At 42.9% G+C, this 41,596-nt stretch carries 35 protein-coding genes; 23 read left to right on the top strand and 12 right to left on the bottom strand.

Annotated elements, in window-relative coordinates:
* Window positions 1-1,010: 1,010 nt before the first annotated feature.
* The 7 genes from ACWJAO_RS08600 to ACWJAO_RS08570 are packed head-to-tail and all read left to right on the top strand — an operon-like array spanning window position 1,011 to window position 6,978.
* Window positions 1,011-1,568 (top strand): hypothetical protein, encoded by a 558-nt coding sequence (locus ACWJAO_RS08600; protein WP_449139960.1) that lies wholly within the window; start codon window positions 1,011-1,013, stop codon window positions 1,566-1,568.
* Window positions 1,565-2,749: a caspase family protein gene (locus ACWJAO_RS08595; protein WP_449139959.1), complete on the top strand. Its 1,185-nt coding sequence runs from the start codon at window positions 1,565-1,567 to the stop codon at window positions 2,747-2,749. The genes ACWJAO_RS08600 and ACWJAO_RS08595 overlap by 4 nt, the downstream gene beginning before the upstream one ends.
* A gap of 2 nt (window positions 2,750-2,751) precedes the next feature.
* Window positions 2,752-3,363 carry a hypothetical protein gene (locus ACWJAO_RS08590; protein WP_287852998.1) on the top strand — a complete coding sequence of 204 codons (612 nt, stop codon included), beginning with the start codon at window positions 2,752-2,754 and terminating at the stop codon, window positions 3,361-3,363.
* Between the two features lie 48 nt (window positions 3,364-3,411).
* Window positions 3,412-4,017 carry a hypothetical protein gene (locus tag ACWJAO_RS08585; protein WP_449139958.1) on the top strand — a complete coding sequence of 202 codons (606 nt, stop codon included), beginning with the start codon at window positions 3,412-3,414 and terminating at the stop codon, window positions 4,015-4,017.
* A 21-nt stretch (window positions 4,018-4,038) separates the two neighbouring features.
* On the top strand, window positions 4,039-4,857 hold the full coding sequence (locus ACWJAO_RS08580; protein ID WP_449139957.1) for a hypothetical protein: 819 nt from the start codon (window positions 4,039-4,041) through the stop codon (window positions 4,855-4,857).
* Window position 4,858: 1 nt separating this feature from the next.
* Window positions 4,859-5,905 (top strand): hypothetical protein, encoded by a 1,047-nt coding sequence (locus tag ACWJAO_RS08575; protein ID WP_449139956.1) that lies wholly within the window; start codon window positions 4,859-4,861, stop codon window positions 5,903-5,905.
* Window positions 5,906-5,937: 32 nt separating this feature from the next.
* Window positions 5,938-6,978 (top strand): hypothetical protein, encoded by a 1,041-nt coding sequence (locus ACWJAO_RS08570; RefSeq protein WP_449139955.1) that lies wholly within the window; start codon window positions 5,938-5,940, stop codon window positions 6,976-6,978.
* Between the two features lie 298 nt (window positions 6,979-7,276).
* Here the strand turns inward: ACWJAO_RS08570 and ACWJAO_RS08565 are convergent, their stop codons facing one another.
* From ACWJAO_RS08565 to ACWJAO_RS08530, 8 genes are all read right to left on the bottom strand, one after another.
* Window positions 7,277-9,025, bottom strand: a complete 1,749-nt coding sequence (locus ACWJAO_RS08565; protein WP_449139954.1) for an ATP-binding protein — start codon at window positions 9,023-9,025, stop codon at window positions 7,277-7,279.
* Between the two features lie 30 nt (window positions 9,026-9,055).
* Window positions 9,056-10,339: an L-cysteine desulfidase family protein gene (locus ACWJAO_RS08560; protein WP_449139953.1), complete on the bottom strand. Its 1,284-nt coding sequence runs from the start codon at window positions 10,337-10,339 to the stop codon at window positions 9,056-9,058.
* A gap of 153 nt (window positions 10,340-10,492) precedes the next feature.
* The gene (locus tag ACWJAO_RS08555) at window positions 10,493-11,677 is read right to left on the bottom strand and encodes a redoxin family protein (protein ID WP_449139952.1); all 1,185 of its coding nucleotides are present in this window, start codon (window positions 11,675-11,677) and stop codon (window positions 10,493-10,495) included.
* 40 nt (window positions 11,678-11,717) lie between these two features.
* Window positions 11,718-13,139, bottom strand: coding sequence for a RagB/SusD family nutrient uptake outer membrane protein (locus ACWJAO_RS08550; RefSeq protein ID WP_449139951.1), 1,422 nt, complete (start codon window positions 13,137-13,139; stop codon window positions 11,718-11,720).
* 3 nt (window positions 13,140-13,142) lie between these two features.
* A complete protein-coding gene (locus ACWJAO_RS08545) occupies window positions 13,143-16,670 on the bottom strand; it encodes a SusC/RagA family TonB-linked outer membrane protein (RefSeq protein WP_449139950.1) in 3,528 nt (1,175 codons plus the stop codon).
* A gap of 222 nt (window positions 16,671-16,892) precedes the next feature.
* Entirely contained in the window at window positions 16,893-17,861 is a 969-nt protein-coding gene (locus ACWJAO_RS08540) for a FecR family protein (RefSeq protein ID WP_449139949.1), read from the bottom strand.
* Between the two features lie 80 nt (window positions 17,862-17,941).
* Entirely contained in the window at window positions 17,942-18,436 is a 495-nt protein-coding gene (locus tag ACWJAO_RS08535; RefSeq protein WP_449139948.1) for an RNA polymerase sigma-70 factor, read from the bottom strand.
* Between the two features lie 89 nt (window positions 18,437-18,525).
* Complete coding sequence (locus ACWJAO_RS08530) at window positions 18,526-19,932, bottom strand: aminopeptidase C (RefSeq protein ID WP_449139947.1); 1,407 nt, start codon at window positions 19,930-19,932, stop codon at window positions 18,526-18,528.
* Window positions 19,933-20,110: 178 nt separating this feature from the next.
* Between ACWJAO_RS08530 and dxs the strand changes: the two genes are divergently transcribed.
* The 11 genes from dxs to ACWJAO_RS08475 all read left to right on the top strand — a co-directional run bounded on the left by dxs (window position 20,111) and on the right by ACWJAO_RS08475 (window position 33,305).
* Complete coding sequence (gene dxs / locus ACWJAO_RS08525) at window positions 20,111-22,003, top strand: 1-deoxy-D-xylulose-5-phosphate synthase (protein ID WP_449139946.1); 1,893 nt, start codon at window positions 20,111-20,113, stop codon at window positions 22,001-22,003.
* A complete protein-coding gene (gene trkA / locus ACWJAO_RS08520) occupies window positions 22,000-23,343 on the top strand; it encodes a Trk system potassium transporter TrkA (RefSeq protein WP_449139945.1) in 1,344 nt (447 codons plus the stop codon). The genes dxs and trkA overlap by 4 nt, the downstream gene beginning before the upstream one ends.
* Before the next feature lie 30 nt (window positions 23,344-23,373).
* Window positions 23,374-24,831 (top strand): TrkH family potassium uptake protein, encoded by a 1,458-nt coding sequence (locus tag ACWJAO_RS08515; protein WP_449139944.1) that lies wholly within the window; start codon window positions 23,374-23,376, stop codon window positions 24,829-24,831.
* Between the two features lie 187 nt (window positions 24,832-25,018).
* Window positions 25,019-25,981 (top strand): type I phosphomannose isomerase catalytic subunit, encoded by a 963-nt coding sequence (locus ACWJAO_RS08510; RefSeq protein WP_449139943.1) that lies wholly within the window; start codon window positions 25,019-25,021, stop codon window positions 25,979-25,981.
* 228 nt (window positions 25,982-26,209) lie between these two features.
* Window positions 26,210-26,752: an RNA polymerase sigma-70 factor gene (locus tag ACWJAO_RS08505; RefSeq protein ID WP_449139942.1), complete on the top strand. Its 543-nt coding sequence runs from the start codon at window positions 26,210-26,212 to the stop codon at window positions 26,750-26,752.
* 60 nt (window positions 26,753-26,812) lie between these two features.
* Complete coding sequence (locus tag ACWJAO_RS08500) at window positions 26,813-27,640, top strand: FecR family protein (protein WP_449139941.1); 828 nt, start codon at window positions 26,813-26,815, stop codon at window positions 27,638-27,640.
* Window positions 27,641-27,665: 25 nt separating this feature from the next.
* Window positions 27,666-30,239: a TonB-dependent receptor gene (locus tag ACWJAO_RS08495; RefSeq protein WP_287802126.1), complete on the top strand. Its 2,574-nt coding sequence runs from the start codon at window positions 27,666-27,668 to the stop codon at window positions 30,237-30,239.
* 20 nt (window positions 30,240-30,259) lie between these two features.
* The gene (locus tag ACWJAO_RS08490) at window positions 30,260-31,156 is read left to right on the top strand and encodes a DUF4249 domain-containing protein (RefSeq protein WP_449139940.1); all 897 of its coding nucleotides are present in this window, start codon (window positions 30,260-30,262) and stop codon (window positions 31,154-31,156) included.
* An 88-nt stretch (window positions 31,157-31,244) separates the two neighbouring features.
* Window positions 31,245-31,748 carry a hypothetical protein gene (locus tag ACWJAO_RS08485; RefSeq protein WP_449139939.1) on the top strand — a complete coding sequence of 168 codons (504 nt, stop codon included), beginning with the start codon at window positions 31,245-31,247 and terminating at the stop codon, window positions 31,746-31,748.
* A gap of 211 nt (window positions 31,749-31,959) precedes the next feature.
* A complete protein-coding gene (locus ACWJAO_RS08480; protein WP_449139938.1) occupies window positions 31,960-32,307 on the top strand; it encodes a toxin in 348 nt (115 codons plus the stop codon).
* Window positions 32,308-32,315: 8 nt separating this feature from the next.
* On the top strand, window positions 32,316-33,305 hold the full coding sequence (locus ACWJAO_RS08475; RefSeq protein WP_449139937.1) for a type II toxin-antitoxin system antitoxin SocA domain-containing protein: 990 nt from the start codon (window positions 32,316-32,318) through the stop codon (window positions 33,303-33,305).
* 115 nt (window positions 33,306-33,420) lie between these two features.
* Here the strand turns inward: ACWJAO_RS08475 and ACWJAO_RS08470 are convergent, their stop codons facing one another.
* Both ACWJAO_RS08470 and ACWJAO_RS08465 read right to left on the bottom strand, forming a co-directional pair.
* Window positions 33,421-34,419 carry a DUF4435 domain-containing protein gene (locus ACWJAO_RS08470; protein WP_449139936.1) on the bottom strand — a complete coding sequence of 333 codons (999 nt, stop codon included), beginning with the start codon at window positions 34,417-34,419 and terminating at the stop codon, window positions 33,421-33,423.
* 39 nt (window positions 34,420-34,458) lie between these two features.
* Window positions 34,459-35,277, bottom strand: a complete 819-nt coding sequence (locus ACWJAO_RS08465; RefSeq protein ID WP_449139935.1) for an AAA family ATPase — start codon at window positions 35,275-35,277, stop codon at window positions 34,459-34,461.
* A 184-nt stretch (window positions 35,278-35,461) separates the two neighbouring features.
* Here ACWJAO_RS08465 and ACWJAO_RS08460 point away from each other — a divergent pair, with 184 nt between their 5' ends.
* Window positions 35,462-36,406 carry a DMT family transporter gene (locus ACWJAO_RS08460; RefSeq protein ID WP_449139934.1) on the top strand — a complete coding sequence of 315 codons (945 nt, stop codon included), beginning with the start codon at window positions 35,462-35,464 and terminating at the stop codon, window positions 36,404-36,406.
* An 85-nt stretch (window positions 36,407-36,491) separates the two neighbouring features.
* On the opposite strand, the gene ACWJAO_RS08455 is transcribed toward ACWJAO_RS08460, so the two are convergent.
* Window positions 36,492-38,072 (bottom strand): L-lactate permease, encoded by a 1,581-nt coding sequence (locus ACWJAO_RS08455; protein ID WP_449139933.1) that lies wholly within the window; start codon window positions 38,070-38,072, stop codon window positions 36,492-36,494.
* A gap of 156 nt (window positions 38,073-38,228) precedes the next feature.
* Between ACWJAO_RS08455 and ACWJAO_RS08450 the strand changes: the two genes are divergently transcribed.
* From ACWJAO_RS08450 to ACWJAO_RS08435, 4 genes are all read left to right on the top strand, one after another.
* Window positions 38,229-38,744, top strand: coding sequence for an RNA polymerase sigma factor (locus ACWJAO_RS08450; protein ID WP_449139932.1), 516 nt, complete (start codon window positions 38,229-38,231; stop codon window positions 38,742-38,744).
* A complete protein-coding gene (locus tag ACWJAO_RS08445; protein WP_449139931.1) occupies window positions 38,741-39,244 on the top strand; it encodes a hypothetical protein in 504 nt (167 codons plus the stop codon). Before ACWJAO_RS08450 ends, ACWJAO_RS08445 begins: the two co-directional genes overlap by 4 nt.
* Before the next feature lie 64 nt (window positions 39,245-39,308).
* Window positions 39,309-39,755: a DUF6108 family protein gene (locus tag ACWJAO_RS08440; protein WP_449139930.1), complete on the top strand. Its 447-nt coding sequence runs from the start codon at window positions 39,309-39,311 to the stop codon at window positions 39,753-39,755.
* Between the two features lie 63 nt (window positions 39,756-39,818).
* Window positions 39,819-40,712, top strand: a complete 894-nt coding sequence (locus tag ACWJAO_RS08435) for a hypothetical protein (protein WP_287863258.1) — start codon at window positions 39,819-39,821, stop codon at window positions 40,710-40,712.
* A gap of 359 nt (window positions 40,713-41,071) precedes the next feature.
* On the opposite strand, the gene ACWJAO_RS08430 is transcribed toward ACWJAO_RS08435, so the two are convergent.
* Window positions 41,072-41,596, bottom strand: a 525-nt coding sequence (locus ACWJAO_RS08430) for a hypothetical protein (RefSeq protein WP_449139929.1), incomplete at its 5' end; no start/stop codon positions are given.

Raw genomic sequence — 41,596 nt, 5'->3', positions numbered from 1 at the left:
ATACCCCATTGGAAAAATATAGAGACTTACTTCCAGACCGATGGAAAAAGCAGTAACAGCACTTATTTAATCAGCTGTTACTGCTTTTTTTGAATTATGCAAGGTATAAACGCGGAGCCGCTTACAGGGATAAAGCCAAAAATCGTGAGGGATAAAGCCAAATCGTGAGGGATTCGTGATGGATAAATTCCCTTTTCGACGTATCCATCACGCATAATACTCATCTATCTATCAACGACTTACACAATCTATTACTAAAAATCGTGAGGGATGATAGATGATTTGCAAAAAAATATACGTGATATATAACCATGAATCTGGGGCTCACTCCCTATATAGTCTACGAAAAACAGAAACGTAGCAGACATAAAATACCCTGACCCCACAAAACAGCTTGAGGTAAAGCACTCAAAAAATCAAAAAAGGAAAAAAGACATAGAGTAGTTACCATACATATCGCACAAAGTAAAAGTAAGTTAAATTATAGATTTTTTCATCGAAAAATGACAAAATTCAGAAAAATATCATTAAATTTGCAACGGTTCTTTACCAAAACTCTCTATTGGACTAGCTTCAGTATGAGAAAGAAGGATTATATATGAATAATGTATAAGTGAGCCACTATACATAAAAACAGCGTTTACAAGACGCTTCATCTTTTTACTCTTCAAACTTCGAACACTTGAGGACTAACGTAGAAAGTGAGGCAACGAGTAGATGCTCTCGGGATGTGTTTATAATGCATCCCTTAAAGCGTTATATCTGTATGCGCCCTCTCTTGGGTATAATACAGAAATTTCGTTTAAGGGATTGCTATATCCATATCGGCGTGGGCTTCGAAGTTGCTTATCTTTACGTTAGTAGGCAAGTTCGAAGGCCTGAAGAGTGGGATAAGCTACAGTACGGATCTCACGCTTTTTTTATTTATAGTAGGATAACTTTTCTCTGAATTTCTTGTAGGAGATCACAAGAGTAACTGAGGTGTCTACCTCGCAATGTTTGTGATAGATATGAAGAAAAGAAAATGGTACTTGAATTTAGGACTAAGTATTGTATTCTTAGCAATTTCGTTTGTTGCAGCAACAGCCAGTTGTTCTGCCAAGACTTCCAAAGTACAAAAGGCGAAAAAAATGCCCAAAATGATGTATGCAAATACTGATTTTGAGAAATCAATTGGTGATAGCATCCAAACTATAATGATGTCAGGCAAAGCAACTGTTATGCTAATGACGACAGATAGTCTGAAAAATCAACCTTTGCAAGTGGTTTTATCCCGTGATGATATGCAAGTTCTGCGCTTTTTGGTATCTGACCCCAAAATGTTCATGGAGGATATTCCAAATTATGGAGTCATAATGCCTCAGGTGAAAATACTATTCGAGAAATCAAAATCTGAAAAGGTAGAAATGGCATTGGATTTCGGATTGCGCAAATGGGTACTAATAGATGGAACAGGAAAAGAACTTAAGCGATATGCTTTGACCAAATATGAACTGTTACGTTTTGCTCACTGCATTTTTCCTAATGATGAAATGATCACTAATCTTTATAACGCTTCTACAAAATGAAAAAGTTATTGTTATTGTTTATGTTATGCTTGTCTTTTTGCACAGGCATGTATGCCAAAACTATCCATTGGCTGACATTTATTGATACTACAGATAGAAATGTAGGTGAAATCGACAAAAGTTCTCGACAACTATTATACTCACGTTGGATAGACTTAGTAAATACAACACTTAAAGATAATGGCTATTCGGTAAACATCGTAGATATTTATGATAGCAATACTTCACCTGAGAATTGCAAAAAAATTGTGAATAGTTTTAACTGTGGCTCCGAAGATATCATAGTGTTCTATTATATTGGACATGGTACAGAAAACACAGGCGCAAGTAAGTATCCTTTGATGTTGATGGGACAACTTGATGCAAATAAGTTTATCCCATTGTCTTGGGTGCATGATACACTAAAGAATAAAGGTGCACGATTGACAGTAACCATTGGTATGTGTTGTAATGCCAGACAAGGAGTTGCCGGAAGAATAACACCTACATTTGGAGCAAACTATGGCAATACTTACGTAAGTGAGGAACTATCCAATTGCATCAAAAAGATGTTTTTGAATTACCGTGGTAATGTATTAATAACATCAGCTTCACCAAATGAAAGTTCTTGGGCATGCGATACCACAATAGGTCCAACAGATTATTTTACTTTTAGTTTACTCGACCAGTTTAATAACGAACTGCCAGAAACAAGCAATCCGACATGGGATTCCATGATGGAATCTATCAAAGAAGATGTTTATAATAATGTTCGAAATAATGTATATATACAGAACAAATTTCCTGGTTCAACGCAGACTCCAATTTGGGAAACCCATTTGACCTCTGCAAGTACACCTACTCCTACTCCACCAGATAAGCCAAACACTGAAGATGTCTCAGATAAGTCGGATATGCTGAACACCTTATCAAATGCATTGGCTTACATATCTTCAACAAAGGTATCGGCAAAGGAGCGTATTGTCATGGCTGAAAAACTAGAAAAAGCGTTTGATAATAATGCCATCGTAAGGATTGTGTCACAAGATGGTAATCTGGTTCTTCATAAAGAAAACATATCTATATACTTGGGACGAATAGCAACAAGTCGTTTGTTGGAGAATGTAACGGTTGTGGATGCAACTGGAACAACAAACAAAATTAGCTCTATACGAGTTCGCGAAATATATAAAAAGAGATAAATATGAAAAGAAGTATATTAAAAAGAATTTTTCTTTTGCAAATTTCATTATTGTTCTTCTTGCCTATCATGGGACAGGATGCCGTGGAAGAACAAATAAAGCAGACTGCTGCTCAGCGTGTAGCACAGATGAATGACTACATTTCCTTTATGGCAGACAAAACAAACGATTTGGAAACTCGCCAATATTACAAAAAGCAGGCTTTGAATCTATTTGCAGGACGTGGTTATGAGTATGAAGAGAATGGTATTCGTAAAGAAGGTGTAAGAATGGAAATCACTTCTGTGAGCAATACCCGTCCTCGCTCAAAATTGATGAGGGTTTATTTTAATGGACTGATAAATCTCTCTTATCAGAAAGTGTCAATACAATCTACAGAACTTGCAAAAATTAAGGTGAGTAACTTGCAAAGAATTGACAATAACATGTATGTTTGTACTTGCTATTTCGACCAGGTATTCATAGGTTATAGAGATGGTATCCCTATATATAAAGATATTACCCGTAAAAAAGTAAAATGTTATGTTGAGGTACAAGATGTAGAAGGAGGTCCTCAAGAGTATGTCGTTTTACTGGGGGATGTTCATGCCTTAGATACGAAACGTATAAAATAAACAACAAGGTTCAGTCATTTAAGGCTGAACCTTACAAAATTATTACGTATGAAACGATTTCTATTATGCTTAGCAACAGTTTACGTCTGTCTATTCGCAAACGCACAAGATTCGCTATCCGATTATATAATAGCAAGAATTAACGAACGTTTCGCCATGCTTAATGACTATATATCATTAATGGCAGACAAGACATCTGATTGGGATACACGCCAGTATTACAAAAAACAAGCATTGAGTTTATTTGCAGGACGCGGTTACGAGTATCAAAAGGATGACATCCATAAAGAAGGTGCTCTAATAACAATCTATTCAGCAAACAAGACTCGTCCCCGCAGAATGCTAATTAGGTCATATTTCAATGGATTAATTAACAGTGTGCAACACAAAGTCAGTTTAGGGACGCCACATATTCAAGTAAACAACTTGATAAAAGAAGATACCAGTCAATATGTTTACACTTGCTATATCGACCAGATCTTCATAGGCTACAGAGATGGTATTCCTATATATAAAGATATTAATCGTGAAAAAACAAAAATCTACATTGAAGTCGAAAAAACGGAAGATGGAGATGAATATTCCATATTATTAGGAGATATTTATGCAATAGACGATAAATGTCCAAAACAAGAACGTCTCATCAAAAAGTAGAACACTAAAACTCATAAGTTTATGAAACGATATTTATTATGCTTAGCATTTGCTTCAATTTGTCTTGTAACAAATGCCCAAAAAGTAATAGTCAATCAATTGAACAAAGGACTATATGATTCTAGAATTAAGTTAGTGGATGAGTTCTTTGACAGATTTAATGGAAAGGAAGGGCATCCAGGCATTGCCAAGAACGACAAAAGCTACCGGAAAAAGAACTTAACATTAGTTTTTAATGGCAAAATGTTTAAATCTAAAGATGACGCAAAGTTCAAGGAAGCACAAAATCTTGTAGATACAGTTCTTGCAAAGAATATCCATATCAACTATTCTGATACAACGTGGTTCGCAAAAGCTATCTGTCATGGGAAATTTAGAGGAAAAGAAATAGACTTTACTCTTTATCTCAATGTTGAACATCGAAAAGAGGATATGTACAAATGGGTAATTGCAAAAGCTGAAGGTGAGATCTTTAAATTGAAACCTTCTTTGAATTCGGATAAAATTATGCTGATGCCAGATGACCATGAAACAAATTTCATGTCATTGCATCGTGTGACGACAGAAAAAGACGATTTGATAACTCGCTATATGCAAAAAAGTTATCCATTAGACGAGACTTCTGTATTTCTCTCTGATGTTTATAATGGATTGTTAGACATCGAATACGTAAAAGACCTACAGTTCATTTTTTATCAGGTTCCAGGCTATGTGTTTAAAATCAAATTCATTGAAAGAGAAACGAACAACACAGGATGGCTGATAACAAGTTTTTATAAAGCTCCGGAAGAGGAAAAAACTGATTTTTTGAACTATTTATATAATAAAACAAGAAACTGATATGATTAAACGGTTAATGCTGATGGTGTTATTAGGATGCTTCGTCTTAAGCATTCAAGCACAAAAGAACGAAAACGCTGTACGCTCATTTGCAGCAAATATGCAATCTTGGAGCCAAACGACAAAATTGGAATACCAACGTAATCTCCAAAAGCTTTGTGATGGTGCGAAGAGTGTGAGAGTCACAGACAACATTATTGAAAGTTTAGCACCTAAAAACGGATACATGAATGATAAAGGCTCTTATTTCTTAGAGACATACCTGAATTGTTTGATAAAGGAAATCAAAAAGGGCATTCATATTCAATATTCTAATTTTAAGTATGTAAACACAAACGAAACAACTGTTCATGATACAAAAGGTCTAGAACTCATAGCTTGTGATATTGCTATTTCAGGTGCTGTCAATTTTAACGTAAAAGATTTGTTTTATGTTAGAAATGGAAAGATTTCCAAAATAGACAAGTATGAAGAAATTATCGATAAGCGAACAGGAAAACGGAGAATCAAAGTTGACTTGAGTGACATAGAATTTTCCGATGAAGCTATGGCACTAACTTATAATTACAGCAAGAATTTTCCTGTAGGAGCTACATTTGAATATGCTTGGCCATGGTTTAGATTAGGATTGGATTTTGGTGTAAATTTCAAGAAAGACAATTTCATAGTCGATGATGTAAAAATGACGGACATCATGAACTACGAACGTACAACCAAGACACTTGATGCTAAAAGTTACATCACAGTAACACCATCCTTTTATATGAAATACTTTTCTTTAGGATGCGGTATTGGAGCTCTTTTCTTTGAAGGAACAGAAGAACACCACAATTATTCAACTGGTGAAACGACCCAAGTAGGCGGTTCGTCTTCTACAGATGTTTCAGAGATTAGATTCATGCTTAGACCATGCATCAAAGGATTTATCCCTCTTGCCGATGATGATTTTGCCCTTATCATAAGCGCAGGTTATGACTATGCATTTGGATACAAAAAATGCAATGGGCTAAACTTTGGATTGGGTTTTCAATTTAATTTAGATTATTAAATATAAAAATGCAAAACTATATGGACTATAATATGAATAAAAGAACATTTAAAAAGTTTATGTCTTTTTTAATCGGGTTTGCATGGCTTATAACATGCATTTCCGTTTCATCCTGTAGTGAATTCAACGTTGGAGAATACGAATTAACTGGTGACATATCAGAATTAATTCCTAAAAGTGCATATAACCTAGAAAAACAAAATAGCGTAAGCTCTGATGGGGCTACTTATTTATTCTATGCACCTAAAATGAGCAGCAACTTTGAATTATGGAATTTAAGTATTAAAAGTGTAGATTATTACATAGACAACAAGTTAACAAAAACCTGTACAGAGGAACCTTATGGCTTCTATATTAATTTATCAGAACTCCCAGAAGGAGACCATGCTCTTTTAGCAAAAATATGCGTATGCGGTAAAAACTGCGATGACACATATCTAGAAGTTAGCGATAACTTTATGGCTTTACCTAGTAGCATACAGCAGTATAAAGACATATTCATTGACTATAACTTTATAAATGAAGGGGAAAAATTCGTAATAACACCTATACTAAACGAATCACGTTCTGCTCCAGGATGTCAAATAGATAAAGTAGAATATTATTGGGATAATAAACTTGCCGCAACAAAGACGCAAGCTCCTTTTACATGGGATTCCCAAATTGTAACAGACAAAGAACCACATGACTGGCGGGTATATGTACGATACAGTTTTAATGGTAAAAACGAAAGCATCTATAATTATGGTTTTTCTAATTACACAACATTAAAAGAAGATAATCACTTTACTGTTTGGAAAATCATGTCGGGTAGAAATGATTTTTCATTAGGAGAAAGTATTCCTAGCATAATAAAATCCTATAGAGGAAAGAACTTTAAAGATAAAGTATCAGCGAAATTATATTTTGATGACACACTTATCGCAGAAACATCTTCTTTCCCATTTAAGAATGAATTCAAACTAACGAATCAATCCATAGGTATACATAAGATGAAATGCGCAATAACAGTAACTAGTAGAGATCAAAAAACAACTTCGTATGACGAAAGTTCTATTGTTGTTACTCCATAGTAGTTTACATCATTACATCTTTAAAGAATAAAACAAAAGGCTCGCAGAATTTCTGTTTATCAGATTCCTGCGAGCCTTTTCCTATTTATTTATCAGTCATGATAACAAGCACCATATCATCGGTAACCCTCGGTATCAACACCATAAACAGCTTCGATATCCACATCAGCATCCTCGACTACCATACCAAGCAGACCAAGAGAATATCAATCAGGTTGCAACAAGTCGTAAGCAAAATGCTCTCAAGGTTTCGAATAACACGAAATCTTGAGAGCATTCTAATAAATAATAAACATCATTATACTTCATCCATCCGCTTCAGCTTCCAACCATCAAACTGCATGACAATTTTATGCAACTGTGTGCCCTGACGCAAAGCCTCAACTCTTGGAGCCTCGGCATAGCGATAGATTTGAGTCTTGGCATCCTGCCATTGCTTCTCTATCCTAGCTTCATAATGCTTTTCGTCTTCGCCCTTATCTCTTTTCGGAACAAGTTTCAACTCTATGATGTAGCTATGCTTTGTTGGATAATGAGTGAGATCGGGCAAAAGGAAAAAGTCGCAATAGCCATGGTTTAACTCCAGTTCTGGCGCAGTATAATAGTAAGGATTCAAACTGAGATAAGCCATGAAAAAGCCTTGCAGATTGCGCTCTGCCTCAATACCATCACGAATAGACGACACCTTTCCGTAAGCATCAGCCATATATTCCAGTGCTTCACGCCACTTGCCATAAAAAGCCATATAGGTGAACATTGTGACAAGATTACTTGTGTTAATGCGGCTCACATCCTGATACTCATCCAGCAAGAAACCATAATATTGCTTGCGCACATTGTTGTTTGGAATACCAAGGATGACCTGGCTACCCAAGATGCCCTTGACGGTTAGCATGCCATAATAGAACAACAGACTAGGAAAATATTCCGGGTCTGTAATCTTATGAGCCGGAAATGTCTCGTAAAGCGAAGCCACAAGTTCTCCTGTCTCAGCCACCGTGCGGATTACTCCCTTGCGGTCGCCATCCATTTTGTCTAGCTGAAGCAGCCTCTTCATCTTATTATAATCGGTCTTGGTATTCGGGTCTATCATCTCCTCAGGTGCCTCCCCTCTGCTCATATAATTGCGCAGATAGTAAATCACCATATCACAATTGAATACCTTGCTTTGGGTTTCCAAGGCATTCTTAGAGAAGCAATAATTATCATACCATGGCTTCATTTCCTTGACCACGGCATCCACATCGCAATCTTGGCGAATCTCGCCTGTACTCTTATAATAATTGAAGAGGTTGTACACATCTTCGGTGGAGAAACCCAGCATCTGGTTAAACTCAGGCTTGGTTGAGATATGCCAGCCAATGTTGAAACCACTCGTTACATCATCCAACGTCACAGGACTGACACCCGTAATGAAGATTCGTTCAAACGAGCCCTTGAACTTCTTGAAAATATCCCGATAGAACCCCTCGGCATGCGTCATCGCCCAATATACTTTCTCACCCTGCTCATTGAGCACTGTATTGGTGAAATTGTCATATTCATCGATGATAAGATAAAGGGGATACTCCTTGACTTTTGCTTCACTCTGTATCAAAGCTAACTTGCCTCCAGCATCCTGGGTGGCATTGACTTTCTGCCTCAGCTCATCAGAATAAAACTCAGTATAGTCACGCACGAAACCATCCAATTGTACGCCCATATAGAAATTGAACTTCTCCTCTAGGTTGTCGATATTACCGCCCACCTGAGAGAAGTCGAGGTGCATCACCTGATAGCGACCTTGCAAAGGCGTAGGATGCTTGCCTATCCAAAGATCGCCAAACCACTGCTGGAACTTATGCTTGGTACGACAATCGTAATAGGCATGGAGCATGCCCAGAAAGATGCTCTTACCAAAACGACGAGGTCGGATGAAGATGAGGTAACGAGCCTGCTTCTCCAACTCAGGGATGTACATGGTTTTATCCACGTAGTATATGTTTTGTTCCACCATCGTCTGGAAATCAGACACGCCATATGGAACCTCCTTTATTTTCTGTACCATAGCTTTATTCTTTTGGATTCTTCACTTACTTTATTTATGCGTCATAATATCGAGCACCATATCATCTGTAGCCCTCATCGCATCGGCACCGATGCTCGTGAGGTTGTGGATGCACTTATCCACATCATCATCTACGATACCCTCGGCAGAGGTGACACACTTGCCTTCCATAGAAAGGAGGGCGGAAAGGAGGGCGGTGCTGACACCTGATGAAATCTTCAGGGCACAGCTTGGTTTCGCTCCGTCACAAATCATACCGGTGAGATTGGCTATCATATTCTTGACTGAATTGCAGATGCGGTTATAATCGCCACCCATCAGATAGGTGATGCCGCAACTGCTGCCCGTACTGGCTACCACACAACCGCAAAGAGCTGAAAGCTTGCCTAAGCTCTGCTTGATATAGATAGCAGTCAGATGACTGAGCATCAGGGCACGGATCATTTCCTCCTCAGTATTCTCGTTCTCCAGCGCATAAACCACCACAGGGTTCGTTGCACAGATGCCCTGGTTGCCGCTGCCGCTGTTACTCATCACCGGAATCATGGCGCCACCCATACGGGCATCGCAGGCTGAAGCGGTGCGGGAGATGATATGCGAGAAAATATTATCGCCGAAGATACCATGACTCAACGGACGGTCCATCGTCTTGCCCAGACAGTGACCATAGTTGCCTTTGATACTCAACTCGGCAGCCTTCATATTATAGTCCCAGGTCTTGAGAATGAAAGAAATCTCATCGAGCGGAGCTGTTGTTGCAAACTCGTAAACCATCGGGAAATTGAGCTGGATGTCATCATCAGCCTCATCGCCCACAGTACCGCCACGCTTATCGAGCACCACCTCGCCATTACGCTCAACATACACAAAATGGGTATGAGAACCGGAGATAATTGCCGTAGCCTGGTCTTCACCGGCATGACAGATGATTTCGATATAGAGTTTATCCACATCCCCCTGTTTCAGTTTGATGTTGATATCCGCATCCTTGATATATTGTTTGCCCTGCTCCAGAGTGTCGGGAGTAAGGTCTTTCAAAACTTCCAGCTGATATTCGGGCTTTCCGATGAGCGCACCCAGCGATACGGCGATAGGCAAGCCGATCATACCCGTGCCCGGAATGCCGACACCCATTGCATTCTTGAGCATATTAGGACTCAGAAGAACCTCGATACGTTCAGGGCGCTTGCCCAATGTTGTAGCAGCCTTGGCTGTACATAGTGCCACAGCCATCGGTTCGGTACAGCCGATGGCAGGAACCACCTCTTTATTAACGAGCGCAATGATGCGCTCACGCTTACATTTCTCTAACATAATCTATATAACTTTTATATAAATAACGTTCTTACCATTATTTCGGGTACAAAAATACAAAAAATAAACCGTATTTCACGATATTATCGAAAAAATACGGCTTATCTTTATCAATATACTACTTTAACAACACTTTCTTGTCAGTTGAACGTCTTATTTTGTGCATAACTCAGCCAATTTGATTGCCAGTTCTGCACCACGGATATTTTCTGCAATACATTTACCAGTAGCACCATCTACCAGGAAGATGGCTGGAATGAACTTTACTTTATAGGAATCAGCTATTCCAGCACGGTCAAGACCGTTAGGCCAAGGAAGTTTTTCCTCAGCAAGTGCTTTTTTCCAAGCAGTTTCTTTCTGGTCTATTGAAACACTTACTATTTCCAACCCCTTTCCTTTATACAGTTCATAAAGTTTCTTGAGGTTTGGAATTTCCTTACGGCAAGGTCCGCACCATGACGCCCAAAAATCAACCAGATAATACTTCTTACCCTTTACACAAGAAGCCATGCTCACTTTAGAGCCATCCTCCTGCTGGAGTTCGAACTGAGGAAGAGATTCTCCTTCAAAACTCTTCGGATTGATCTGTTCATTCAAGCACTGACCATAGAAACTGTTCTTTGCTGTTTCTGAGAACAGAGCCCACTGTTTTTTATTATCCTTGGTAAAATAGCTCATCGTATTGAGCATAGCGAAAGGTCCCCACCATGAGTCTTTATTATCCGTATATAACTTATCATAAGAAGCCTCAACGGTTTTGAAGAAACTGCTTTCTTCATCAGCAAAGCTTTGATATTCCTCACTAGCTTTCAACTTTTTCACCAGAAGCGTATCCTTCGCTTTCCAGGCTGCAGCAATCTGGTCTCTGATAGCCTGATGATGCTGATGATAATCAGCGTACATTTTATCAAGCATCTTCTTTACAGAACCGATTTTTGCCTGATATTCATCGTTCATAGCACTGCCGGAAATTTTGACATTGCTGGTATCAAAACCAGTGTTCACCCCATCATTGATGGGTTTGGCATCGAGCGCCACCTGTACTTTTTCTCCACCTTTGGTCATCAAAGTAAAGGCAAAAACACCATTCTCAGGACCAATGCCTATAAAGCGAGCCTCTGTTACAGGAATGGTTAAAGTCAGTTTGCCGCCCTTAACAACTCCCTTGGCTAAAGGTTTCTCATCACGATGGGTAGCAGCCAGGACAGCCTCCATTTTGGTACCATCAGGCACACCATTCAAAGTTGCCTCAACGATACATTCTTTGGCATTCTGTGCATTGGCACTCATCATAGAGGTGAGTGCCAATACTAAAGATAAAAATGATTTCTTAAACATGATATTTATACAATTACTAGAAATATTTTATTATCGCTTGTTACTTATCTACATTCTGAACGAAACTTCCGTTGCCAGGATTTTCAATGGCTCCCTTAGGGAATGGGAAGGTCCAGAGATGAGAGGTTGGAGCAAGACTTACCTGCTTGTCATCTACCATCTTCGTCAGCGTGCGGGCATAGGTACCTTCAGCATTGAAGCGACGAGCATCGCCAAACGGCACGATAGAGAAGATGAGTTGATTATCCTTTGCCTGACGGATATACCGGATAGCTTCTGCCACAGAGGACGCCGATAGTGGCTGATATTTCTCTGGGAGGATGTAGGTCTTGCGAACCTCGTTGAGTATATCCATCGCATCAGACAACATGTTCTTTCGAGCCAGGCACTCAGCCTTGATGAGATACTGTTCTACTGTTCGCATACCAGCAAGATTAATGTAACCATTGGTCAATCCCTGGTAATAAGTCTCAGTTCCCATGGTCCTCAATTTCCAATTACTCAAGAAGTAAGCATCTCCCTCCTCGAATCCATCAACCCGCTGCACGGGCATTTTGAATATGGCAGAGGCAGAGTTGGAGCTATTATCGGCATAATTGAAGTTATAGCAATCCGAGCTATTGAAGCCGAGCGGAGTCGCCAGCGAAGGATATACGCCTTGCTGTTCTATCTTAATCTTGTTTTCATTGTAGAACTCTACCCAATCAACCAGCTTGTCATTGATGGCAAGAGCCTTGTTGGCAAATTCCAACGCCTTTTCATAGTTCATCATCTGAAGATAAGTTCGTGCCAACATGGCATAGGCTGCACCCTTACCCGGATGAAGCAGAGTAGCACCCATGTCTGGAAGGTCAGCTACAGCAGTATTCAAATCATTCAAGATGAATTCATAAATCTCCTGAATGGTGGCCTGATGATAAGGAGCATTCTGAAGACTGCTTGTAATCAGAGGCACACTCAACTTACTGGCAGCACTTGAAGGCTCGTAGGTATCAGCATAATAATTAGCGAGATTGAAATAGTTCATCGCACGCAACACTCTGGCATATGCCATCACCTCAGCCTTCTCTTTCTCAGTACCTTCTGTAGTATTAGGCACATCCTCCAATATCAGATTGCAGGTATTGATAGTGCCATAAGCCACATAATAAGTACTCTCATCTGCAGAGTTCCAATAGGCACGATCGGTTTCCTCCTCCCAATTGTAGTTAGCCTTATACATCGGATAATAACTGGCATACGAATTGGTGAGATATTCATCATTAAGCAAATAGCACGTTTGCAAAACCGGCATGCGATGAGTACCATACTCGTAACGGAGAAAAGCCTCATAGTCGGCGAGCGACTTAGGGATGCGTTTGCCCTTTGGTTCTATATTGAGATAGTCATCGCAAGAGGCAAGTCCCATAACCATGCCCAACAGCAACACCATATATACTAATTTCTGTTTCATTTTCTTCATGATTTAAAAGTTGAGATAAATGCCTAACACATAGTTGGTGGCATTATAACCACCCAGCTGGTACTTAGCCTGCTTGCTCTTTGCCCAGAAGAACGGATTCTCCACATTAGCCTGAACACGGGCACTCTGCATATAGAGCGAACGGCACAGCGACTTTGGCAAATGATAAGCCAGAGAAATGTTGTTCAGACGAATATAACTGGCATCAAGGATATTGATATCAGAATAAAAATAAGTACTATACAAAGAGGATGCAGACAAACCACTTTCGGCAAAAACAGCCTTTGGCACATTGGTATAAGCCTCATCACCAGGTTTCTGCCAACGATTAGCAAGTCCGGCACTAGCTCCCGCAATATTGGAGATATATCCTACGCTGGAATAACTGCAAGTGAGGAAAGCAGGATTGGCATTGCGCATCTTGTGCCCACCCGCAAAAAGGAACTGCATACTGAAATCGAAATCCTTATAGCTGATACTTGTTCCGAAAGACCCACTATACTTAGGAGTGGTAGTACCCATGTAAGAGATGGCATCCAATGTCGTTGGCTTATTAGTTACCTTCTCACCTTTCTCATTATATACCTGTGGCAATCCTTCTTCATTCAATCCTGCCCATTTATAACCATAGATAGCATTATATTCATTGCCGATAATAGGATAAGCCGAAGGATAATCCAACTGGAGGATATACATAGGTGCCTTCACGTTCACATAAGTTACCTTATTCTTATTGTACGCATAAGTCATATTGGCTTTCCAGGAGAAATCCCCTGTGCGAAGTATCTCGCCATTCAAAGAGATTTCTACGCCACGGTTATACATCTCTCCATTGTTGATGGTATAAGTGCTGTAGCCCCAACCTTCTGTTGGAACACCCATGCTAGAAGCCAGGAGGTCAGTACCCTTCTTGTCGTAATACTCTACGGTACCATTGAGTCGGTTCTTGAAAAGCGAGAAATCGACACCTATATTAAAGGTATTGGTCTTCTCCCAACTCAGCATCGGATTGGCACGCGACTGCACATAACCCTGTGTGCCTCCCACATGCCCGTTATTATTATAGCTTGCCACCATATAAGGGGCAGAATTCTTAGATACGTTACCGGCAATACCTTCAGAAACACGAAGTTTCAGATAATTGACCCAATCTGCGTGGAAGAACTTCTCTTTGCTGATAATCCAGCTGGCACCTACCGACCAGATTGGTTTGTTCTGATATTTAGAACTTGTGCCCCAAAGGTTAGAGCGATCCCATCGCAAACTACCAGTCAAGCTGTAACGGTCATCGTAAGTATAAGCCGCATTGCCATATACCGAAACATAGCGGTTGATATTCTCATAAGAAGCAGACAGGTCTGTTTCTGTCATAGAACTATAACCCAACACGCCAGCTATACCTTTTAACAGGTCGGCATTATTCACCATGCTGGATGTCAACATCTGAGAATCATAGTTGAACAGTTTATTGCGATGCAGTTCCTGTTTATTCTGGATAGTTTCTGTACCCAAAATAGCTGTTACGCTGTGTATATCTTTAAAAGTCTGATCAAAACTCAACTGCTGACGGAAATTGTAAGCAGATGTATATTGATCTGAACGGACTAGAATATCTCCGTAAGGAATAACATAATTGACAGAGCCATCCCCTTTATCCTTCGCATAACTGTTCACTATACCACGAACCTGAGCAGAAGCCTTGTCAGCCAAATTCTCACCACGATAAGATGCACGTTCGTATTGGAAAGAAGCAGCATACTTCAAACAAGGTAGAATCTGGATATTCAAACGGGCAAAAGTTCGAAAAGCCAACTCCTTGTTAGTGGTAATCTGTCTGTCCAACTCCTCCATTGGAGTAATATCCATATTATAAAGTCCATACTTCTGATAGATAGCCAAAGTGCTGGCATTATACTTTTCACTCATCGGCTTGGTATAATAAGAACCATCAGCATTTACCAGGTTATCGTATGGTAAAACAGAATATCCAGGGGAAAGCACATCATAGTTCTGGGTTTTATTCTCACCAACCTTCAGGTAAGCACCCAAATCCAAAGAAAGCCATTTTGTAAAATGAGAGGTATTGGCAAGATTAATACCTAAACTCTGATTGTTGGAATACTTATCTTCAAGGGTATTATACTTATAAGTAACAGAAGCCTTAAAGAGGTTATTCACCGAATTGTTCACAATATTCATATTATATTGCTGATACAACGGATCGCGCTTGGCACACTTCTTCATCTGGTCATAGTAGTTATAACCTTTTCCTGCCAAGTCAGCCAGTTTAGCATTCATAGCTGATTCAGAGATATTACCTGCATAATAATTCAAGATACTGCGGATACCTGCACTCGTATAGATATTCTGTCCCAGCATATTCTGAGCATACGCCTTAGCACCATCACCTTTGAGACTAGGATTCTGCGCCGCCCATTCCTTCTCCAGATCAACCACCAGGGAAGAGTTGGCAAGATAATCAGTATAATAAGAATAAGGATGCCAGGTAAGCGAAGCATTGAAAGAAACATTGGTCTTACCCTTGGCAGCCGATTTCTTGGTAGTGATGACAATGACACCATTTGCTGCACGAGCACCATAGATAGAAGCAGCTGCAGCATCTTTCAGTACGGTAACACTCTCTATATCATCCATATTCAGGTCAGGAATCTCCTCTGTAATATTACCGGCCCCATTGCCAGTCAACTTGGTTTTCTCTACAGGAAATCCATCAATGACATAGAGAGGAGAGGCAGAGGCGTTCATCGTGGTAACACCACGAATCATACCATCATTATATCCAGCCACTTCACCTGCCAGCATAGAAGAAAGACTGCTCAATCGCTTATCTTTCAAATCATCGGCAGTAACCTTGGTAAAAGCACCTGTAGCACGTTCTTTCGAGATGGTCTGGTAACCCGTAACTACCACTTCTCCGAGCACGGTTTTATTCTCAGACATCACAATCTTCACATTCTCCTTACCTGCTACCTTTACCTTCTGATCATTCATACCAACATACGAAACCGTAACCTCGTGGCATCCTCTTGGAATATAAAATTCAAAATTTCCATTTACATTTGTCACAGTTCCAAAAGGACTACCAGGCACCACAACAGAAGCACCAATCATCGGCTCCCCATCCTCATCGGTAATAGTACCTGACAGAGGACGGATATCAGATTCGCTACTGGCAGAGCCTGTCAAAGCAGTTTTATGTTGCAATACCTTCTTGACTGTGATAAACTTACCATTTACAGAGTAAGCAAAAGGCTTACCCTGCAAAATCAGCTTCACGGCGGAAGGAGCTGAAGTATTCTTCAACTGAACAGTGACGGTATAAGGCTTTACATCCTCAACCACAAAACTTACCTTGTAATCCGACTTCTGCTGTACCTTTCTCAGCGCAGAAGCCAAGGACTCATTTACGAGCGACATCGTGATGTCTCTCTTTGCATTCTGTGCCTCTACAGGCAATGCCATCCATATAGCCAGGACGACAAGCATGAATACACTTCTTACTTCTTTCATATTTCTCTCTTTTTCGTTAATACTTTAATAAAAGTACGTTTCTGAAAGCAAATCGGTAACATCGTCTTCCAAAAAAATATAAAAAAAGTTTGTTTACTTACATTTAAAACGAAAAAATCGGCATTTTCAGAGATTTCTGTATCTCGGAAATGCCGATATGACTATTCATCAACATGTAATTGTGAATACCTTATTATATAGGACCATATTTTATATAGAATATTACTCTATATAGAGAGTATTCCCTATCAAACTAACTTTTGCAACTCCAAGATTATTCAAGAGTTCAACAGCATCCTCTATGCTACCATTTTTATCCGCAGAGAAATCGAGATGTTTCGTTTTTACTGCAGAATTCTTAAATACCACCTTGCTCCGGTAATATGCGGCAAGACTGCCTAAGATATACTCAAGGGGTTGGTCGTGATAATACAAAACCCCATCAGCCCATGCAGTAGTTTCTTCTGTATTCACATTCTTTATCTGCTCGGGAACAGTTGACTGTGCGCTTAAGGAATATTGCTGTCCAGGATTCAATATCACAGGTTTGTGGTGACTATTCTTAGCTGCGACTTCTACCTTTCCCTCTATCAGAGTAACCTTGCAGTCACTTCCATGATATGCCTTAATATTAAAAGAGGTACCCAAGTCTTTTGTCAAAATACCACCTGCATCCACCACAAAAGGTCGCTTACTTTCGTGTTTTACCTTGAAGAAAGCCTCTCCCTCAAGATGTATCATACGCTCCTTACCCTTAAACTGATGGGGATAAGTAATCTTACTATTACTGTTGAGTTTTACTTCTGTACCATCAGAAAGAGTCAGCGTTATCATCTCACCATCAGCAGTTTGAAGTATTGCCATGCCTTGTTCAGAAGATACATTTTGCGCTATCAGATTCTCCGAAGCTCCCCCACAAGCATACTTAGTTTTTACCCACTGCCATACTAAGACTATTGCCAACATGGCAGCAGCACCCATCAGAGCACCCATCAGCGTTCTCATCGCTGGATGTTGATGTTTCACAGGCTTTTCAGCATCCACCTTCTCCTTACCAATAATCTTCTCCAACTCGTCATCCAAGTTAGGAAGAGGATACTTTTGGCGTATCATAGCCTGTTCGATGGCAACCAAGTCTTGGATGTCATCCTGTAAGCTCTCATCATTAAAAATATCTGTTTCCTTCATCATTTTCCTATTTCTTTACTAAAAATAATACGTTTTACCTACCAAAATGGTAACAACCCCAATTGAGATTCTTTTGATTATTTTCAAGTTTTTATTTGATGATAATGTTCTCTTAACAGTTTCAAGGCCTTCATGACATGACGCTTGACCGTTTCCTGACAGATATTCATCTCCTCTGCCACTTCCCGGTATTTCTTATGGTTAAGATAACATTCTTCCAAAACATGACGAGTTGTCTCAGGCAACAAATCCAACATTTCTTCCACTTGTCGCTGGCGTTCTTTCTGGATATCATTATCTTCATAGCATTGATCTACTGCATGAAGATAGTAATCAGCATATTGCGCTTGAACTGCTGAATGGCGCAGATAGTCTAAACACTTATTCCTGATGGTTTTAAGCAAGAAGGCTGGCAGAGTCTGCATGTCATAAGAGTCAAAGTCCTCCCATACATGAGCGAAAACACCACTCACGATATCACGGCTTGCTTCTTCATCTTTCAGAAGTTGCAGCGCATAATAATATAACCGGGCATAATATGATTTGAAAAAACGCCCAAAAACTTCCCGCTTATCCATCTATACCTTATTATGTTGATAACCCCAAAAATGTACGCCATATATGGTGCACGACACACCATATATGGCTTTGAATATTTCTTGATGAATTAGTCTTCCAACTGGAACAGAGGATCGTCAGGAGTCAGCATGGTTGGCTTCTGGTCGAATTCCTTCAAGAGCTGCTCAGAAGCATACTTCTTGTTTACTACCAGGCGGAACATATACTCGTTGAACCAATCATTGGTCATGATGAAGCAACCGGCAAAACCATTGTCAGCACCCCAACTGTTCTCCACCTTCCACTTTACAGGCTTGCCATTGGCATCGAGATCTACAGCAGTCAGCGTCATGGCATGAGTAGAACCGCTATCGAAAGTAGCGATGCGGTCAGCCTTGTTCATTGGGAATGAGGTATTGAAGAGGCTGGCGTAATCGAAGTTGTCGAGAGCCAGATAGCCGCGCTTTCTATCAAGCTGCTTGCCCACATCATAGCTTGAATACATCTTATGACCATCCTTCAGAGAGGCGATGGCGAGCTGGGCAATCTCCTCCATAGGCAGATTCAGATACTTCCAGTTATGACCATCGTAAGTATGGCGGTCGTACTCTACCTCGTAGGTCTTGTGGTAAGGGCGGCGTGGATCGTTCATCACCATCAGGAAGGTACCGTTCAGGTCCTTGCCTACGGTTTCCTCATAGAAACTCTTAGGAGTATACTTCTTTGCCTCGCCAATCTGCTTGCCGTCCTTGTCGCGGAAAGCATAGGTGAATTCCTTTACCGGTTCACCGAGCGTAAGACTCAGCATGTGATAAACCTGACCGAGCATTTCGTTCTTGCGAGCCTGGATAGCTGCCGACTTCTTGCCCTGAGCCACCATCTTGCGGAGTTCCAGACCATACTCGCGGAGCTTGCTGCTTACGAGACGGCTCATCTTGGAAGTATTGTTGCTTGAGAAAGTCTCAGGCTGGGCACTCATAGGTACAAGACCATACTTGCTTGCCAAATCGGCAACACCACAGAAAGTACCGCCATCATTGAGCGGATTCTTGAAGAAGAACTGCACCTGAGGATCCTCGATGCTCTTCTTGCCAAGGTCGATAACACCCTGAAGCATCAGGTTAGCCTTCTCCAGCTGGTCATAGAAGAAGAGATAATCCTGAGAATACTCCACCACTCTACCCTGCTTGTCGTTGATAGCAAAGTTGGAACGGAGCACATTGAAACCGCTGAACATCCAGCAACGGCCCGAACTCTTCTGGTTGTGAATGCTCTGCGAAGGAGTCTCGATACTGAAATGAGTATCAACAGGAGCCTCGTTGGCATGATTCTTCACAAGGTCATCAATGCTGTTGTTGGCAATCGCATTGAAGAGTGCCTTGTTGGCTACACCTGCCTGCTGTTTTTTCTCCATCTGCTGGAGAGCAGACTGACTGATGCCGCCACCCTTGGTCTGCGCCATCAGAGACATGGAAGCCATCATCATGGCTCCCAAAAGTAATACATTTTTTCTCATCACGATAAAGGTATTTATTTGCTTATTGTTATATAACTAATTCCGGATTTCATTCCTTTTTCAGAAATTTCCTTTGCAAAAATACAAAGAATAATCGGAAAAAGCGAAAATATTGCCTCAAAAGTGCTTTATATAGGAAAAAAGCATTATCTTTGCACAAGATTTTCACGAAGAAAACATGGACAAGAACAAGTTTAGTCTATTAAATAGTATAAAATACCCGGAAGATTTGAGACGGCTGAGCATTGACCAGCTGCCACAAGTCTGCAAAGAGTTAAGAGAAGACATTATCGACGAGGTTGCCGTCAACCCCGGTCATTTTGCCTCCTCTCTTGGCGTGGTTGAAATAACCGTAGCCCTACATTATATCTACAACACCCCATACGACCGTATTGTATGGGATGTGGGACACCAGGCCTACGGACATAAGATATTAACAGGACGCCGCGACAACTTCTGCACCAACCGCAAGTTGCACGGCATCCGTCCATTCCCTACACCTTTAGAAAGCGAATATGATACCTTCGCCTGCGGACATGCGAGCAATTCCATCTCCGCAGCACTCGGTATGGCCGTTGCCGCACGCGAAAACGGAGATACCGACAGGCATGTGGTAGCCGTCATTGGCGATGGAGCCATGAGCGGCGGACTGGCTTTCGAGGGACTGAACAACGTATCAAGTACACCTAACGACATGCTCATCATCCTGAACGACAACGATATGAGCATCGACCGGGCTGTGGGCGGTATGGAGAAATATCTCCTGAACCTCGATACCAACGAGACCTACAACCGCCTCCGTTTCAAGGCATCGCAGTGGCTGCACTCCAAAGGCTATCTCAACGATGACCGCAAGAAGGGAATCCTGCGCCTGAACAATGCACTGAAGTCGGCACTGAGTCATCAGCAGAACATCTTCGAGGGAATGAATATCCGCTACTTCGGACCTTTCGACGGTCATGACGTGAAAGAAGTGGCGAGAGTGCTCAAACAGCTCAAGAACATGAAGGGTCCTAAGCTGCTGCACCTGCATACCACCAAGGGAAAGGGTTACGAACCTGCCGAGAAGAGTGCTACCATCTGGCACGCACCAGGCAAATTCGATCCGGAAACAGGTGAGAGAATCATTGCCGATACCAGCAACCAGCCTCCGAAATATCAGGATGTTTTCGGTGAGACGCTGTTGGAACTGGCTCAGAAGAACACGAAGATTGTAGGTGTGACGCCAGCCATGCCTACAGGATGCTCCATGAACATCATGATGAAGGCGATGCCAAACCGTACCTTCGATGTAGGTATTGCCGAGGGGCATGCCGTCACCTTCTCAGGAGGTATGGCGAAAGACGGACTGATTCCTTTCTGCAATATCTACAGTTCGTTTGCACAGCGTGCCTACGATAACATCATCCACGACATGGCACTGCTCAACCTGCCGGTTATCATGTGTCTTGACCGTGCCGGACTGGTAGGTGAAGACGGACCTACCCATCATGGTGCCTTCGATATGGCGGCTCTCCGTCCGATTCCGCATCTCACCATCGCATCTCCGATGAACGAACATGAGTTGCGCAACCTGATGTATTCAGCCCAGTTGTCAGGTCATGGCAGCTATGTAATCCGTTATCCGAGAGGCAAGGGTGTGCTCGTAGACTGGCGCAACCCGATGGAGGAAATCAAGACCGGTACCGGCAGAAAGCTGAAAGACGGCACCGATGTAGCCGTTCTCACCATCGGTCCTATCGGAAACGATGCAGCCCAGGCTATCACTGAGGTAGAAGCCGAAACCGGAATGAGCATCGCCCACTACGATATGCGATTCCTCAAACCACTCGATGAAGACATTCTGAAAGAGGTGGGCGAAAAGTTCAGCCGCATCATCACCATCGAAGACGGCGTTCGTATGGGCGGTATGGGCTCAGCCGTACTGGAATGGATGAACGACCATGACTATCAGCCAAAGATGACCCGAATGGGATTGCCAGATGAGTTTGTGGAACACGGAACCGTGGCACAGCTCAGGGAAATCGTGCATCTCGATAAAGAATCAATCAAAGAAGCAATTAAGAAATGAAAATAATCATAGCTGGCGCATATGCCATAGGTACTCACCTGGCGAGACTCCTGTCACGCAGCAATGAAGAGATTACGCTCATCGATGAAAGCGAAGAGCGCCTGGCAAGCATTGGCTCCGACTGCGACCTGCTCACCATGCCGGGCAAGCCTACCAGTCTTCACATCTTACGCGATGCGGGGGTTGCAGATGCCGACCTCTTCATCGCCGTTACTCCGGTAGAAAGTACCAACATCACAGCTAGCATCCTTGCCAAGAACCTGGGTGCCAAAAGAACGGTGGCCCGTGTGGATAACCCGGAGTATATGGATCCTCAGGCTCAGGAATTCTTCAAAGAATTAGGTATCAGCAAACTGATTTATCCGGAGATGCTCGCAGCCGTAGATATCAATAACGGACTGAAAATGAGTTGGGTACGTCAGCGCTGGGATGTGCACGACGGCGCACTCGTCATGCTCGGCATCAAACTGCGCGAAGGATGCGAGATACTGAACGAACCGCTCAAGAACATCAGCGGTCCTAACGACCCATACCACGTGGTAGCCATCAAGCGAGGCAGTGATACCATCATCCCTGGCGGTAACGACGAGCTGAAACTCTACGACCTCGCCTACTTCATGACCACCCGCAACTATATCCCATATATCCGCAAGATTGTAGGCAAGGAGCACTATGTGGATGTGAAGAACGTGATGATTATGGGTGGCGGACGCACAGCCGTAAGAGCCGTAAAGAAGATGCCGGAATATATGGAATGCAAGATTATCGAGATGAGCGAGGAGCGCTGCGAATATCTCAACGATATTCTCGATGAGAACAAGACGCTCATCATTCATGGTGACGGACGCGACATTCCGCTACTCGTAGAAGAAGGTATCCGCAGTACCCAGGCCTTCGTGGCACTGACTGGTAACGCCGAAACCAATATTCTGGCCTGTCTTACCGCCAAGAGAATGGGTGTGCGCAAGACGGTGGCTGCCGTAGAAAACGTAGACTACGTGAGCATGGCAGAGAGTCTGGATATCGGTACCATCATCAACAAGAAGATGATTGCCGCCAGCTACATCTACCAGATGATGCTTGATGCTGACGTGATGAACGTGAGATTCCTGATGAGCGCTAACGCCGATGTGGCTGAGTTTATAGCCAAAGAAGGTTCGAAGGTAACCCAAAAACCGGTGAAGGAACTCGGCATGCCTATCGGTGTAACCATCGGTGGACTGGTTCGCGGTGAAGAAGGAATGCTCGTTTCGGGTAATACACAGATAGAACCGGGCGACTCGGTGATGGTTTTCTGCCACAACATCAACATGAAGAAAATTGAGAAATACTTCATCTAAGCGTGAAGGAGATAGAGAAATACTTCATATATGATAAACAGAAAATTAATATATAAGATTTTAGGGCAACTGCTTTTCATAGAAGCATTCCTGCTCTTCGTCAGTCTGCTGGTAGCTTTCTATTACCAGCAGGACGACATCTTTGCCTTCATTGTGGCAACACTTACCACTATCGGAGGCGGACTGGTGCTGAAATGGCGAGGACACGGAGCAGATAACTCAATGTCGCGCCGTGATGCCTATCTCGTGGTAACGCTCTCATGGATTGTATTCAGTTTCTTCGGAACCCTCCCCTTCATGGTGAGTGGATACATCAACAACTTTACCGATGCCTACTTTGAAACCATGTCGGGATTTACGACAACGGGAGCCACGATATTAGACGATGTAGAATGTTTCCCCCACGGACTGCTTTTCTGGCGTTCGCTCACCCAATGGATAGGCGGTCTGGGAATCGTGTTCTTCACCATCGCCCTGCTGCCATCGCTTGTAGGAGGACAGACCAAGGTGTTTGCTGCCGAGGCAACAGGACCTATCAAAACGAAATTGCATCCCCGGCTTTCCACTTCGGCTAAATGGATATGGAGTATCTATCTGATGCTCACCATTGCCTGCATCGCATCCTACTATGTGGCAGGAATGAATCTCTTCGACAGTTTCAACTATGCGATGAGCACGACGGCAACGGGTGGTTTCGCTACCCACAACAGCAGTACCGAGTTCTTCCATTCACCAGCGCTGGAATACATCTGTACGTTCTTCTGTTTCCTGTCGGGTGTGAACTTCACCCTGCTCTATGCAGCCGTCATCAAGTTTAAAATCAAGGATCTGTTCAAGAACTCAGAGTTTAAGTTCTATGCATTCATGGTTGCTGCATTCAGCGCCTTCATCATGGTAGAGCTGATGGTGATGCGCAACTACGATGTGGAGCATGCCTTCAGAAGTGCTATCTTCCAGGTGGTTTCTTTCATCACCACCACCGGTCTGTTTAACGACGATGCTGCTGTGTGGCCTCATGTTACCTGGGTGGTATTGGCAGCCTGCATGTTCTTCGGAGCCTGCTCGGGCAGTACGAGTGGAGGTTTGAAATGTATCCGTGGCGTGATGCTGGTAAGAATGGTGAAGAATGAATTCCGCCAGATTCTGCATCCTAACGCCGTGCTGCCATTGAAGATTGATGGTGTGAACGTACCAATGCAGAAGCGTGTTACGCTGCTTGCCTTTCTCACCACTTATCTCATCATCTGTCTGGTGATATCGTTCACGATGATAGCCATGGGCATCGACAATACCAATGCCATCACCATCACCCTGAGTTGTGTGGGTAATGTGGGACCTACGCTGGGTACGGAAATCGGACCAACCATGTCGTGGAGCGAACTGCCGGATGTGGCAAAATGGTTCTGCTCGCTGATGATGCTCATCGGCCGTCTGGAAATATTCAGTGTGCTGGTTATCTTAACGCCAGCATTCTGGAGAGAGAACTAACATACCCAGAGGGGGAGTTAGAAAATAAAAGAGAAGTTGATATTTGAAGTAAGAAATACGCTTACTAGACTAAGTATATTTCGCACAAAAAGCGTTATATATAATAAGGTATAGGTTCAGCAAGAGCCTTACCGGAGAGTAAGAAACCGTACTGAAGAGTACATTTATAAACTAAATATAGGTAAAAATGAAACCATTAAAATTTCAACCGCTATTAAAATCCACCATCTGGGGTGGCAGTAAGATTATCACTTTCAAGCATCTCGACGTAAAGCAAGAGAATGTGGGAGAAAGCTGGGAAATCTCTGGAGTACCAGGAAATGAAAGCATCGTAGCCGATGGCGAGATGCAGGGCAAGAGCCTCAACGAGGTTGTTGCAGAACGGAAGGGAAGCTTCCTCGGAGAAGAGAACTACAAGCGTTTCGGCAATGAGTTTCCACTGCTCATCAAGTTTATCGATGCCAACCGCGACCTCTCTATCCAGGTGCATCCTAATGATGAAATTGCCAAGAAGCAAGGTAAGGAACGCGGCAAGACCGAGATGTGGTATGCGCTGCCATGCGAGCCGGATGCCAAACTCTACAACGGCTTGAAGATGCAGATTACTCCTGAGCAGTACAAGGAGATGGTAGAGAACGATACCATCACCGATGCCCTGGCTCAGTATAACATGAAGGAGGACGACTGCTTCTTTATCCCAGCCGGCAGAATTCACGCCATCGGAACAGGCTGTTTCGTTGTCGAGATTCAGCAGACCAGCGATGTTACCTATCGCATCTACGACTTCAAACGCAAGGACAAGGATGGCAACTATCGTCAGCTCCACACCAAGGAGGCTGCTGAGTGCATCGACTACACCGTATTGCCAGACTATCGCCAGCACTACACTCCTGCCAAGAATCAGGGTGTAAGCATGGTGCAGTGCTCTTACTTCACCACAGCCGTTTATGATCTCGATGAGCCAATGACGCTGGATTATTCAGAATTGGACAGCTTCGTGATTCTGATTGGCTTGAAGGGTGAGTCTAAGATTACCGACAACGAGGGTAACGAGATTACTCTGCAGGGCGGCGAAAGCATCGTTGTTCCTGCCAGCACCAAGACATTGAAGATAGAAGGAACCTTGAAGTTCCTGGAGACATACGTATAAGAATACTGCCACAAACGTATCAAGCTTTTAAAGCATACGTATCAAGTATTCTAAACAAGTATAAGAAGTCGGTCGAAGAATTAACATATGTCGTTGACTATATTGCCTTCTTCAGCCGCACAACACCTGTTGGACAGTTAAAATCATTCTATTCTAGAAAATTTAACTTAAAGCAAATAAGGGGAAATCTATCTATCACAGTCTTAGAAGATAAGATTAAGTATCATAATGCAAAAAAGATGGAAAGAAAGAAAGAAAGATATTGAACTCCTATTTAGGCAACATTACCGTCCGCTATGCCTTTTTGCACTCCACCTTATAAATGATGTGGCAAGTGCAGAAGACATTGTCATGGATTGTTACCTAAAACTTTGGACAAAATGGAAAGAAGAGGAAATTAAAAATCCAAAAAGTTATTTATATATAGCTGTACGCAATGCTTGCTACGACCACAACCAGGCAATTAATAACAATACAAATGTGTCTATAGAAAATGAAGCGAAAGCCATAGAGCATCTGCTGTCAGACGATTTATTGCTTGCAGAAGAGCAAGCCTGTATTGAAGCAAAAGTATGGACAGCCCTCGACTCCTTACCTCCCAAATGCCGTGAAATCTTCCTCATGAGCAAGAGAGATGGCATGTCTTACCTTGAAATAGCGGAAGAATTACAACTCTCTGTTAAGACTGTCGAGGCACAAATAACCAAAGCATACAAACGCTTGCGAAAATACGCACAAAGATTTTATCATTTCCTGCTTAGTTTTTTCTAAATGCAATAAGGGTATTCTTAAAAATGCAGTCTTAGAGATAGACATTCCAATAGAAAAGATATGAAACAGATAGAAAACGAACATATAGACTTTGTGGTGAAATATTATCAAGAAGGCAAGTTGGACACCAAGCAAGCCATTGAGCATTTTCATCACTTAACCCAAGCACCAGTCAAGCGTTTGCACCTCAACAAGCGCATCATGTCTATGGCCGCTACACTCGCCATATTCATCGCTCTGTCTCTTACCTTATTATATATAAGAGGCAACAAAGCCCAAGAAACGACTGTAGCATCCACCAACTTGCCCATGACATGCCTACTGAAGGACGGTAGCAAAATCATCCTGGCACCACACTCTACCCTCATTTACAACGAGGATGAGCTAAAAAAAGGAAATCGCCAACTCACCTTGCAAGGAAAAGCATATTTCCTAGTACATCATGACAAGCTCCATCCCTGCATTATCCATACCCAACTGGGAAATGTAAAAATCCTTGGTACGATTTTCCAAATTGATGTCAAGCAAGAAGCAACAGAAGTTTACGTAGAGAACGGAAAAGTTTGCTTTTACAACAGCAAGCCTAGCCTCGGTCTAATCCTGACCAAGGGAAAGGGAGGAAAGCTAACCAAGAATAGCGAAAAGCCATCGGCTTACGAAGCATCAGCCAACTCTACTTCATGGGCTACCGGAGTATTCCACTTCAACCATACTCCCGTAAAAGAAGCATTGAAAGAGATGTCTGAATACTGCAATGAGACTCTCTCTACAGAAGCCAATGATAAATATCTTTCAGGAGATATTGAGATACGAAATGCAGAGGATGCAAAGGACATTGTGGAAAGAATTCTCGGCATCCAAATCGATATAGAGAGCAAGAATCATTAATGATAAAATAAAAGTAACAATAACAATGTTTGCAAGACTCATATTTCTAGCCATCGTCTTGACCGTATATGCTCCAGTATATAGTCAAGACACATCTATCGGACAAAGAATAAAAGAACTGAAAAAGACGCAGAAACTACATGTTGTCTTCGACAGCAAACTGAATCTAAAAGCTCCTGCCAATAGCGTGAAATGGGAGCAGAAGGGCAACAACATCTTTCTAATCCCAAAGGAAAAAGATACGCCAAAGGAAAAGACAAACTTACCAACTGGCAAAAAGAAAAAGCAAAAAAACAAGCACACCATCAGTGGTTATGTAAAAGATGAAAATGAAGAGCCACTCATTAATGCCACCATTTTCGATGAAAACACCCAAATGGCGACAATGACCAATGAGCACGGATTCTTTTCGCTTACCCTGCCAGAAGGAAAGCACCATATTGAGGTGAGTTTTCTAGGATTGAGCAAAGTACACAAGAATTTGAACCTCATCAGCGATTTAAAGCTTCAATTCCACATGTATGAAGACAACACGCTAGACGAAGTGGTAGTCTGTGCCGACCTGAACTCCCCTCTCCTCAATACCCAAATGGGCAAAAGAACCTTTACACACGACGATTTGTACAAGGGGTTCTCATTTATGAGTTCCCCGGATGTCATCAAACTGTTGCAGCAAGTTTCGGGCACAGCCCCAGGCATAGAGCTTGCATCGGGTCTATATGTTCATGGCGGCAATGGAGACGAGAATCTGTTTTTGCTCGATGACTCTCCGTTATACCAAATCAATCATTCCATGGGCTTATTTTCTTCCTTCAATACAGACGTGGTAAAAAACGTAGACTTCTATAAGGGTGGATTTCCTGCCAGATTCAATGGCCGCCTATCTTCCATCACAGACGTAAGAACCATAGACGGAAATCCGAAGAAGATACATGGCTCGCTGTCCATAGGAGTATTAGATGGAAAAATCAATATCGAAGGTCCTCTTGTTAAAGACAAGACAACATTTGCCTTTGGTATTCGTAGGTCTTGGTTCGACTTTGCGACACGTCCTGTCTTCGCCATCATCAACCACAATAAGCGCAACAAGTTCACGATGAACTACTTGTTCTATGACCTCAACGCCAAGGTTACCCACCATCTGTCAGATAACGACAAACTCTATATAAGTTTATACTCCGGACTGGATAAATACAACACTTGCGACAAGGAGAAATACGACGAAGATTTTTCCGAAACCGACAACGACTTCAAATGGGGCAACATAAACATCGCCTTGGGATGGAACAAGCAAATCAGCCCCAAGCAATACTTCAACCTTATAGGCACATTCACCCATAATCATACCCTGCAAGAATATACAGACAAAGAAGAAACCGAAATTTCAAAATCTGTGGCAGAATACACGAGTATGATGAAACAAAACAGCCAATCAAGCATATACGATCTAAGTATCAAAGCTGACTGGGAATATCATCCAAATACACGCCACAAACTCAATATAGGTGGAAACTATACCACCCATAATTTTGTGACCAAGACACACCAAACCTTAGCCTACAAAAACTATCTGGAAGAAACTGGTGACACCATGGTGGTAAGAGGCAAGAGTACTCGAAACTCTCATGAAGTAATGATGTTTGCAGAAGACGAATGGCACATCAACCCAAAATGGAATGGCAACATCGGACTCAACATATCGAGTTTCTTTGTCGATGGAAAGAGCTATCTTCGGGCAGACCCAAGACTTGCCTTCAAATACCAAGTGAACAACGGTCTGTCACTCAAGATGTCATACACCAAGATGTCACAATATGTACATCGCATCACTAGCACCTATCTGGACATGCCTACCGATTACTGGGTTCCCACGACTAAGCACATTCTGCCAGCTTACTCAACCCAGATTGCATTCGGCGCATACTCCCAGTTTAGCCCTAAATGGCTTGTTAGCATAGAGAGCTTTTATAAGAAATCAAGTCATCTCTTACTGTACCAAAGCTACATGGGCTTAATGCCACCAGCCACCCGATGGGAACAAGATGTGTTGAGCGGAAAGGGAAAGGCCTACGGCATAGAAATAGATGCCCAGTATAAGAGCAAGAATATTTCATGGGCTGGAGCCTATACTCTGTCGTGGTCTAAACGCCTTTTCGAAGGAATAGCCGACTACTGGTTCAGAGACAAGTTTGACAACAGACACAAGATAAGCTTATCTTTCTTTTACAAGATTAACAAAAAGATAGACTTAAATGCCAATTGGCTATACCATTCCGGCAACAGGATTTCGCTTCCTGCAAGCACCATCGTCTTGCCCAACATGCCTGGCTCTCCTCCGTCGTACGATACCACCTATCGCTTCACATCACCCAACAATGCGGCATTGCCAGCATATCATCGGCTAGACCTGGGGGCAAACTTCCATCACAAGAACGCCAAGGGAAGAGAAAGAATATGGAATGTAAGCATCTACAATGCATATTGCCATCTCAACACGATGTATGTGGATGTAAGGCAAGACAATAAAGGAAAATTCCGTGCCTCCTGCAAAGGATACATTCCAATCATCCCATCGGTAAGTTACACATGGAAATTCTAACAACATCACACAAAGAGAAAATGAGAAATATCATTCAAATCGTTTTTGTTTACATCTTGGCTTGGGCACTCAGCTCATGCCAAGATCATTTCGACATCAACCAACTGGAAGGCAAGCAGCAACTGCTCGTATATTGCTTTCCATCAGATATCGACTCCACCGACATACAGGTATCCGCCACTATGCCATTCTCCAACATCTATGAAATGCCCAAGGGCATCAACATCCATTGCTACGTAAACGGCAAGGAAGAAACAACCCGCTACCTCCGGAACGACGATTCCGACGAATGGGACAAATTCATCTATCGTCTTTCCGTCATCCCAAAGGAAGGAGACGAAATCAAAATTGTAGTGGAAACCGAAAACCTTGGCTCTGCATCTTGTTCCACAACAATTCCTTCCTCTCCCACCATCGACTCCATTTCGGCAAGACACATCCAAATAGATGGAGACAAATACCAACAAATCTGTATAAACAAGAAGAATTTCAAAAGAGAAAAAAGCTATTATGCAGTAAAAGTTTATGGAAGTTGGGACAAAAAGAACTGGGGATTATGTGATATCAATACCTATTCGGAGCCTCTTCTCAACAATTACATCATGGGGATTCCTGCCTTCAATGAAGACAGAAACTTTTATGATGGATTCTATATCTTCGAAAACTCCAGTATTCTGAACGACTCTGCCTACACGCTTCACCTCAACATAGAGGAGAATAGAGGTTACTATAAGGTGCTGCTCTATCACATCAGCGAGCCGATGTATGCATTTTTCAAGACCATCAATGACCAAACCAACAATGAGTTTGGCAAGTATGGTCTGTCATTCATCCACCCAACCTACTCTAACATCAAAAATGGTTGTGGTGTAATGGCAGGATATACCGTCGATGAAAAAATATACGAAAGAAAATAATGAAGAATAGAGTAAGGGTATTTGTGGAATCCATAGTCTTATCTATGAATATAAACAAAATTAATAAGGTTTTAAAGACATGTACAACATGAAAAAGAAAAGAATTGGTAAGGCTAGTGCATTGGGGATTCTTATCATATCATTATTTGCTTTTGCAGTAAGTTGCACTAAAGATGATGACATGGGAGGAAAAATGCCAATAATGAATCATCAAGACAATAACTATTATTTGTATGACTCTCCAGAAAAAGTTGATTCTTTATTCGAGATATACGAACAGCCTTATCACTTATGGAGGCTTGGAATCTACAGCAAAGAGACCCATGAAAGTATTGGAGGCATTTCTTTCTCTAACCAAAATGAGACTGAAATCCTAGATGATAAAGGAAACAAATTAGGCGAAGTGAAATATGGGAAAAACGATGTAATGGAAATAAACATCTATAATTTCTGTACACTCAAGAGAAAACTTGACTCTCAAAAAGGAAAGATGTATATCATCACTCCTACTCAAAACAAGAGAAAGGATATTTACGTAAGTCTTATTGTATATCATGACAAAGGACAGCCAACAACGGTGAATATTTACTAAATGGGGGGAAAAGGATTTTTAAAGGTAAAAAGGTAAAAAGAGCCTGGCGGGATGTCATCTGCCTGCTTTCTTTTTACCTTTTTACTTTTTTACCTTTTCCATTCATCCCAAAAAACAAACAATCTCAACTAAAAAGTTGAAAATAGCGAAAAATAATTTGTATTTTTCAACTAATTAATGTATCTTTGCAGCACAAAATAAATATCAAACAATGAATAAAGAAGATGAAGTCTCGCTATTTCTAAAGCGTTTCAAGGACAAAGCTAAAATATTTGGCATAGTCTTCCGTGACGATAGAGGAAAAAATACTCATGCCCTATTGGACTTGGAAATTACAGCCCCCAAACGTCTCGAAATCATCATGAACCTAGAAGTTAATGATTTCGTAGAAGGTCCCTTAGAAGATACGCTTAACAAAGTGGCAGATTTATGGGTGTTTGGAAAGAAAGTAAAATCGCAGGATGTCTATATCAAAATTTCGATGGGCATCGCTAACAATAGTGCCGTGTGCATTTCTTTCCATATCGCAGAGTATAAACTGGTTTATCAATTCAAATAAAAGAAGAAATGATGAAAAGTCCATTTACAGGAGGAAATGTAGTACTGCATTCGGAGAAACGAACAGCAGTTTTCAGAAAAGAGAAGTTCGAATACACTTTTCTTAGCTATCAGTGTGTAGATACACGCGAACTGTTTACAACAACAGAATTGGATACCGCCAATACAATGCAGATATATAATCAATATCGTACTAAGTATGGAATTCCATTCCCTGACGAGATACGCAATATACGCAGAAAATATGGTCTGTCGGCCACCAAGATGTCAGTGATATTGGGGTTCGGTGAAAACCAATATCGACTGTACGAGAATGGTGATATGCCAAGTCTTACAAACGGAAGGATACTGAAGACCATACAAGTACCTGCAGTGTTTGCTACATTTGTTGAAGCTGCCAAAAACTTACTGAATACAGAGGAATACGACAAGATTATGTTGTGTATCGAGGAATTAGAAAATGAATCAAACACCTCGAAACTTATCAAACAATTGATTTTTACTACCGATGGGAGAAATCAATGGAATGGCTATGCCCTGCCTTCAATGAGCAAATTAAAAAACACGATGCTGTACTTCATAGAGAAATTTAACGGAGTCTTCGTTACACAAATGAACAAACTTCTCTTCTATGCCGACTTTCTTGCCTACAGGAGCAGAGGATTAGGATTGACAGGCTTAGTATTTAAGGCAGTACCTTACGGACCAGTCCCAGAACGATGGGACCGAGTGTATAGTCTCGTGGATGATATAGAGCAAATGCCTATTGAAAACAAGAATGGAAACAGTGGAACAAAACTTGTGTCAGCATTGGAATTTGACGAAGCAAGTCTCAGTGAAGAAGAACTAAGTTGTCTCGCTAAGGTCTATGAAACATTCAAGAATGAAACGCCAAGCACAATCTCGGAAATCAGCCATCAAGAAGCTGCATGGCTCGACAACATAGGTAGTCATGGACGAATAGACTACGACTATGCCTTCTCGCTGAAGGCACTGTAAAAACGAGAACTCGAAAGCCGGTTTCATTGAGTTAGAACCGGTTTTCGAGTGACTCACATTTAACCCAAACACAAATTATAAATAACATCTACCGATATTAGCAATCTTCCTTATATCAATTCTCCAAGTATCTTTCTACGTCCGCCTGAATCTTTTGGAATTCGGGAGAGAATTGGTAGAAGGTGTTCTTCTTCATCATCATTTTCACTTTTCCAAGACTGTTCTCATAGCAAGCCATCTCTGTGCGTGCCTGCTCGGAATGGACAGCCCTATCCCGGATTTCATTCTCCCTGACATTGCGCAGGGCATCGCAGACGCTCTGCACCAAAGGACAAACCACCAGGTCGAAAAGATGATGACCCTGTATATATAAATAGGTGTTATGCTCGTTTACCCCCAGATTATTCAGGTACTGAATCATATCCGGCAACTCATCCTTGAACTTCTTGAACCGGCGCTCCAGCTGGAACAGCTTTGCCCTTACCTTCTTGGCGAGATAATTGATAGCTTGCTGAGGGTCCTGTATTCTTACCGATGGCAATACGATGACCTTGTCGAATTCAGCCATGTCAAAATGCATAGACATCTTGCGATGACGGATATAGAAGAGAAGATGCCACACGAAAAGCGGCCATATCGTACGGGAATAAGCCTCCAGAAATCTCTCGAAATCGAAGAGATGGGTATCGTTCAGCGTCACCATCACGCAGGTTTCGTGCAACCCCTTGGAGTAACACTGGAAATTCTCGATGGCATAAGCGTAGGTATGGAAGATATAAGGATTCTCCAGCATCAGCTGAGAAGCCTCGGTAGTACCCTGCCGCAGAAAATCGTAGTCGGCATCCACACAGGCTATCATATCCTTGCCCACTCCCTTGAGCATATTACTGATAGCTGCCTTCTTGCCACGGTCGAGATGGTTGTTGCGGGTAGGAAGTAGGATTTCAAAATACCGCGTCTCATCCTCAAACTTTCCCAGTACAGAACGCCAGAAGAAGACATCATCGTAACTCTCGACGTAAGCCACAATCTTGCGCCGAGCCTTCTTCGAGGTCATCTTGTTGGCGGCCTCGAAGTAGAGGGAATTGATATTATCGGTTAAACGTTTAGCCATAAGCAGAAAAATTCAACATTCAACACTTAACATTCAACATTACTTTATCGTGATATCGCTCACATCCGTCACCCGGTCGGTCCATCCGTCCATAACCACAGCAGGACTGTGGGTGGTCATGATGATCTGGATATTCGGATTGAGTTTCAGCACCAGACCGATGAGCTGCTTCTGCCATTCAAAATGAAGGCTGATTTCAGGCTCATCCATAAAGAGGATATACGGTTGATTGTCCTCCACCAGCACGGTGAGGAGGATGGCGAGAATCTGCTTCTCACCAGCCGAAAGCTGATAAGGCGAGAGCTGCTCGCCTATCTGATTGAAGCGGATTTCGTTGGCTGTACGGATGATGGTCTTGCCGGTATCCTTGAAAAGAGCATCAACCATATCCTGGAACATCTTCTTCGGTTCGCTCAGTTTCTGAGCCTTGAAGGCTGCATCCGGTTCACCACTCTGCAGAACGGCGATGATGCGGTTGCCGATGTTCACCTGATAATCCAGATACTTGCGCTGCAGCTGGAAGAGCTGCCAGTCGAGTTCGGTAACCAGAGTGAGGTCTATCTTATTGATCATCTCAGCATTCATCAATGGTCTGTCTACCGAGCGGATTACGTCGTAGCGAATCCACTTTGCCTCCTCCGGCTCCACCTTCAGATGCACGCCCTTGATCATGTGACTAGGAAATTCGCCACCTGCCGCCAGACCCTTTATCACCTTATTTAATATAGTACTCTTGCCCACGCCGTTTACACCACTCAGGATATTGACACGGCGGTCTAGGTTCCAAAGAATATGTTTGGTACCGCTCCAGAGAGATTCAATCTCTATCTGTTTGATATAATCAGCATATTTCTGCATAAGATATTCTCCTATCTTTAATAGTCAAGAACGGAAAAAGACTATTGTCTTAACTTCTTTAACTTCTTAACTCCTTTAACTTCTAAAAAATATACCGCAAATATAGCAAAATTCCTCGAATTTTTGTACCTTTGCACTCGATTTTATTCAAAAATAGGAAGATTTAAATAGAAATAAGGAAAAAATGGATAACAAACGACCTCTTATCGCCCACCTGTGCCTCTTCTGTTCCGGCGCATTCTGGGGACTGATGGCTCCCGTAGGCAAGGCAGCGATGCAAAACGGCATCGACGGCATCGACCTGGTGAGCTTCCGTGTATTGGGTGGCGCCATCCTCTTCTGGATTGCATCATTCTTCACCAAAAGAGAACATATCCCTACCAAGGACATCATCAAGATGGCAGGTGCCGGCATCTTCGGACTGGTATGCAACCAGTGCTGCTATACCATCGGTCTGAGTCTCACCTCGCCAAGCAACTCCAGCATCATGACTACCTCGATGCCTATCTTTGCGATGATTCTCTCGTTCCTGATTCTGAAGGAACCTATCACCTGGAAGAAGGCTATCGGTGTGCTGATGGGATGCAGCGGAGCCTGCATCATCATCCTGACAAGTGCTACGGCAGGCAATGCCAAGGTGGGAAATATCTGGGGCGACCTGCTCTGCATCTCGGCACAGCTTTCGTTCGCTCTCTATCTGGCGCTCTTCAAGCCGCTGGTTCAGAAGTATTCGCTCTTCACGGTTAACAAGTGGATGTTTACCTGGGCAACCCTCTTCATCTGGCCTTTCACGATAGGACATGTATCGGACATTCCTTTCGCCCAGGTTCCGATGAGCACCTGGTGGGAAACGGGCTACGTCATCTTCTTCGGCACTTTCCTGGGTTACATCTGCATGATGATTGGTCAGAAGACCCTGCGCCCTACCGTGGTAAGTGTATATAATTATGTGCAGCCGCTGGTATCAGTTACCGTGAGTGTCATCGTGGGGCTCGCCGTGTTCAAGGGCATGCAGGCGATTGCCGCCATCCTCGTATTCTCCGGTGTATGGCTCGTGGTCAAGAGCAAGTCAAAGCATGATATCGACAAGCATGACCACAGCCTGGCTTTCGAGAAAAGACATGCGTAGATTGCTTTAATATCGATTTATAAAACTGAAACTGTCCCCATCTGAAATAACAGATGAGGACAGTTTTTTATATACAAAACGAAGATCAGCAACCGAAGTAAACCATCAGTCCGCCCAAAACGATATACAATAGGGCGTATGGGATTGCCGAACGGAGAATCTCCCCATCCTTTCCCTCCATATCACAGGCAGCAGTCGCGATGGCGATGCTCTGCGGACTAATCATCTTTCCACCCGTGGCTCCCGTGGTATTGGCAGCTACCAGCCAGTTCTCCTGACCGCCCTCCATACCAAAGAAAGTACTCTGTCCCGTCATACCCAACTGATTGGCAACATGAGCCTGAAGCTTGGCAAAAAGGATATTAGAAGAGGTATCTGAACCCGTTACGAAGGTTCCGATGGCACCAATCATAGGAGCTACCAAAGGATAGAAATCACCCGTCACAGCCACCAGTCCGGAAGCAATGGAAGTAATCATTCCCGAATAGTTCATCACACTTGCCAGGGCTATCAGCGAACAGATAGTCACCACTGTCTTGCGCAGATTCACTGTGGTACGGGCAAGAATCACCATCAATCGCTTGAGGCTTAATCCCTGTATCAGTCCACCAATCGTAGCACCCAGAAAGAGCATCAGGCCCGCATTGGATATCCAGCCAAACTTAAAGGTGCTGTCGAGCACAGGCAGATGAACCGCACTCACCAAATGACTCTTGAGGAAAGCATTGACCGGAGGACAGAGGGCGCCGGAAACCAGGATGAATATCAATATAAAGAGGTAAACGCTCCATGCCTTCAGGCTTTCGGCAAGTGTAAAGGTTTCCTTATCCTGCACCTTGCTCTTTCTGGCAAATACCTTGGCGTATGCAATGATGGCGATAATGGCTGCCAGCGAACCGATGATGGCTGGAGTCTCCGAACCGAGATAATAGCCGCAGACAAACTGCACTACCACGGAAATCACTCCCACCCAGAGGGCGATGATGAGATTCTTGATAAGATTGTGCTTATCGGTAAGCGTTAGGATGATGAAAGGCAGGATGATAAAGAGAGGTGCCAGTTGGATAATGGCGAATGCCGAAGTCTCGCAAATCTGTGCCGCCGAAGCCGATCCGCTTTCCGCCACCTCGTTACAGAGCGTAGTAACCGGTACACCCACGGCACCAAATCCCGTAGCCACGGTATTACCAATCAAGGAAACCAGAGCCGAGAACATCGGTTTGAAGCCGAGTCCGATGAGGATGGCGGCAGGTATCGCCACCGCCGTTCCGAAGCCCGCCATACCTTCGAGCAGTCCGCCGAATCCCCATACGAGGAGCAGCACGAGCAGTCCCTGATCATCGGTAATCGATGTAAACTGCCTCTTGATCACCTCTATCTGCTTGCTTTCCACGAGGATATTATAGCTGTAGATAGCCATCAGGATGATGATGAGAATCGGGAATACCGCCTTCAGGATGCCTTCCACCACCGCCCATCCCGTCAGGGCGATCACGCTGTCCTCCGCATGTTCCGGGGCAATCATGCCTAGCGGCGAAGCAGCGAAGAGAGCGAGCAACACGGTAATTACGAGCGTCAGCAAGGCGCTTTTATGACCTGCCATCTTGAAGCCGAGCATCAGGATGAACAGCAACACGATGGGAATAATAGAAACTACAGATGCCATAAGCCATTCAGTTTTTTAATGTTTTCGATTGCTAAATTTTATGTTTATGACTGCAAAAATAACATTTTTCTTTGAAAAAAGAAAGCATTTTTTGAAAAAAATCTCTTCTTAGATGTCCGATTTTTCAATTTCATACGTCTATAGAATGTAAAGGTTATGAGAACAGATGAATTCAACCATATCATCCTACCGATGCGCAGCAACTTGAAAGCGTATGCGCTAAGGTTGACTGAGAGTGACGACAATGCCGAAGACCTCGTGCAGGAAGTCATGCTCAGGCTGTGGGACATGCGCCAGAATATCAAGGCAGAAGATAACCTCAAGGCGCTCGCCATCACCATCATGCGCAACAAGTTTTATGACCAGTGCCGACATGAGGAGCGGAACTTCACCACCGACAAGGTAATGGAAGTACCCATAGAAGACCGGCGGGCAGAGCAACGGGACGAGGTAAACCTCATCAAGCAGATAGTGGCACAGCTCCCGCCCTTGCAGCAGCAGATATTCCGCATGAAGGAGATAGAAGGCTATACTGCCGATGAAATCATGCAGATAACGGGATGCACTGCCGATAATCTCCGAAAGAATCTCTCCAGAGCCCGACTCAAAATCAGAGAGACTTATATGAACATCGTGAAACCGAACAAAATAAAGAAGGAGGAAAAGTTATGAATGATGAAATAAAAAGAATACAGAACTTGCTCGACAAGTATATGGATGGTGCCACATCCAATGAGGAGGAGGCAACGCTCAGAAAGTATTTCGAAGAGCATGGCAATGATATTCCGGAAGAATGGGAATCCTGTCGCGCCCTCTTCAGCTATATCGGATTCGAACAGATGAATCTTTCTCAAATTCTAAAAGGAGAAGAAGAGAAGGAGGAGGATTTCGAAAAAAAAGATATCGAGAAGGAAGAAATCCCAAAGAAGGAAGCTTCTCGCAGCAGATGGCTCAAATATTTCGGCACTTCTGTGGCAGCAGCCGCTATCATCGCATTCCTGATTGTGGGCATCCAGAAGATAGCCCAGCCTCAGCCTGAATGTTATGCAGTTATCGATGGAAAGGTTTATACTGACCAGGAGTTCGTTCATAACGAAGCCCTGGATGCCCTGGAAGATGTTTCGGCAGATTCCGAAGATCCATTCAGTGCCCTGGATATGATGAAACAATAAATTCATCTTAGATGAAACAATCAATCAAACTATAAAGTATAATATATATAATAAGGTATAGAATATGAAACGATGCAACTTGATAAAACGCTTCTTCATCGGACTGCTTCTTATCGTGGTAGCCTCGATTTCGGCTTATGCCCAGGAGGGACTATACGTAAAAAGTATATTCCAACGCTTCGGACACGCCAAGGGATGCAAGATGGTTACGATGCAGAATACGCAACTCAAAGGTTACAGGCTCAAGATATACAAGAGCCTGGTATATAAGAACCATGCCACGGAAATAGCCCACTATCTGAAGTCCGACCGCAAGGCTGCGAAAAAGATCAGAGAGGTGGTGGAGAATGGCAAGATGGTGAGCGGCTATTACATGATGGCACCCTTGAGCAATGGCAACAACCGCTTTATCCTCTTCAGCAATCCGAGTGAAAGCAAGGGAACCGTGATTTATATCGAAGGCGACCTGTCGCCCGAAGATATCATGCAACTCTGCTATTCCAGAAGATAGAAACAACATTTTCCTTTTGGAATCTTCTCAATTAGAATAAGAAACAACATAAAATAAAGTATTATGAATATCAAAAACGTAATGATGATGGCTGCCATGATGCCAGCCTTCGCCCTTGCTGAAACCAACAGCAACAGTGCACCTGTCTCTGTAGAGGCTAACGACACCACAATCAGAGTGAACGACCAGAACATCGTCATCAAGCAGGATGGTGAACAGACTTCTGTGAAGATATATAAGATGAACGGCAACGAGATGACCAAGATTTCCGAAACCCAATTCGTAGATGGTCAGGAAGTAGAAAAGGTATTTGTCACCTCGCCTTTCATCCCTCAGACTTTGAGAAAGCGCAAGCGCAGTCTGGAGAGTCATTATCCAACCTTCTTCTTCGGCTGCAGCCAGTTGCCAGGCAGCAGGGGAAGCATGGGAGGCAACAACGAGATGCACAGTCGCGACTCCAAGTCGTGGGAATGGGGCATCACCCTTACCAGTCTCTGCTTCCGCCTTTCCAACGAAATGGCGCTCACCTCCTCTCTCTCCATCGGACAGGTGCACCACCATTTCAAGGATAATTATGTATTAAGCACCCAAAACGGGGTATCTTCAATGACTCCGATAGAAGGCGAGATGCTAAAGAAAAGCTATATCAGCTATAATGTGCTCCGCCTGCCTATCATGCTGGAGTGGCAGAAGCGCATAGGATGCCATGATGCATTCCTGGCGTTAGGTCCATCCGTAGAATACCGCTGGCACGAGCATTCCCGCTACTTCATCGGAAAGCACAAGCATACCGAAACGGGCGATATCAACCTCAACCCTATCGGCTTGAACCTCGAGGCCCGTGCCGGCTACTCAGGAGTGATGCTCTACGCCCGTGCCGGAGTAACCCCACTGCTCAACAAGACCAAGGCTCCCGAGTGCTACCCGATGACCATCGGCTTAGGATTCAGACTGTAACATAGCTGCAATGTAGCAGGAATATAGCTGTAATGTAGCAAAACATAACTGAAACTGTCCTCATCTGAAACACCCATTCAGATGAGGACAGTTTTTTATTCTGCCAAATTCGGGAATTAAAAACGGCCAAATTCGGGAAAAATAATCGGCCAAATTCGGGAGTTAAATAATGCCAAATTCGGGAATTTGTGAAAAAAGCCCACAATTTCAGCATTTAGCCGCAAGCCTAGGATTTATCGAAAAAAGTGACGATAAGTGTGCGAAATCTCATAAAAAAACATAGATTACGCACACCTATCGCCACTTTTTGCTATTTATCGCCTTAATTTAGGCTATAGTAACAGAGAGGACTTTGTTATTTATTTTAGCTCAATCTCCATATTTTTATTTGGTCCGAAGGACATGTTTCCTTCATAACATGGCTTGGCTGAATCATATTTACCCGAAAAATCAGAACGATATACCATCACATGATAAGTGCCGGAAACTAAGTTCGATAGATTGAAACTTACATTATAGTTGCACATACAGTCTGCCTCAATCGTGGAATCTCCCAAAGGAATCAACACAATACGGATTTCTCCGTCTTGTGAACATACTTGAGGGCTAAATCCATTTACTGCACAATTTGCCTGGAGGTCAGTCACTTGAAAATGAGCAACATTTCTTGCATCAACAGAAACCGACATCTTTGCAGACTTTTCTTTTTCTGCTTTATAATATTCAGGCCGACTTTCTGTTGCTGAGAAGGAAGAAATACAGCCAGAGTTTACCACATCACTCATTCTTACCTGCTCCATGATATTCTGTTCCGTAGAACAAGCTCCCATTGCCATAGCAGCCATAACTAAAAATACAACTTGTTTAACCATAACTATATCTAT

It is taken from the genome of Segatella sp. (genome assembly GCF_977051555.1).
This window is presented reverse-complemented; position numbering and strand designations above follow the sequence as displayed.

What these genes read in the sequence shown, in the direction of transcription:
- ACWJAO_RS08600 (WP_449139960.1), top strand. Translation starts at nt 1,011, where the DNA reads ATGAAGAAAAGAAAATGGTACTTGAATTTAGGACTAAGTATTGTATTC.
- ACWJAO_RS08595 (WP_449139959.1), top strand. Translation starts at nt 1,565, where the DNA reads ATGAAAAAGTTATTGTTATTGTTTATGTTATGCTTGTCTTTTTGCACA.
- ACWJAO_RS08590 (WP_287852998.1), top strand. Translation starts at nt 2,752, where the DNA reads ATGAAAAGAAGTATATTAAAAAGAATTTTTCTTTTGCAAATTTCATTA.
- ACWJAO_RS08585 (WP_449139958.1), top strand. Translation starts at nt 3,412, where the DNA reads ATGAAACGATTTCTATTATGCTTAGCAACAGTTTACGTCTGTCTATTC.
- ACWJAO_RS08580 (WP_449139957.1), top strand. Translation starts at nt 4,039, where the DNA reads ATGAAACGATATTTATTATGCTTAGCATTTGCTTCAATTTGTCTTGTA.
- ACWJAO_RS08575 (WP_449139956.1), top strand. Translation starts at nt 4,859, where the DNA reads ATGATTAAACGGTTAATGCTGATGGTGTTATTAGGATGCTTCGTCTTA.
- ACWJAO_RS08570 (WP_449139955.1), top strand. Translation starts at nt 5,938, where the DNA reads ATGAATAAAAGAACATTTAAAAAGTTTATGTCTTTTTTAATCGGGTTT.
- ACWJAO_RS08565 (WP_449139954.1), bottom strand. Translation starts at nt 9,025, where the DNA reads ATGGTACAGAAAATAAAGGAGGTTCCATATGGCGTGTCTGATTTCCAG.
- ACWJAO_RS08560 (WP_449139953.1), bottom strand. Translation starts at nt 10,339, where the DNA reads ATGTTAGAGAAATGTAAGCGTGAGCGCATCATTGCGCTCGTTAATAAA.
- ACWJAO_RS08555 (WP_449139952.1), bottom strand. Translation starts at nt 11,677, where the DNA reads ATGTTTAAGAAATCATTTTTATCTTTAGTATTGGCACTCACCTCTATG.
- ACWJAO_RS08550 (WP_449139951.1), bottom strand. Translation starts at nt 13,139, where the DNA reads ATGAAGAAAATGAAACAGAAATTAGTATATATGGTGTTGCTGTTGGGC.
- ACWJAO_RS08545 (WP_449139950.1), bottom strand. Translation starts at nt 16,670, where the DNA reads ATGAAAGAAGTAAGAAGTGTATTCATGCTTGTCGTCCTGGCTATATGG.
- ACWJAO_RS08540 (WP_449139949.1), bottom strand. Translation starts at nt 17,861, where the DNA reads ATGATGAAGGAAACAGATATTTTTAATGATGAGAGCTTACAGGATGAC.
- ACWJAO_RS08535 (WP_449139948.1), bottom strand. Translation starts at nt 18,436, where the DNA reads ATGGATAAGCGGGAAGTTTTTGGGCGTTTTTTCAAATCATATTATGCC.
- ACWJAO_RS08530 (WP_449139947.1), bottom strand. Translation starts at nt 19,932, where the DNA reads ATGAGAAAAAATGTATTACTTTTGGGAGCCATGATGATGGCTTCCATG.
- dxs (WP_449139946.1), top strand. Translation starts at nt 20,111, where the DNA reads ATGGACAAGAACAAGTTTAGTCTATTAAATAGTATAAAATACCCGGAA.
- trkA (WP_449139945.1), top strand. Translation starts at nt 22,000, where the DNA reads ATGAAAATAATCATAGCTGGCGCATATGCCATAGGTACTCACCTGGCG.
- ACWJAO_RS08515 (WP_449139944.1), top strand. Translation starts at nt 23,374, where the DNA reads ATGATAAACAGAAAATTAATATATAAGATTTTAGGGCAACTGCTTTTC.
- ACWJAO_RS08510 (WP_449139943.1), top strand. Translation starts at nt 25,019, where the DNA reads ATGAAACCATTAAAATTTCAACCGCTATTAAAATCCACCATCTGGGGT.
- ACWJAO_RS08505 (WP_449139942.1), top strand. Translation starts at nt 26,210, where the DNA reads ATGCAAAAAAGATGGAAAGAAAGAAAGAAAGATATTGAACTCCTATTT.
- ACWJAO_RS08500 (WP_449139941.1), top strand. Translation starts at nt 26,813, where the DNA reads ATGAAACAGATAGAAAACGAACATATAGACTTTGTGGTGAAATATTAT.
- ACWJAO_RS08495 (WP_287802126.1), top strand. Translation starts at nt 27,666, where the DNA reads ATGTTTGCAAGACTCATATTTCTAGCCATCGTCTTGACCGTATATGCT.
- ACWJAO_RS08490 (WP_449139940.1), top strand. Translation starts at nt 30,260, where the DNA reads ATGAGAAATATCATTCAAATCGTTTTTGTTTACATCTTGGCTTGGGCA.
- ACWJAO_RS08485 (WP_449139939.1), top strand. Translation starts at nt 31,245, where the DNA reads ATGAAAAAGAAAAGAATTGGTAAGGCTAGTGCATTGGGGATTCTTATC.
- ACWJAO_RS08480 (WP_449139938.1), top strand. Translation starts at nt 31,960, where the DNA reads ATGAATAAAGAAGATGAAGTCTCGCTATTTCTAAAGCGTTTCAAGGAC.
- ACWJAO_RS08475 (WP_449139937.1), top strand. Translation starts at nt 32,316, where the DNA reads ATGATGAAAAGTCCATTTACAGGAGGAAATGTAGTACTGCATTCGGAG.
- ACWJAO_RS08470 (WP_449139936.1), bottom strand. Translation starts at nt 34,419, where the DNA reads ATGGCTAAACGTTTAACCGATAATATCAATTCCCTCTACTTCGAGGCC.
- ACWJAO_RS08465 (WP_449139935.1), bottom strand. Translation starts at nt 35,277, where the DNA reads ATGCAGAAATATGCTGATTATATCAAACAGATAGAGATTGAATCTCTC.
- ACWJAO_RS08460 (WP_449139934.1), top strand. Translation starts at nt 35,462, where the DNA reads ATGGATAACAAACGACCTCTTATCGCCCACCTGTGCCTCTTCTGTTCC.
- ACWJAO_RS08455 (WP_449139933.1), bottom strand. Translation starts at nt 38,072, where the DNA reads ATGGCATCTGTAGTTTCTATTATTCCCATCGTGTTGCTGTTCATCCTG.
- ACWJAO_RS08450 (WP_449139932.1), top strand. Translation starts at nt 38,229, where the DNA reads ATGAGAACAGATGAATTCAACCATATCATCCTACCGATGCGCAGCAAC.
- ACWJAO_RS08445 (WP_449139931.1), top strand. Translation starts at nt 38,741, where the DNA reads ATGAATGATGAAATAAAAAGAATACAGAACTTGCTCGACAAGTATATG.
- ACWJAO_RS08440 (WP_449139930.1), top strand. Translation starts at nt 39,309, where the DNA reads ATGAAACGATGCAACTTGATAAAACGCTTCTTCATCGGACTGCTTCTT.
- ACWJAO_RS08435 (WP_287863258.1), top strand. Translation starts at nt 39,819, where the DNA reads ATGAATATCAAAAACGTAATGATGATGGCTGCCATGATGCCAGCCTTC.